The sequence below is a fragment of the Vibrio sp. 947 genome, assembly GCF_033339115.1.
GTDB classification, from domain to species: Bacteria; Pseudomonadota; Gammaproteobacteria; order Enterobacterales; family Vibrionaceae; genus Vibrio; species Vibrio alginolyticus.
The window spans coordinates 51319-108476 of sequence record NZ_JAWOTX010000007.1; the positions used below are offsets into that span (position 1 = coordinate 51319).

64 protein-coding genes (2 of these 64 only partly in view) are annotated in these 57158 nt (G+C 37.6%); 50 read left to right on the top strand and 14 right to left on the bottom strand.

Going from position 1 to position 57158, the window contains the following annotated elements:
* Positions 1-573, top strand: partial view of a hypothetical protein gene (locus tag R7Q39_RS10770; RefSeq protein WP_318076104.1) — the 3' portion only. The gene continues 381 nt to the left of window position 1, outside the view; only the last 573 of its 954 coding nucleotides appear in the window; the start codon falls outside the window, past its left edge; its stop codon occupies positions 571-573.
* 109 nt (positions 574-682) lie between these two features.
* Here the strand turns inward: R7Q39_RS10770 and R7Q39_RS10775 are convergent, their stop codons facing one another.
* Positions 683-1300: a hypothetical protein gene (locus R7Q39_RS10775; protein ID WP_053314127.1), complete on the bottom strand. Its 618-nt coding sequence runs from the start codon at positions 1298-1300 to the stop codon at positions 683-685.
* Positions 1301-1520: 220 nt separating this feature from the next.
* Between R7Q39_RS10775 and R7Q39_RS10780 the strand changes: the two genes are divergently transcribed.
* The 8 genes from R7Q39_RS10780 to R7Q39_RS10815 all read left to right on the top strand — a co-directional run bounded on the left by R7Q39_RS10780 (position 1521) and on the right by R7Q39_RS10815 (position 4401).
* The gene (locus R7Q39_RS10780; protein WP_318076105.1) at positions 1521-1883 is read left to right on the top strand and encodes a hypothetical protein; all 363 of its coding nucleotides are present in this window, start codon (positions 1521-1523) and stop codon (positions 1881-1883) included.
* Positions 1884-1968: 85 nt separating this feature from the next.
* Entirely contained in the window at positions 1969-2256 is a 288-nt protein-coding gene (locus R7Q39_RS10785; RefSeq protein WP_318076106.1) for a hypothetical protein, read from the top strand.
* Between the two features lie 4 nt (positions 2257-2260).
* Positions 2261-2635 (top strand): hypothetical protein, encoded by a 375-nt coding sequence (locus R7Q39_RS10790; protein ID WP_318076107.1) that lies wholly within the window; start codon positions 2261-2263, stop codon positions 2633-2635.
* A 120-nt stretch (positions 2636-2755) separates the two neighbouring features.
* Complete coding sequence (locus R7Q39_RS10795; protein ID WP_318076108.1) at positions 2756-2932, top strand: hypothetical protein; 177 nt, start codon at positions 2756-2758, stop codon at positions 2930-2932.
* A gap of 87 nt (positions 2933-3019) precedes the next feature.
* On the top strand, positions 3020-3184 hold the full coding sequence (locus R7Q39_RS10800) for a hypothetical protein (protein ID WP_155399615.1): 165 nt from the start codon (positions 3020-3022) through the stop codon (positions 3182-3184).
* A 25-nt stretch (positions 3185-3209) separates the two neighbouring features.
* On the top strand, positions 3210-3899 hold the full coding sequence (locus R7Q39_RS10805) for a hypothetical protein (RefSeq protein ID WP_318076110.1): 690 nt from the start codon (positions 3210-3212) through the stop codon (positions 3897-3899).
* Positions 3892-4155 carry a hypothetical protein gene (locus tag R7Q39_RS10810; RefSeq protein WP_318076111.1) on the top strand — a complete coding sequence of 88 codons (264 nt, stop codon included), beginning with the start codon at positions 3892-3894 and terminating at the stop codon, positions 4153-4155. Before R7Q39_RS10805 ends, R7Q39_RS10810 begins: the two co-directional genes overlap by 8 nt.
* Positions 4156-4242: 87 nt before the next feature.
* On the top strand, positions 4243-4401 hold the full coding sequence (locus R7Q39_RS10815; RefSeq protein WP_318076112.1) for a hypothetical protein: 159 nt from the start codon (positions 4243-4245) through the stop codon (positions 4399-4401).
* 234 nt (positions 4402-4635) lie between these two features.
* On the opposite strand, the gene R7Q39_RS10820 is transcribed toward R7Q39_RS10815, so the two are convergent.
* Positions 4636-5100, bottom strand: a complete 465-nt coding sequence (locus R7Q39_RS10820) for a hypothetical protein (protein ID WP_318076113.1) — start codon at positions 5098-5100, stop codon at positions 4636-4638.
* Between the two features lie 266 nt (positions 5101-5366).
* On the opposite strand from R7Q39_RS10820, the gene R7Q39_RS10825 reads away from it, so the two are divergent.
* Positions 5367-5615, top strand: coding sequence for a hypothetical protein (locus R7Q39_RS10825; protein WP_038129362.1), 249 nt, complete (start codon positions 5367-5369; stop codon positions 5613-5615).
* Positions 5616-5733: 118 nt separating this feature from the next.
* Here the strand turns inward: R7Q39_RS10825 and R7Q39_RS10830 are convergent, their stop codons facing one another.
* The 3 genes from R7Q39_RS10830 to R7Q39_RS10840 form a co-directional block, all read right to left on the bottom strand.
* Complete coding sequence (locus R7Q39_RS10830; protein ID WP_318076114.1) at positions 5734-6018, bottom strand: hypothetical protein; 285 nt, start codon at positions 6016-6018, stop codon at positions 5734-5736.
* A gap of 364 nt (positions 6019-6382) precedes the next feature.
* The gene (locus R7Q39_RS10835) at positions 6383-6535 is read right to left on the bottom strand and encodes a hypothetical protein (protein WP_318076115.1); all 153 of its coding nucleotides are present in this window, start codon (positions 6533-6535) and stop codon (positions 6383-6385) included.
* A 37-nt stretch (positions 6536-6572) separates the two neighbouring features.
* Positions 6573-6980: a hypothetical protein gene (locus R7Q39_RS10840; RefSeq protein ID WP_318076117.1), complete on the bottom strand. Its 408-nt coding sequence runs from the start codon at positions 6978-6980 to the stop codon at positions 6573-6575.
* A 167-nt stretch (positions 6981-7147) separates the two neighbouring features.
* Between R7Q39_RS10840 and R7Q39_RS10845 the strand changes: the two genes are divergently transcribed.
* Positions 7148-8044 (top strand): hypothetical protein, encoded by an 897-nt coding sequence (locus R7Q39_RS10845; protein WP_318076118.1) that lies wholly within the window; start codon positions 7148-7150, stop codon positions 8042-8044.
* Positions 8045-8095: 51 nt separating this feature from the next.
* Here R7Q39_RS10845 and R7Q39_RS10850 read toward each other — a convergent pair whose 3' ends face one another.
* Positions 8096-8530: a hypothetical protein gene (locus tag R7Q39_RS10850; protein ID WP_318076120.1), complete on the bottom strand. Its 435-nt coding sequence runs from the start codon at positions 8528-8530 to the stop codon at positions 8096-8098.
* Between the two features lie 138 nt (positions 8531-8668).
* On the opposite strand from R7Q39_RS10850, the gene R7Q39_RS10855 reads away from it, so the two are divergent.
* Positions 8669-9028, top strand: coding sequence for a hypothetical protein (locus R7Q39_RS10855; RefSeq protein WP_318076122.1), 360 nt, complete (start codon positions 8669-8671; stop codon positions 9026-9028).
* An 82-nt stretch (positions 9029-9110) separates the two neighbouring features.
* Here the strand turns inward: R7Q39_RS10855 and R7Q39_RS10860 are convergent, their stop codons facing one another.
* Positions 9111-10004: a hypothetical protein gene (locus R7Q39_RS10860; RefSeq protein WP_318076123.1), complete on the bottom strand. Its 894-nt coding sequence runs from the start codon at positions 10002-10004 to the stop codon at positions 9111-9113.
* A gap of 422 nt (positions 10005-10426) precedes the next feature.
* The gene (locus tag R7Q39_RS10865) at positions 10427-10648 is read right to left on the bottom strand and encodes a hypothetical protein (protein WP_256430233.1); all 222 of its coding nucleotides are present in this window, start codon (positions 10646-10648) and stop codon (positions 10427-10429) included.
* Positions 10649-10801: 153 nt separating this feature from the next.
* Here R7Q39_RS10865 and R7Q39_RS10870 point away from each other — a divergent pair, with 153 nt between their 5' ends.
* A complete protein-coding gene (locus tag R7Q39_RS10870; RefSeq protein WP_318076128.1) occupies positions 10802-11215 on the top strand; it encodes a hypothetical protein in 414 nt (137 codons plus the stop codon).
* Positions 11216-11315: 100 nt separating this feature from the next.
* Positions 11316-12104 carry a thioredoxin fold domain-containing protein gene (locus R7Q39_RS10875; RefSeq protein WP_318076129.1) on the top strand — a complete coding sequence of 263 codons (789 nt, stop codon included), beginning with the start codon at positions 11316-11318 and terminating at the stop codon, positions 12102-12104.
* A 30-nt stretch (positions 12105-12134) separates the two neighbouring features.
* Here R7Q39_RS10875 and R7Q39_RS10880 read toward each other — a convergent pair whose 3' ends face one another.
* On the bottom strand, positions 12135-13244 hold the full coding sequence (locus R7Q39_RS10880; RefSeq protein ID WP_318076132.1) for a S1 family peptidase: 1110 nt from the start codon (positions 13242-13244) through the stop codon (positions 12135-12137).
* 76 nt (positions 13245-13320) lie between these two features.
* Positions 13321-14307 (bottom strand): hypothetical protein, encoded by a 987-nt coding sequence (locus R7Q39_RS10885; protein WP_318076133.1) that lies wholly within the window; start codon positions 14305-14307, stop codon positions 13321-13323.
* Between the two features lie 74 nt (positions 14308-14381).
* On the opposite strand from R7Q39_RS10885, the gene R7Q39_RS10890 reads away from it, so the two are divergent.
* Entirely contained in the window at positions 14382-15044 is a 663-nt protein-coding gene (locus tag R7Q39_RS10890; RefSeq protein WP_318076135.1) for a DsbA family protein, read from the top strand.
* A 12-nt stretch (positions 15045-15056) separates the two neighbouring features.
* Here the strand turns inward: R7Q39_RS10890 and R7Q39_RS10895 are convergent, their stop codons facing one another.
* Entirely contained in the window at positions 15057-15614 is a 558-nt protein-coding gene (locus R7Q39_RS10895; protein WP_318076137.1) for a hypothetical protein, read from the bottom strand.
* On the bottom strand, positions 15614-16570 hold the full coding sequence (locus R7Q39_RS10900; RefSeq protein WP_318076139.1) for a hypothetical protein: 957 nt from the start codon (positions 16568-16570) through the stop codon (positions 15614-15616). Before R7Q39_RS10900 ends, R7Q39_RS10895 begins: the two co-directional genes overlap by 1 nt.
* A 551-nt stretch (positions 16571-17121) precedes the next feature.
* On the opposite strand from R7Q39_RS10900, the gene recA reads away from it, so the two are divergent.
* The 33 genes from recA (at position 17122) to R7Q39_RS11060 (ending at position 53517) form a co-directional block, all read left to right on the top strand.
* Positions 17122-18174, top strand: coding sequence for a recombinase RecA (gene recA, locus R7Q39_RS10905; protein ID WP_318076141.1), 1053 nt, complete (start codon positions 17122-17124; stop codon positions 18172-18174).
* 5 nt (positions 18175-18179) lie between these two features.
* Entirely contained in the window at positions 18180-18602 is a 423-nt protein-coding gene (locus R7Q39_RS10910) for a hypothetical protein (RefSeq protein ID WP_318076143.1), read from the top strand.
* A 669-nt stretch (positions 18603-19271) separates the two neighbouring features.
* Positions 19272-19568: a hypothetical protein gene (locus tag R7Q39_RS10915; protein WP_045592536.1), complete on the top strand. Its 297-nt coding sequence runs from the start codon at positions 19272-19274 to the stop codon at positions 19566-19568.
* 2 nt (positions 19569-19570) lie between these two features.
* The gene (locus tag R7Q39_RS10920) at positions 19571-20227 is read left to right on the top strand and encodes a DotI/IcmL/TraM family protein (RefSeq protein ID WP_318076148.1); all 657 of its coding nucleotides are present in this window, start codon (positions 19571-19573) and stop codon (positions 20225-20227) included.
* A 16-nt stretch (positions 20228-20243) separates the two neighbouring features.
* Positions 20244-21317: an IncI1 plasmid conjugative transfer protein TraN gene (locus tag R7Q39_RS10925; protein ID WP_020331567.1), complete on the top strand. Its 1074-nt coding sequence runs from the start codon at positions 20244-20246 to the stop codon at positions 21315-21317.
* Between the two features lie 14 nt (positions 21318-21331).
* Entirely contained in the window at positions 21332-22810 is a 1479-nt protein-coding gene (locus R7Q39_RS10930) for a DotG/IcmE/VirB10 family protein (protein ID WP_318076153.1), read from the top strand.
* A gap of 311 nt (positions 22811-23121) precedes the next feature.
* Positions 23122-24537 carry a hypothetical protein gene (locus R7Q39_RS10935; RefSeq protein WP_318076155.1) on the top strand — a complete coding sequence of 472 codons (1416 nt, stop codon included), beginning with the start codon at positions 23122-23124 and terminating at the stop codon, positions 24535-24537.
* 111 nt (positions 24538-24648) lie between these two features.
* Positions 24649-25380 (top strand): type IVB secretion system protein IcmJDotN, encoded by a 732-nt coding sequence (gene icmJ, locus R7Q39_RS10940; RefSeq protein WP_318076157.1) that lies wholly within the window; start codon positions 24649-24651, stop codon positions 25378-25380.
* The gene (locus tag R7Q39_RS10945) at positions 25377-26579 is read left to right on the top strand and encodes a hypothetical protein (RefSeq protein WP_318076159.1); all 1203 of its coding nucleotides are present in this window, start codon (positions 25377-25379) and stop codon (positions 26577-26579) included. Before icmJ ends, R7Q39_RS10945 begins: the two co-directional genes overlap by 4 nt.
* A 2-nt stretch (positions 26580-26581) precedes the next feature.
* Positions 26582-26827 carry a hypothetical protein gene (locus R7Q39_RS10950; protein ID WP_038129330.1) on the top strand — a complete coding sequence of 82 codons (246 nt, stop codon included), beginning with the start codon at positions 26582-26584 and terminating at the stop codon, positions 26825-26827.
* Between the two features lie 47 nt (positions 26828-26874).
* Positions 26875-29835: a hypothetical protein gene (locus R7Q39_RS10955; protein ID WP_318076161.1), complete on the top strand. Its 2961-nt coding sequence runs from the start codon at positions 26875-26877 to the stop codon at positions 29833-29835.
* Between the two features lie 113 nt (positions 29836-29948).
* Positions 29949-30464, top strand: coding sequence for a DotD/TraH family lipoprotein (locus R7Q39_RS10960; RefSeq protein ID WP_038129328.1), 516 nt, complete (start codon positions 29949-29951; stop codon positions 30462-30464).
* Between the two features lie 11 nt (positions 30465-30475).
* Positions 30476-31354 carry a type IV secretory system conjugative DNA transfer family protein gene (locus R7Q39_RS10965; RefSeq protein ID WP_318076164.1) on the top strand — a complete coding sequence of 293 codons (879 nt, stop codon included), beginning with the start codon at positions 30476-30478 and terminating at the stop codon, positions 31352-31354.
* 52 nt (positions 31355-31406) lie between these two features.
* The gene (locus tag R7Q39_RS10970; protein WP_045592560.1) at positions 31407-32558 is read left to right on the top strand and encodes a type IV pilus twitching motility protein PilT; all 1152 of its coding nucleotides are present in this window, start codon (positions 31407-31409) and stop codon (positions 32556-32558) included.
* A 15-nt stretch (positions 32559-32573) separates the two neighbouring features.
* Positions 32574-32816: an IcmT/TraK family protein gene (icmT, locus tag R7Q39_RS29290; RefSeq protein ID WP_411977337.1), complete on the top strand. Its 243-nt coding sequence runs from the start codon at positions 32574-32576 to the stop codon at positions 32814-32816.
* A 73-nt stretch (positions 32817-32889) separates the two neighbouring features.
* Entirely contained in the window at positions 32890-33702 is an 813-nt protein-coding gene (locus R7Q39_RS10975; RefSeq protein WP_318076166.1) for a toxin co-regulated pilus biosynthesis Q family protein, read from the top strand.
* A gap of 17 nt (positions 33703-33719) precedes the next feature.
* On the top strand, positions 33720-35402 hold the full coding sequence (locus R7Q39_RS10980) for a hypothetical protein (RefSeq protein ID WP_318076168.1): 1683 nt from the start codon (positions 33720-33722) through the stop codon (positions 35400-35402).
* Between the two features lie 14 nt (positions 35403-35416).
* A complete protein-coding gene (locus R7Q39_RS10985; RefSeq protein ID WP_318076170.1) occupies positions 35417-36787 on the top strand; it encodes a type 4b pilus protein PilO2 in 1371 nt (456 codons plus the stop codon).
* 99 nt (positions 36788-36886) lie between these two features.
* Positions 36887-37612, top strand: coding sequence for a hypothetical protein (locus R7Q39_RS10990; RefSeq protein ID WP_318076172.1), 726 nt, complete (start codon positions 36887-36889; stop codon positions 37610-37612).
* A 122-nt stretch (positions 37613-37734) separates the two neighbouring features.
* Positions 37735-39768 (top strand): GspE/PulE family protein, encoded by a 2034-nt coding sequence (locus R7Q39_RS10995; RefSeq protein WP_318076174.1) that lies wholly within the window; start codon positions 37735-37737, stop codon positions 39766-39768.
* 11 nt (positions 39769-39779) lie between these two features.
* Positions 39780-40853, top strand: coding sequence for a type II secretion system F family protein (locus tag R7Q39_RS11000; protein WP_045592569.1), 1074 nt, complete (start codon positions 39780-39782; stop codon positions 40851-40853).
* Between the two features lie 181 nt (positions 40854-41034).
* Positions 41035-41583, top strand: coding sequence for a type 4 pilus major pilin (locus R7Q39_RS11005; RefSeq protein ID WP_318076177.1), 549 nt, complete (start codon positions 41035-41037; stop codon positions 41581-41583).
* A gap of 143 nt (positions 41584-41726) precedes the next feature.
* The gene (locus tag R7Q39_RS11010; RefSeq protein ID WP_318076178.1) at positions 41727-42752 is read left to right on the top strand and encodes an ATPase, T2SS/T4P/T4SS family; all 1026 of its coding nucleotides are present in this window, start codon (positions 41727-41729) and stop codon (positions 42750-42752) included.
* Positions 42753-42821: 69 nt separating this feature from the next.
* Positions 42822-44510, top strand: a complete 1689-nt coding sequence (locus tag R7Q39_RS11015) for a type IV pilin protein (RefSeq protein ID WP_318076180.1) — start codon at positions 42822-42824, stop codon at positions 44508-44510.
* A 111-nt stretch (positions 44511-44621) separates the two neighbouring features.
* On the top strand, positions 44622-45824 hold the full coding sequence (locus R7Q39_RS11020; RefSeq protein ID WP_318076182.1) for a radical SAM protein: 1203 nt from the start codon (positions 44622-44624) through the stop codon (positions 45822-45824).
* Positions 45824-46921, top strand: a complete 1098-nt coding sequence (locus tag R7Q39_RS11025) for a radical SAM/SPASM domain-containing protein (RefSeq protein ID WP_318076184.1) — start codon at positions 45824-45826, stop codon at positions 46919-46921. The genes R7Q39_RS11020 and R7Q39_RS11025 overlap by 1 nt, the downstream gene beginning before the upstream one ends.
* Positions 46922-46926: 5 nt before the next feature.
* Positions 46927-48018 (top strand): radical SAM protein, encoded by a 1092-nt coding sequence (locus R7Q39_RS11030; RefSeq protein ID WP_273981042.1) that lies wholly within the window; start codon positions 46927-46929, stop codon positions 48016-48018.
* Between the two features lie 58 nt (positions 48019-48076).
* A complete protein-coding gene (locus R7Q39_RS11035) occupies positions 48077-48835 on the top strand; it encodes a hypothetical protein (protein ID WP_318076186.1) in 759 nt (252 codons plus the stop codon).
* Between the two features lie 87 nt (positions 48836-48922).
* Positions 48923-50044 (top strand): radical SAM protein, encoded by a 1122-nt coding sequence (locus tag R7Q39_RS11040; RefSeq protein WP_118895386.1) that lies wholly within the window; start codon positions 48923-48925, stop codon positions 50042-50044.
* Positions 50034-50891, top strand: a complete 858-nt coding sequence (locus R7Q39_RS11045) for a hypothetical protein (RefSeq protein WP_116921117.1) — start codon at positions 50034-50036, stop codon at positions 50889-50891. The genes R7Q39_RS11040 and R7Q39_RS11045 overlap by 11 nt, the downstream gene beginning before the upstream one ends.
* Positions 50892-51003: 112 nt before the next feature.
* Positions 51004-52005: an SPASM domain-containing protein gene (locus tag R7Q39_RS11050; protein WP_407005574.1), complete on the top strand. Its 1002-nt coding sequence runs from the start codon at positions 51004-51006 to the stop codon at positions 52003-52005.
* The gene (locus tag R7Q39_RS11055; RefSeq protein ID WP_038129322.1) at positions 51983-52237 is read left to right on the top strand and encodes a hypothetical protein; all 255 of its coding nucleotides are present in this window, start codon (positions 51983-51985) and stop codon (positions 52235-52237) included. The genes R7Q39_RS11050 and R7Q39_RS11055 overlap by 23 nt, the downstream gene beginning before the upstream one ends.
* A gap of 65 nt (positions 52238-52302) precedes the next feature.
* Complete coding sequence (locus tag R7Q39_RS11060; RefSeq protein ID WP_198434345.1) at positions 52303-53517, top strand: radical SAM protein; 1215 nt, start codon at positions 52303-52305, stop codon at positions 53515-53517.
* On the opposite strand, the gene R7Q39_RS11065 is transcribed toward R7Q39_RS11060, so the two are convergent.
* Complete coding sequence (locus R7Q39_RS11065; RefSeq protein ID WP_085762313.1) at positions 53514-53858, bottom strand: hypothetical protein; 345 nt, start codon at positions 53856-53858, stop codon at positions 53514-53516. The two genes, R7Q39_RS11060 and R7Q39_RS11065, sit on opposite strands and share 4 nt — an antisense overlap.
* A gap of 71 nt (positions 53859-53929) precedes the next feature.
* On the opposite strand from R7Q39_RS11065, the gene sbcB reads away from it, so the two are divergent.
* Positions 53930-55585: an exodeoxyribonuclease I gene (sbcB, locus tag R7Q39_RS11070; protein WP_318076199.1), complete on the top strand. Its 1656-nt coding sequence runs from the start codon at positions 53930-53932 to the stop codon at positions 55583-55585.
* Between the two features lie 86 nt (positions 55586-55671).
* Positions 55672-55890, top strand: a complete 219-nt coding sequence (locus R7Q39_RS11075) for a hypothetical protein (protein ID WP_267411088.1) — start codon at positions 55672-55674, stop codon at positions 55888-55890.
* Positions 55891-55921: 31 nt separating this feature from the next.
* Here R7Q39_RS11075 and R7Q39_RS11080 read toward each other — a convergent pair whose 3' ends face one another.
* Positions 55922-57158, bottom strand: partial view of a DotA/TraY family protein gene (locus R7Q39_RS11080; protein ID WP_318076206.1) — the end only. Its footprint extends 1385 nt past the window's final position; only the last 1237 of its 2622 coding nucleotides appear in the window; its start codon lies off the right edge, out of view — the gene reads right to left on this strand; its stop codon occupies positions 55922-55924.

The window sequence follows — 57158 nt, forward strand, 5'->3', positions numbered from 1 at the left end:
AAAGATGATTGCGATGAGCTGGTGGAGCTTGTTATCTACCTACCAATGAATAGCCATCAAGTTAAAATCACTACCAATCATGACCTAATCACTGTCAGGAAGTCTCTGGATAGTGGAGAAACAGAAGAGTACAGCTTCAGCAATGATCGCTCTGGTGAGCACATGGCAAAAGATCTATTCAAAAAACTCTTAGCGTCGTCAGTATCGAACTTTGATGAATACAGCAATGACGACATTGATGCTCTATGGAAAAGCGGCAGTGAGTCATTTTGCGCAGGTAAGATTGAGGTTGTCTACGAACTGGATTCTGATGATGACATTCTATGTAAAGGCGAATTAGCTGAGATTCAAATTGAATTTGATATTGAATCAGCATCTGTTAGTCAGATGGTGCATATTATTAATGACAACTACGATGAAGACTCAATTATTGACGGGTTAGAGGATGGTTCACTTAGTACAACGACTTGGCATGGAAATGGAATTCCTGAAATTACCATTACCGCTACAGGTGAGGTTGTAGGCATTATTCTGTCACAAGAGATTGAAGGCCATTACGACGAGTTTCGTTAATAAGAACTGAATACCAAAAACCAATTTAAAAAGCGTGGCTCTTGAGTCACGCTTTCTTGTTGCCAGTTCGATGTAATAAAAGGGCTTATCAACGATGAATAAGCGCCTATTACGACTTCCTAAGCCCACTCATAATCTTTTCAAGCGTTACACTTGCAGCTTTGTTCGCTTGCGTTGCAGCAACGTCATGAACATTAGAACCGATATTGCTTTGAGTCCAGATCACACCTGCGGTGAATAAACGAATCTTTTCTATTACCTCCGTGCGATTATCAAGACTAAACAGTCGTTGTGCGTCCATATTTAGGATGTGCGTCAGAAACGGCTCAGAAACAACCCCAAGGAACTCCATTGCCATTCTAAACTCACGGTTCGAGTCAATGGTGTAACCCTCTCTAACGTACTGCACACGTTCGCTTAGCTGCTCCATAGCTTTCTTGTATAGTGCCTTAACAAGCGGCTCTCGATAGAACATGCTAAATTCATTCGAAATAGATACGATTTCACGCAGACGAAACTCAAGCTGTGTGAGGTTGTTGATTTGCTGAATGCTATCTTTATTGCCCTCAATAACGCCAGGCAATTTAGCCTCTAAGAACTCACTTTCAAATGGCTGGTATTCTTCTTGTAGCACTTTAACGTACTCACGCGCCATCTCAATCGTCACTAAAGGGTGATCAACAAACGTCATGTACTCATTCGGACTGGTTTCATCTACTTTATTCACGCTTACTCTCTCATAAATTCGCATTCATTTTAACAAATAATATCAATGATTTTACTATTTACCTAGCACTTTACGCACATTGTAATTCACGAATTAACCAATAAATCATTTAGAAATTAATTTAATTTTAATTATTAAATTATTGACTTTTGAATCGTGCGCATGTATATTAACTACAAGTGGAAACGCAATCCAAAACGAATTAGTAAAGGGCATCACCATGAAAAACCAACAACCATCAAGCACTACTAGCCAACCTGAAATCACTCACATCTGGTTTCACAACTCTAAAAAGCGCGTATGGGATACACCACTTGATGAGCGTTGGGAAAAGCAATGGGAGAAGCTGGAAGTTGTTGGTGAGAACAACCGCAGTTACATCCTAAGCAACGGTGCGAAAGCCCCTAAGAAGCAAGAAAATATCAAGCTAGGCACTTTTGCTTACTCAGACGAGCAGCTAAAAGAAATCATCTGGCACCACAATAACAACCGCAAAATCGCTGAAGAAATCAAAGATCTTGCTGGTGGAAGCATCGAACTGACTCGCGAGCTAGAAGCTCTACTTGCTAAGTACAAAGGCTAGCAAAATCTTTCTTGGTAGGGCATGATTCACTATCATGCCTTACACCATTCAAAATCAGTAACATCAGAGGACAATAGGAGTCAACATGGCTGTCACTCAACACGAAAGAATTAAGTACACTCTGAGCTTCCAGGAAGCGCTTGAGCAGGTAATGGACGGTAAAGGCTGGGCGCAAGGCGAACAGTTTGCCGATGGCATTATCATGATGGAAAATGGCGGTATGTTCATTGATGGTCGTGATTACCTACACGCTCATGACTTTAAAGCTGAACGCGGCAACCAAAAGTCAGACATTCAGATCACTAAGAACTTGATGATGCAAAAGTTCCGCATCGTAAGCACTCAAGCGGACGCTGAACGCAAAATCAGCTAATCCCATGCCTATCTCAAACACCGCAAGCAATGTAGGTGACTGGACGTTTGCCGATTTAGACGACAATGCCAGAACTGAATTTGTTTGCGGTGGTTGCTATTATCTCGCTGTAACCCTCCACAAACTCACTGGTTATCCGATTTACGCGGAAATCGATGGTGATGACTTTATCCATTGCTGGGTAACTGACCCTGACGGTAACGCTATCGACATCAATGGGATTCATAACGGGAATTGGGCAAAGACCCCGTACTCTAGCGCAACCCCTAAAGGCTCTATCCTCAAGTACCACGCTCTCGACACCTTGGATAATACCGATCTACTTGAATGGGCTAGAGACTTGGTATTAAGCCACCCATTACACTTCAACCTAAGATAAAAATAGCTGGTTTTTAATAATTAAATTATTGACCTCTAATCTCAACAATGTATAATTGTAAACAATTAAGGGGGTAGGGCATAGCCACTATCTGAACCCAATTCAATAAAGAGGCTTATCATGGCTACACAAAAAGAAGTAATGTTCCTAAAAAATCGCGGCGCAGTAGAAATTTGTCAGGCGTTTGGTCGTGAACTAGATCAATACGGCGAGCTAAAAACTCGCGGTGAAGAAAGCATTGATGCATTCGTTACAGCTATCAACGCGCAGATTAAAGGCGATAAGAAAGCCTCTTAATCCATCCTTATCTTTAACTATTTTATTGACTTTTTATTCTTGTTTTGTATAATCAGGGAAAGCCCAATAAATAACAAAGGTTATCGCATGGAACGTCAATTAAAGAAAAGTCAGCCGCGTAAAGTGAAAGCGAAACAGGTAGTCCTGGCTAGCATCCTACTGGTTGGGCTGACCACTGGCAGCATTAGTGTTTACAAGGACTTTTGCGACTTTAAAGAGAAAGCTTGCGCTGGCTTATTGCAAGGCATGTAAACGGAAATATTGGTAACAAATAATCATGAGCAACACACGCATTAATCTTTCTGATTTGAAATCAGCAAGACTTCGTACCCTATTTACCTCGCACCTAAGAGGCGAAGCACTTGGCTCAACACTTTTCAATCGCGGCTATGTTTTGCACGAAAGAAAAGCTGAAACAAAAGCAGCCCTTGATTTTCTTGAGCCTGCTGCAAATAAAGAAAAGCTTAAATTAGCGTTTCTTTTCCTAAAGCCTCTGATTGAGATTGCGGCTTATCTAAGTCTATATCTGTACCTAAGCAACCAAGACGGCTCATGGTTGTTTCCAAAGTACGCAGGTCTGGTGACGCTTGCAGCCATTGTAGCCATGACCACTATGCAAATCACTGGCTCTTTGAGCGATAAGACTAACCAAAAGTATTACCTTCCATTTGGTTTAGGTTTCTTGTTTGGCAACCCCTTTTCAGATCTAAAGATCACGTACAGAATCGCAAACCTTGAAGATGAGGTAAGGGAATACAATGAAATGTGCTCCTACCTATCTCAGCACGAACGTACAATGGATTATGTTCGCAGCAACTACAAAGAATTCAACGGAGTCGAGAGAGCATTCGCTGATAACCTAATCAGAATTCGAATGAAAAACTCAGAACAGGAATTATTGATTAACAAGTTTCTTAGCGAAAGCAAAGTTATCGAAGGAACCACAGAGAGCGCACACCATGAGTAACATTATCGATGCAACTTTCGTTTCACAATGGGACGAAGGCAATGTAGAAACAACCTGTAAGGTTAATCTTGAGACTTTAGAAGTCACGGACATTGAGCAGAGTGACGATTCAGAAAACATGATCAACCTGCTTGAAGAAACGGTTGAAGTGACCATCAACGAAAAGTACGAAATCTACCATCCCGACCAAAAGGGCGATAAGTACTTCATCAAAGAAGCAGACAAGGCTCGACTACTCGCCCAAGTCAACGCATAACAGAACCACTCGATACTGGCAGCAATAAGCTGCCTTTATCAATCTAAGTAGGTAATAAGACCTATAACCACCATAAGAGAAAACATCATGCAGTACCAAGAATCCAATAAGACAAGTAACAAAATCACTAAGCAAGATTTAATTGAATTCTGCGCATGGGTAGGTATCTTCGCAGTATGCGTATTCTTTGAATTGCATGACAAGGTAGATGACAAAATCGCAACGCTATCTTTATCGTTTGTATAGAGAAGCAATAGATGATCGTGTATAGGAATAATACATAGGGAAAGACACAACACTTACAGAGAATGAGCTGACCACATCCCTATAGCAATCAGCTTAAATCACATCCTAAGCACGAAGATGAAAAAAAAGGGCAACCATGCCAACTAACTTACTTTGACCGCTTACAGTGCAAATGGGGCGCAAATAGAAAGGGTGTTACAAGTAATACCTATAACACCCCCAAACAAAACTACCTTATCGCTCTAAACCACTCACTGACTTTTCAGGTTCATCATGAATAACGTCATAAGTGATAATCTCCTGGATACCGTTAGCTTCCTCAATATCAATCAAGTCCCTATAGACGTAATCATTGCAAGTGACGTTCATGTTAACCACTTCAAGCACCTTAGCTAGAATATCGGCAGTCTTATCACCATTACACTTAACGTCTTTAATCTCTACAGGGATAATAGCGTTAAGCCTTACATGGTATCCATCCTCACTACCACCTTCATTGATTTCATCGATAATCTCAAAGGTCGATTCTGCCCTTACCACGTTAGACAGGGTAATGTGATCTTTCATAATAGGATGTCTTACCCTTACCATCGTATCAACAATCTCAGATGTCCTATCAAGGATCTCAGCAAACTTATCTTTGCCCAAACCCTTAACACATACTGGTAGAGCAATCTTATATTCACCTGAAAATTTCATCTTACTTCTCTTTTATTATTTATTTTTCTTATTATATCAGTCCAAACCCAACAAATAAAACTCTATTGCTGGTGGATGTTCATAGTACAAGCGATAACAATGAGGATATGGCAGATACAGTATAAGCATTGATTCTCAATGCAGAACCAATTGGCTCTTCTTTACTATGCCTCTATGGTCTCTCATTTAATTAAATTATTAAATTTACTTTTGAGCTTGTTTGTGTATAATAGGGACATTAACAATAAAGCCCAAAGGGGAACGCCATGTCTATTATCACTTTTGAACAACGTCGAGCTAGAATGACTACGCCTGAAGACGTAAACAAAGAAATCAACCTGGCTGCTGCCTATGCCAAGTCCCTACATACAAAGGCTAAGACTTGCCAAGGCACACTAGCTGAAAAGCTGGCTATCAAAGATAATGCGAAGAAAGCTGATGAAGTGACTCGAAAACTTAAGCTACAGTCTTTCGACATCGAAGATGAACTGAGAGCGGAAAGCCTGACTCACTAAGATATAAAGGCTCTAGGTGAACTGGAGCCTGTTTAAGTTACTCGCTGTAGTTTGGCTATAGCGAATACTTGTTTGACACCAATAGAAAAAGACACACCGTGACAGTGTGCCTTTCTCATTAGTGAAGCGTTTCCGCCTCAATGATGTTAATGAACCGTCTTCTTTGAGGTTTAATTGTCAGATCCAGCGTAAGCTCTCCCGAGTTCGCCCAGCGGTCAAAACACCCCTTAGGCTCGCTAAATTCAACCACATTACCATCTCCGATCACACGGAGGTAACGATCCCCAAAATCGACTCGCTCGTAATCCCTATCAACAACAAGCCCAAGCCAAGCGAAAAGCTCGCGTGTGCTCATTTTGGTGTTCTTACGGCAAAGCTCAAAAACACTCATTTCCTGTTTCATACCCTACGTTCCTTTTAATTCAAAATTAAAAGGTCGTTAGCTCAGTGCAGGTACGAGACTCATATTATATATAAAAAAGCCAACGGTCAAGCATTAAATCTAAAGAATTTCAATTTCTAAATAACCACTTACCATTCCTAGAAATGCCTTAAAGTTTCTTTTATGCAAGTTCCTAAGATGCTCAGTGCTGCAATCGTAAAACTTAGCCACCTCAGTCAGACTCCTTGCACCAAGATCCTTTGCAACCTCGCTTGGCAACATGGATTGGTATCCGCGATTTGAGTATTTGAAATCATTTAAAGCCACAGTAGCCACCTAACCATTAAAACAAAAGGAGAGCCGCTACAGCCCTCCTAGTGAACAATCAGAAACAGAACTTGTCGATTGCCTGCTCTGCGTAAGTGAGAGTCGTAAATGAACCGAAATCATTAAAACCTTCTACCGCGTAGTTGCCCTTATGCACACCACACATAACCAAGTAGATCTTGCGACCTCTGTAAAAGTGTTCTTTCTTCATTCTAACTCCTTACGTTAGCAATCTAATGAATTTGGGATTAAGCCGCTACTTTTGCTTCAAGTGCGCGTTTGAAATGAGCCAGTAAAGTATCTACTTCACCTTTCATTTCATCGGCTTCAACTTCCATCTTGAACGGGTCAAACTCAGTGTCATCACCGTTGTCGTAAGCGTTCATTGCATCTTCAGCAGCTTGAGTGTGAATAGCACAGCCTTCAACCTTGCTACGGCAAAGCTCTACAGCAGCATGAAGGCACATTTCAACCTCAATGTCGTTACCGTCTTCGAAAGTAACTTTAGTGCGAGGTGCTTCAACCGCAAGCTTAGCAGCTAGGCTCTTAGCCTTCTCATTGGTGTAATGGCTTAGGTTAGTAGGGCTAACAGCTTCCAGTTGCTCTACAACTTTTAAGACTTCTCCGTACATTTCAGTTTTTTGTGCTTTATTCATTTTTATTGTTCCTTTCTGACTGTTCGTCTTTAATATAATGCCAATATTATTGGTATTTTGAGCAAAAATCAAGTGTTTAGGTAAAATTTTTTATTCTTATTATATGCAGTGACAGATCCAAGTAAATATGGTAGTATTTTGCAAAATTAAACAGTAAAGGTTTATCCATGAATAATGACCAAGCAACACTAATTGAAGACGCCATAAACGCTTGCATCTTCAATACTGGACTCAACTTTGAAACAGTAGACACCATCATGTCTAAAGTTAAGGGCGGGGATCTGAGCTTCCATATGGATACCAGACAGGGGCGCTTCTTTGGACTGTATAGCGAGAAACCCATCTATGAATTTGAGTGGCTACATGAGTTCACTCGCACATCATTGATTGATTCCAATATTAGGGAGCTAACCAATACCAATGACCCTCGAAACTTCATTGATGGCGCTGTAGCAAAAGAGAACACGATTTTCTACATGCTAAGCCAACGATTCATCCTGGTTCAGGACACATCATCTACCGCTAACGACATTGTGGATGTGTTGAATCGCAAGAATGTAAGAGCCTCAAGCAAGTTCATTAAGGCTATTATCGACCAGGGCGAGGGAAAGTTCGTGCCATTTAACCTACTGGTGTTTACAGGTGAAAACCTCCCTCTATCTCATTTCAGTCAGTTAAACGGACTCTCTAAGTGGTACGAGAAGAACAACGGAAAGCTCTTCATTGTCAATGGCGGTCATGTGATCAGCGAATCAAATCCGCTGGTGGTCTTTAAGAAGCTTGTGAGCAATAAAAACTACCCAATTACAGATGACCACAAAACTCTCCTGAAAAGCGCTGAGAATGTCTGTATTGGCTTTGACTCCAATATGGAACCATTGACCATCGACATCATCACAGTAACGCCAGAGCTTATTACAGCCGCTAAATCGAAAGATGATAATGGTATCTATGTAGAGCTTTGCAATGTCGATAACGGATGGATTCGTTTTCTTGAGTTAGGCAAGTCCTATGATGCTTTACGCTTCACTGAGTTCGATAGAAAACTCATCAAAAACATCTAACAAAAAGGGCAGCTACTTAGCTGCCCTTTTTAGTCCGATACCGTCACTCACTCAGACTGGACTCGTAACACTAAAGTAAGCGTTACCCAAAACGCAGTCACGTTTGTTCACAAGTGAATTAACCGCTGATTCAATACTAATCGCAGACATCTTGCTTGCTGAAGAAATCAGACGTTGCGGCATTTCAAGGACGTAAGAGAGCTTCTGGTTGATGCACTCAATCTTAGCCATATACGAGATCGTAAACTCAAACACCTTTGCTAGAAGCTCAGTCTCTTGGAGACTTTCATAATCCGAATGGCAATACTCCGCAGCCATTTTCAATGAACTTGCCAGCGTGGTTGCGATTTGCTGACGATATTGCTGCACTTCAGCGTTAAGCGAACTCAATTCCTTCTCAAGAAGAGCTTCAATCTCAGTCATAACAAGCTTTGCTTGCTCACCGTCTAGCATAAACAGTTTTGGCACTAGTGATTCGTTTGGCATGGCGCATACTCCAGTTTCAATAATTGAATTAATTATATACACGTAGAGCTGAAGGTCAACATAAAATAATTAACTTAAAATTATTGACTCTTTTTCTTATTGATGTATTATTTATGTATTAGCTTTAAAGGTGACTACATGAACGAAAAGACACTAGCTATCATCCTTCAAGCTACAGTAAAAAATGCTGTTGGTGTTCTACAGGGTGTTGAGGCACACCAACTAAAAGAGTTTCTTATTCTTGAATCCAAAACAAAGATCAAGAAAAACTTGGCTACTGAGCAGGTTAAGCGAACCAGTCTCGATGGTGAGGTTCAAGTCAACCTAACCTTCATCCCTGGTGATGAAGATAAGCGCCTGGCAATGATTACTAAAGTTAAAGATGAGATCGTAAAGGTTCAGGCAGAGACTTTACAGGAATTGCAAAACGCATTGCTGCTCGTTAATGAAGGGATTAGCAATACGGTGGTATTCACAGAGGATGACAAAGAACATTAATTGCTAAATAATTCTTTACTTTTATGCCTTTTTAGGTATACTAGAAGAGTGGGTTAGGGGATAACCCACTCGTCAGATGGAACTACATTCCTAGAGATGATTCTCTTGAAGAGTCTTTCTCTTTTACCTTAGAGAGGTCGATAACATTTCTAATTTCGATTGCGTCAGTATTAAAGATGACACCGAAGTTTTCATCTGGATGCGCCCTAGCTACTGACAAGTCTCCAGGGTTTTGCTCATACTTGCAAACCTCTTCATGAAACACTTTTGAATAAAAGTCTACATTTCCATCGGTTCCAATTACCGCAATGGTTTCAGACATGTTTCGGATCATTTGCCACATATTATTGCTTCTTCTCATTGTCTCAAGAACAAAGTGTTCTCTTGATTTGCATGTGGCAAATTCTTCGTAGACAAGATTGCAAGGGTCGATAAAGTTATTAACGTGTTCTTCAGCGGTATCTTTCCAGCAGTCTGGATCGTCATATTCATCAGGAGATACATCATCCAAGAAATCTGGTAGAACAGCGTTTATCTCATCGAAAGCTTCACCTTCTGAGGGTGCCGCGCCATTTTCTTCCCATTCAGAAGCGAAATTGTAGATTGCTGAAAATATTCTTTCCTCATCATACCCATTAATCTCGTAAACCCTAGAAATAACGTTGTTAATTATTTCAAGCCAAGATTCCGTGTCGATGTAATCTGACTCTAGATCATCAATAAAGCCATTATGCTCTACCTTTAAAACGTACACGTAACCAGGATTTTCTTCATGAGATGCATGTAATGAGGCTTGCTCTGTGTTTACCCCATAGTATGCATAAATACCAGAGCCGTAAATGTCATTACTATTGTTTGAAAAAACAACGTCCTCATCAAGCGCAACTACCATTTTTTTATCACGTCTAATCCTTCCATTAAACAACTGGAATTCATCAATTTTGTTTGGAGAGCCGTGCGTAAATAGAGATATCATAAATCTTCCCACATCATTATTTATTATTTAATAAATATTTTACCGCATTGAGCAGTCAAATTGGAAGCATTCTTTTATTGATGACTCACCAAACCTATAGATTTAAAAAAATCAGAGATTTTATTTGACATATAAATTCTGAAGTAATAATATCTCCACATCGCCTAAGGATTCTCTTAAGTGATTCAAAAGTGTTTGAAAATGTGTGTTTGTGTTGGGAACAGGAAGGGGTGCCTTCCTGTTCTTTTTTGTGCGTAAAAAACAAAATCGACACAAGTGTCGATAATAACATTGTAGTTGTCGCAAGCGACAACAGTAGCATTGTAGCTGATGCGAGCATCAGCAGTAGCGTTAAGATCAAAAAAGCCCACAACTAAGGATTAACCTTTCGCGGGCTTTTTAATAGAGGATTGAGGATTTAATTATGCGTTTATAACCTCAACCTCTGCGTCTGGCTCTTTATGCTTGTTAACAGAAAATAAAGAAAGTACAGAAACTGAACCAGCAGCAATTACTGAAAAGTCCAATATGGTTTTTAGGCTTCCACTAACCAACCCAAATGATGAGATTGCGTAAAGCACAAAAGAAAGTGTGAGCGAAGTCAAAATTATCTTTGAAAAAGACATATCAATAAAATTAGGCATAAATATCAATCCTCTAAGCTTGAATACACTCTTTTTATATACCAATAAAAATAGAAAATCAAGCGTTCTTGTTAAATTTTACGTAATAAATAGCAAAAAACCACTAACGTGAGCTAACTCAAACGGTTGCATTATATACAGCCATGAACTAAGATGAACAAAAAAGTAATAAACGGAATAAAAAAGATGAATAATAAAATACCTGCTGCTGTAATTACCGCTTCCATAAGCGCAGTTGCATTGGTTGCCGCTCATCAAAAACTAAATATCGAAGAAGATAAAGTAAATAAAGAATCAGTTGATGATCTGGCAGATACAATCGCTCAATTACAGTCCGCAAACGGAAATAATTCAATATTAAATAAAGAACTAGCTAAGTCACTAGCTAATGAAAAAGGTGAGTTACTAGGGATTAACATTAATGAAGTTTTAGCCAAATCAGACTGGAGTAGTAAGTACAACCCATATGGTTATTTTGAGGAAACTCACTCAAATGCTCATGAAAACCCATCTGGCTGTTATACGAACTGTCACAGCAACTGCCACGGAAGTAGAAGCTGGAGATAAAGAAAATGGGCGAAAGCCCATTTTTTATACCTTGCAAATTAATATCCAACCTTTATAATCCCAAAAAATAAACAATTAAATCAATAAATGAGAACTAATAATGAAAAAGACCATTCTTGCTCTAGCGCTAACAGTCATTTCTCTACCATCCTTAGCAAATGATTTTGTAAACAAAGAAATTGCAGAAGCAACAATTAAAACCTTACCTGGATTGACAGTGTCAGACATTGTATTCGCCAAACATGATAAAGAATCTGACTTTAATGTTGTTAGACTAAAAACTGGTCAGGTTATTTATGGCGATCAGAATTTAAAGCATTTCATTGTTGGCGATTCTTACTCAAGAAACTCAATCTTAGCTTCTGATGAGATTACAGGTGAGCTTTATAATCACACATCCAGCTTGTATTCCGATTTTCATAAATCAATTTTTGATAACCTGACTGGTTATGGAGTACAAGCAAAATCTAAAGATGAGCTTATCAAAGTTAAAGTGTTTTTTGAGCCTCGATGTGGATATTGCAATAAGCTTCATGATAATGAACAAAAGTATCTTGATGCTGGTATTAGTATTGAATACATCCCGTATCCAATTTATGACGGTGAAGAAAAGCTATCATCCAAGGCTCTCGCCTACATGATCTCTGCTGAGACACAAGCTGAAAGAAAAGAAAGAATGGAGATTATGATCAAGAAGTTCCATGAGAACATACAGAAACCCGATATAGCCGAATACGTAAAAGATGTCGATTTATCGATCCTACAAACCCATATCAAAGACATTTCAAATCTGGCAATTGAAGGTACTCCTTACATTCTTGGTGAAAACGGTATAGCAATACCAGGTTACGCTGAACCAGAAGATATCATTCGAGCCATGATGAAGTAAAAAAAACCCGACATTGTGTCGGGGTTTTTATTATTTTCTTCTTCTCATCAAGGCAAATCCAAGCAACCCTAATAAAGATAACGTTGAACTACTACCACCACTCTTAGAAGAGTTAATCAGCCCAGAATATTCAGGTTCATCTTCAGCTTCATCAGAATTGATAAACGGGTCAACATTAAAGTCATAGCTTACATTTTGAATACTTGTTACATCGTACCCATTAAAACCTGACAATGAATCAACAGCCTGGTTTATCCAATCATAGTAATAACTGATTTTCGTAAACCCACCGTGCTCATTATCATTTTTCATTATGCATTTTTTATCAATCTTGGTAACACTAACGTAAGAAGTAACACCAACCAATCTAAGTCCAAAGTCTGCATCAGCTACATTATCTTTATCTTTCCAAACTAAAGGACCACCGCTATCACCACTACAAATAGCGTAATTAACTTCTACATCAGGAGATTTAGTGCAGATAATATCATCTGAATTTCCGCCTCCAGCTTTCATATCTTCGCAATATGTTCGACTGACACCTGTTAGCATAACTCTATTCAAAACATCAGATACATCGTTCTCATCAAGACCATATCCACTAGCTAAAAGGTTTCCAGTATTAGAACCATTATGCGCGTAAAGGGTATCGAATTCAGTCATCATACTCGTAACACTGGATTCATCTGCCACCTTAATTTTCTTAGCATTGAGAAGCTGATCTTCGGCATAGATAACAGCAATATCGTTTTTATTTTCAATATTACCATCCCACAAATCATGTATAGCAACATCTTTAGGGTAAACACTAAAAATCTTCTCTACTGGCGCTTCTGGATCTTCAAAATCTAGGTATGTAACATACGCCTGAGTAAAATTCATTACTCCAACATTCTCAAGACAATGCGCTGCTGTTAGAAGAACACTACTGTCAAGAATACTCGCTCCACACAAAGAATGTTGTACGAGATTACCATCGGTTCTTTCAATAATTAGCTTCGCCTGATATGGGACTTCAGCAAGCTGACTCTTTAATCCATTATGTATTTGGGGTTTGAAATCTGTAGTATCTGCATTTGCACTCAAAGCCAAGAATCCAAGTGACAGAGCTACGATATTTTTCTTAATCATTTTATTCATTCACGCTTTTATTAAATTTCATGCGCAATATAAAACAAGCCTATTAATTATTCAATTAAAAAAGGAGCTTTCGCTCCTATATACTAAACTCTTCCCTAAAATCACGTCTAAACAACACACCTATAGAGTTTTTGTGAACTCCAAAGTCCTGATTTATTCGCCCATGACTACGCAAAATATCATCTACCGACTTCACATCAGATACATCAACTAGTTTATTGTTCAATTCATTATCAAGAGACTTAAAAAGCACAAACTTGCCATTTGACTTCGCTTGATAATACACTGTGAACAAGTCATTGAAAGACATCCCGTCAACCAATACTACAAATCCATCACATGCTTGATTCCAAGAAGACATCTTCGTTCTCATTTTTATCGCCAATTCGGGTTTAAAAATTTGATGATGAAGCATCTCAGGCATAAGCGGAGCATGTTCTGTTTCCAACAGTAGTTTTCTCATAAACACGCGATCTTCAATCTTGAAATATTTTTCTTGAAATCCTGCTTTCTCTATAGCCTCAATATCTAAGAAACTATCAATTCTAAACCTTGTGTAATCACCAAAAGAACCAACTGGCAATGCGATATCCTTAAGCTTCTCAATGTTTGACACAATAAATTTTAAAGCATCATCGGGATTTAAAGTTAAAGAGTTTGCATAATCAATAAACTGCTGAACCTTTTTATCCTTTGATAAACACCTAAACTCGACAGGTATACCATTATCGATTGCATGAACAAACCCCTCCCTCATGCCTTCAGTAAAACCTCTATCTAGATAGTAGATCTTCCTGTTCGCTTTTTTATGAATGACAAAGCTCCTACCGAGACCAAGGCTTCTTTCACTAGTATCCTCATCATTAATAATTTTAGGATATATTAGATGAAGACACTGAGGGTTTTCATTGTGATTGATAAGTGAATCTCGTACACATGCCTTAGTAAACTCTGAGTTACACTCGATGTTTCCTGCATAAGGTGTCTCGATAATGACCTTATTATCAATATCGCTAAAGCTTAAATCGTTGTATGTGTTTTTAGTTAATTGTCGTATAAACATTTTAAATTTGATTTTTTTTATTCTTTATATAAAATTGTACCACATCAAAAATCAAACAATAGAAGAAAAAAAACATGAACGATAAGAAAACCAACAAACTCGCCATTGCTGCATTTGTAGCTGCTGCTGCATTCACAGGCGCTGGATACTACGTACAAAGCACAATAGACTCTCAAGACTCAACTTCAAGCGTAAGCGTTGAACAAGATGGCAAGTACCAATTAGGTAAGCACTACTTGAAGCTTGATAAAACCTACCCTGAGTACAAAGGCAAAGTAGTAGAATACATTAACTACCTATGCGTACACTGTAACTCAGTAGTTCCTAAAGTTGAAAGCTTCGATGAAGGTAAGGATGTTGTAGAGGTTCTTCATATTGGCTCACCAGGAAACAACTTTCTAGAAAAATTATTCTTTGCCATCGAAGACATGGGTAGGGGAGATGTTCATACTCTTATTCAAGAAAAAGCTGTAAACGGCAAGCTCGCAAACGAAGATCAATTCATTTCTTTTGTAGTGTCTCAAGGCATCAAAAAAGAAGAGCTTTTAAGTAAAATGGAATCAAAGTCAGTATCTGAAAAGATTAAGAAAGCAAATGCAATGGCATTTGAATCAGGCATCTCAGGCACACCATCGTTTATCATTGATGGGCAATACGTATTGAACATTGGTGAGATTAGCAGTTGGGACATAGCATTCGATGTCATGGAAGAAATCTACAATAAAGAAATGAAGTAATAAAAAACTCCCCTACAGAGGTAGGGGAGTTCCAAACTTGCCTTTTGCCAGAATAGTCTCACCTTTTAAAACATAACCCACCTCGTCAGGAACAATAGAAAGCCTTTCTTTTCTATCGAAAACATAAAATGAAAAGAGAACTTTCAACTCACCCCTGATTTTAACTATTAACTTACCTGTGAATGGAATGTTTTTAATTCTGATGAGACATTTATCAGCCGATATGATTTTAGTACTAACCAAATCAACATCGCCGCTGAAGTCGAAAAAATCATTCTTCCTATCAGAAATGAATTCATCAACGATTTCTTCAATAGAACGGCTAGCAACCATACTAGCTTCAACTAAAAATGACATATCGCATGGAACATCACTGGTCATAATCTTCAAACCATGACTGAAATCTACAAGATTGGATATGTCCTCATCAACGAGAAACCCACTGTCATGACAATCTTTGCAATATGCCCCAACAACGTTGATATCATCTTCATCAAACCCAAAATGTTTATTGAATGATACTAGCTGCTTAACAGCATTAGTGTAGTTAGTAAATTCATTTAAATTCATTAGTCAAATCCCATAAGAAGATCAATCACTGAATCATTATCAAGAGTTAATAACGCTTCTTTCATAATCTCAGAATACTTTTTATCAAAAACAAATTTTGAGACGAAGCAATTCTTAACACGATCAATATTATCTTTAGTTGCTTCATGTCCTGATCGGCTAACAGAAGTCTGGAAATATGATTCTGGAATTTTCAATATCAAATCACCCATAACTTTCTTATGACCAAAGATTTTGTTTGCATCACCACCCACTGCAAATGACTCAATAAGAGAATCAACACTCATGCTTGGTGAGAAGCTTGAATTAATATAGTGCGAGAAGTTATCGATAAAGATAGCTGATTTTTTTATGGACTCAACTGAAGTACCAGAATGACCGTTCTCAATCATTACTGAGATATACTTCTTGTATAGTTTATTCTTATCGATAACCACTTCAATATCAGATGCAGTATCAGCTTGAAAAGCTGAAGTACTTACATGATTGGAAGGATTTACTGCTTGACCAAAATGACCAGTACTAAAGCTTGGTTCACCTTGTGACTGAAAGAAAACATCATCATCCTCGTCCAACTCAGCCCTAATCAGTTCTAAACGTTTATCCTGTTCAGATACAGAATTATCCTGAGTCATTTCTAAAGTTGAATTCTGTGACAAATCTTCAATCGGAGGTGTAGATAGGGCAGTAGATTCAAAATATAAAGATTTTTGATTTTCATCAGAAAGCCTTGCCTGTTCTTCCAAAGCTAGTTCATGTTCATTCGCTAGTTCTGAACAGACGTACTCAATGAAACTCTCATCCTCACGACTAGGGGTTTCCAGTCGAATATCTGAAAGTCTAAAAAGGGCATAATTGATCTTTTCCAGACCGTGTTGGCAGGAAATAGTTTCTTTCGAATAGAGAAGTGCATCCTCGACAGCGTCAAGGAAATCATTAAATTTATTAATTTTCATTTTGTGTTTGTGTTTTTTGTGTTTTGTGTGTTGCAAGAGTTTACACAGATCAATCCATGAAGATCAATAAAAATTTTCTATGTTGTCCGAGTATTTCCTAAATAAAGGAATATTAATCTATTAATATCCAAAAACACTCAGTGTTGTCCGAGTATTCCCTGTGTATTAGTATTTTAAATTAATTATTAAACACCTTCGGTGATTTTACGATTTCTTTAAATCTTTCTAACTTGATAAATCTAGTGTTAAACAATGATCAAGTAACAAGAAAATTGATCTTCCAAGATACTTGTATCTTGGTTTAATTATAAATTTATTATTAATAATATTTATTATTATAGTAATTTTAATTAAATAGTTAATGTTTTTTATTATATAAATATTAAAACATAGTAATTATAAATATATTATTAATATTATATATAGATAATCATATAAATTGTTTTCAAACTATAGTCAACTGTTTTTTTTGAAAGATAAAAAAGCTTGATTTAGTGAAATTTCTAGTGTAGATTTCGAATCCAACATAAAAAACACATAGGTATTCAAACATGTCAAAACAAGCAAAAAACACTGATAAGTCAAAAGCTTTAGAATCTGCACTTTCTCAAATTGAAAAACAGTTTGGTAAAGGTTCGATTATGCGACTTGGCGATAACCGAACTATGGATATCGAAACCGTCCCAACTGGCTCTCTTGCGTTGGATATTGCATTGGGTGCAGGCGGTCTTCCTATGGGGCGTATCGTTGAGATTTATGGACCTGAAAGTTCAGGTAAAACAACTCTAACTCTTGAATTGGTTGCTCAAGCTCAAAAGCTTGGTAAAACCTGTGCGTTTATCGATGCTGAACACGCTCTAGATCCCGTATACGCAAGAAAGTTGGGTGTTGATATTAACTCACTTCTTGTTTCACAACCTGATACAGGAGAGCAAGCACTGGAGATCTGTGATGCTCTAGCTCGTTCAGGGGCGGTTGACTTAATGATTGTTGACTCTGTTGCCGCATTGACACCTAAAGCCGAAATTGAAGGTGAGATGGGTGATAGTCATATGGGTCTTCAGGCACGTATGCTTTCTCAAGCTATGCGCAAGCTCACTGGTAACTTGAAACAATCAAACTGCATGTGTGTTTTCATTAACCAAATCCGAATGAAAATTGGCGTTATGTTCGGTAATCCCGAGACAACGACAGGCGGTAATGCATTAAAATTCTACGCTTCAGTTCGTCTTGATATTCGTCGCACAGGCGCTATCAAATCAGGCGATGAAGTTGTTGGTAACGAAACTCGAATCAAAGTCGTTAAGAACAAAATCGCCGCTCCATTCAAAGAGGCAAATACTCAAATCATGTATGGCAAAGGGTTTAACCGCACAGGTGAGATTCTGGATCTATCAGTCAAAAACAGTCTAATTGACAAGTCTGGTGCATGGTTCTCAATGAACGGCAATCAAATTGGTCAAGGTCGTGAAAAGGCATGTGCTGAACTAGAGCGCTTAGGCATTCTTGAAGAGCTTTACACTAAGATTATGGATATTCATAAGTCTAGTGTTGCTGAAGACTCTGGTAACGCAGAAGAAGCGATTCTTGAAACAAAAGAGTAAAAACAATGCCAGCGTGTAAGAATATTAATGAAAAATACTTACGCGATTTATCTTGGGGGATCGTGGTTAGAATCCCCCAGATTGATATCGAGAAAAACTTCCATTACAGAAAATATGGCTCTATTAAAAATACAAGAAATGAAGCGATAAAGTTTAGAGATGAAATCTATAAAAAGCACTTTGGCAGATCAATCTCGAAAAGAACATTTCATACTAAAAAGCGCAAGTCCAAGAAAAACACAAAACTTCCAGAACTAGAGCCAGGTCTATCTTATGGCTACAGTCGAGGAAAGCTCCTTTATGTTGTACTTACCTATTCAGAAGATCCAGAAAAGCCTGCACAGAAGATTAGGTTTAACATTAAGAAACTTGGTTTGGAATCAGCAATAGATCAGGCAAAAACTGAATTATCAAAAAGAAGAGGCTAAGCCTCTTTTTTCTATTTCCGATCTCAAAAACTTATGCCTACTGAAGCAGAGAAGACATTACAACTAAGCCAAACATCTTTTTAACACTCAATCATATCCCACTTAATAAAAATTTATTGAATTACAATATTACCAGTACATAATAAAACCAACAAACTATGGAATAACAAAGAACACCCATTAAAAAGTACAATAAAAACTATTCTTTTCTGTATTTACTTTGATTAGAAAATATGTTATAACTATTATAACTGTTATAACTATTATAAAGTTATAATTCTAATATAAGGATAGAACTTTCAAAAACGAAGTTCTTATGAAAACCAAGTCAAAAACACCTCAAAATTCTTCTGCCACTACTGGCACTTTAACTGCCATCACTGGCATTTCCTCTGCCAACCTTGGCATATTCACTGCCAACCTTGGCAAAACAATGTGCCAGTAAGATTTCCCCTTTATTTTTCCATGCAAAAGTCGAGTGTCTTAAAAGTTGAGTTAGGCAAAGATACAAAGCCTTGGTAAAAAGCCAGATTTTGCAATCAAACTAAGCGCAATATAGAATTCCATCCATTAAAATGATTAAAAAACTCCCTCAAATTTGTTGAGAGAGTTTTTTATTGGTGATATTATTCACGAAATTAAGAATAAAAAATAAAGAAGCATATAAAAATGAACGATATGAGCGAAAAGATAAAAAAGTTTGAGTCAATGGTTGATGAGGAATCAGCTTTAATTGACTTAAATTCTGGAAAAGAGTTTGTTACTCACTTGCGTAAATATCGTCTGCTTGTTTTTGCATTCACTGTTTCTTGTTACTTGGTAATTGCGCTTCTTATGTATAGTGGCTTTAAGCTTTACGGTGCATTTGATGAGGATTACTACATATCAACTTATAGTGGTCACACACAAAAAATTTATCAATGTGAAAAGAGCAAGTGTAGTGCTAAAGGTTTAGTAGAGGAATAAAAATGAATAATAAAACACCTAAAAAAAGTAAACCTGTAAAACAAGTAGCTGTAGCTGAAAGGCGTGAGTTCTACAAAGATGCTCACGCTTCACTTGTTAAACTGGCTGTAACATCTGTAGTTTGTTTGGTTGTTTCTGTGGGTCTAGCGATTTATTCGCATTCAAGCACAACCAAGAACGTATACTTCGCGGCTACCAATGATGGACGAATGGTTAAAATGGTTGCTCTTAACACACCAAACCAAAAAGACGCTAACGTATCTGCATGGGTGCAAGAAGCAATCATAGAAACTTTCGATATGAACTTTCACAATATGAAAAGTCAGATCGCAAAATCATCTATGAAGTGGTTCACTCAGTCAGGTGGTGAAGCGCTAGTTCAAAGTTTAGATAGCGAAGGCTACTTTGACACAATCATCCGAAACAAACTGATTGTTGCATTTGCGCCAACACACACACCTGTAATAACCAAGAAGTTTTACAACTCTTCTACAGGAAAGTACACCTGGCATTTGCAAATGGAAGGTTTACTAACATACCGCACACAAACCAAGGTATATAGCGACACAGTAGTGTTTGCCATAGAAGTAGAACGAATTAGCTTAAGAGAAGACCCTAAAGGAATGGGAATCTCAAAAATCATATTAAGAAAAAAATAAGAAAGGCGAATAAATAATGAAGACTAAATTAGGTATTCTTGCACTCTCTGTAACAACAGCTTTTGGAGCGAATGCAAATACTCAAAATACTGAACAAAGTCAGCCACCAGCGCCTGTTCAATATCAAGAACAAACAATTACGTTCAAGAATGATCAGGGTTTTATGATGGCTTCAGATTTTACTCCTGAAGAGCTTCAGTTGCTAAGACAAAAAAAAGACGTTTTGATCAAGTATCTTTATGAGCAAGAGCAGTTAGAAAAACTTCGTTCAGTATTGAAAGAAGAAGAGCGAAGAAAAAACTGGGAATCGACCAAAGAATCATCTTACCCATTAACTCCGCAAGAAGTTATTGAGCTTAGAAAACTTTCAAAGAATATTGAAGAATCCCAAAACAAGCCTCTTCAAAATATTAAAAACCAAATTAGAACAGTGAATCTCGATGTAGGCGCATCAGAGCCAGTAACTATTAATGTTGTAAAAGGCTTAGCTTCTTCTGTTGTATTTTATGATGAGACTGGCGCTCCTTGGCCTATCGAAGGTGAAATCATTGGAGACGTTACAGCATTTAAAAGACATAAGATTGGTGACAGACAAAACATCGCTGGCTTTGAGGTTATGAGAAACTTTGCTGAGTCAAACGCTCTTATTCATCTTAAGGGGTTGGATGTAAGTATTGTTATCCGATTGGTAGGTAGCGATACAGTCAATGATTCACGTCTATCTGTACGAATTCCTAAACCAGGACCACACGCAAAATTGATTCCAGTAGCCACTCAGACGGTTGGTGTCAATGACCCTCTACTTGTAAGTGTTGCTAATGGTGAGTTTATTCAAAACTCAAAACGCTACGAAATCGAAGGTGTTGAAGCTACAGCATTCTTCAAAGATGGATACTTGTACATCCGAAGCAAACATCAATTAGTTATACCATTACCAAAAGAAGCTCAAACAACACCTTCTGGTTACTTGGTATATAAAGTGCCAGCAACAGAAGATTTCTTATTCCTCGTAGATGGTGAAATGATTGAAGCTTCAATTAAAGAATCTTTTGATGTGAAAATTAAACATAAAAGCAGCTTATTTAAATAATAAAGGCAATAAAGATGGCTAAGAAAAAAGGTTTGTTTAAAGATATACCGTTACCAGTAAAAGTATCTTTAGTCGCGTGTGCAGTAGCAATGGGGTTGGGTACAGCATTAATGTTCTCTCTCCCTTCTAATAACGCAATGCTGAATACAGATAACGGTGAAGTAAAGATTACTGCAACACCAAGCACCAGTCAGATAGAGACTGCTGCTGAGTCTGGTCAGCAATCTGAAATTATCAATAAAATTTATGAAGAAGAAAAGAAGGACAAGCTTAATGAAGCTGTAAATGGAAAAGCATCCTACTTAGAATCGCTAAAGCTCAAAAATGAAGAAAAAATGACTGATAAAATGGATCAGCGTGAAAAGGAAATTGAGCAAAAAGCAAATATAGATGCTGTTTTAGGTTTAGATACTCGTGTCCAAGAGGCAAGAAAGAAAGAAGAGGTTCGTCAAGACCGCAGAAATCTAAATAATCAAAATCAACAAGTGCAGCAGGTTCAACAGCCATTAGTGCCTGCCATCCCACTATTTGATAGAGATGCATTCCTTGCACAAGAGACAGGTAAGCTGACCGAGATTAAGCAACTAAGAATGGCAACTTCACAGAACATTGTTAGCAATGGTATTGCTGGAAATAGCTCTTCTACTGTAACTGCTAACTATACTCAAACTGGTTCATCATCTGGTAGTTCAAGAGGAAATCAAAATACTGGTGAGGCCGCGCCAATCGCAGATTTCTTAACGGATGGTTCTCGACTAAAAGATGTGAACGAAAGAGCGAAGCAATATCAGGTAACTCAACTCGATGAGTTGAGAAAAGCAAGTAATAGTGCTGCTGGTCGTCCTACTCAACAAGGTAAAGTAACTAGTAGTGCTGGCGTAACGACAAATTCAACTATCCAGGATTTAGCTAACCCTATGGGATTTGCCGATACAAGCTCTATGGCTTATGTAACACCTGGCACCATCTATTACGCGATTTTAGAAATTGGCGTAAATACAGATGAGCTTTCTTATGTTCGCTCTATTATTATTCAAGAGGGACCTTTGAAAGGAGGTGTTCTGTTGGGTATGCCTGAGAGAAGAGGCGAGAAAGCTGTAATCATGTTTAATAAGCTAGCTCTGAACGGTAAAGATTACAGTATTAACGCTGTAGCACTAGACCTAGAGACTATGCGTTCAGGTATTGCTGATAATGTAGATCGACATACGTTTGAGCGATACATGAAGCTAATGGGGGCTGCATTTATTAGTGGCTATGCTGACTCATTGGCTGGCTCAACAACTAAAACTTACAGCGATGGTACAACAGAAACCATTACTGAAAGACTGCCAGATGCCGATGACCAAATCGCTTATGCGATTGGTAGAGCGGGTGAAAAACTTGTTCCTATTTTTGAACGCGAGTTTGATAGAGATCCAACTGTTGAGGTTGACTCAAATAGAGAAATTGCAATCATGCTTTTAAACGGGATTCAGGTTGAAGAGCAATAAGAAAAAACGAGGCAGTCGCCTCGTTTTTTTATTACTCAAACAAATAGATACATCAGATAAGAATTTCCATTAACATGAATACCTATGAAAAATCTTGCCTAATGTTCTGATTTGATTTAATTTATGTTAAAACAAATTCGCAATAATGCGTTTTACCAATAATAACAACTATTAGTTAAAGCATTGAATAAAATACATAGATGTCATGTAGGTTAGTACCATCTGCATGATGTTTTTTATGTTGAATAATAAACAGATTAATGTTATCTTTGCGCAAAATTAAACTAAAATAAATTCAAGAGAATTAAAATATGGCTAAAGAATTAGACGATACTTTGGATGATCAGCTAGACATTAATGAGTTGGAAGATGATGAGCTGCAAGATGACGAACTTGGAAATGCGTATTCCACTGAAGAAGATCCATACGGCGACGATGAAGAAGATGAAGATGAAGAAGACTTAACTCCACCAAAAACTGGTTTGAGTCCAATCATGAAGGGCATCCTAGCTTTCACTGGTGTTGCTGTTGCTATCGGTACGGCTGGTATTGCATATCTTACAATCGCTGGCGGAAGCGCTCCAGCTCCTGTACAAAATACAGCAATGAGTGTTTCAGACACCGTAGCGCCAGATGCTAGAGATAACATGGCTCAAGCATTGAATGAGGCAAAAGCAACTCCAGTACTACCTGCTTCAGTTAATACTGGTAATGACCTCCAGATTGATGGTTTAAGCACTCCTGAACAAATCGTTCAGAATTCGGGCGCTTCAGTAAATCAAGGCTCTGTTGTTTCCGATTTTGATTTATCTTCAAATGTTAAACCTGAAGTTCAAGTTCAACCTAATGCATCCACTGGCATGACCAAAGAAGAAATGGATAAATTTAAGGATGATCTTGAGCGCGAACTTGAAGAAAAATATTTAGCAAAATTCAAGACTATGTCTAGCAGCATCAAATCTGATCTTGAAAGTGAGCTAACGAAGAAAATTGCAGACTCAAGCTCTCAGAATGCGGAAATCGTTAAGCTTAGAAAAGAGATTCAAGAGCTTAAAGATAGCAAGCTGAACCTTTCTGATAATGAAGAAATCAAGAAGATCTACGAAGAGCTTGAAACTAAGCTATCTGTTGTTCGCCTTAGTGAAGAAGAGAAAGATGAGCTTTTGGATGGCAGAAAACGTCTTCAGGGATTCATGGTTCTTACAGCTAGCCTAGATGGTGAGATGTCTATCGTAAGAACGCCAAGTGACCGAGTGAACGTTTTCTTTAAAGGTGAAATCTTTAATAATGCGGGTGACTACGTAAAAGTTACAAATGTGACTGATGGTGGATACTTAGTTCTTGTTGGCGACAATTACTTCATTGATGAAACCTATGTAGAGCGCTCTAAAGTCAAAACCACAAAGGTTAATCGCCCTGCAAAGAAACAGCAAACCTCTCAGAAACCAAAAGTAGAAGAGAAGAAAGCTGCTGAAAAGCAAGCAAAGGTTAAGCCAACTGAAATTGATAGTCGTGCATACCGCGCTCAAGAAATTAATGGTAAAAAAGTTGCTGTTGGTTGGGTTAAGAGCGGTGAGTACTCACAAGGTTACTTAGTATCAAGCCCTTCAGGTGATTGGACACCTGTTAAAATTGGTGATGAACTAAAAGGTCTTGGTCGTGTAACTGGTGAAGACTTTGATGGAAATCTAATTGTTGGTAACTTTGTAGTGTTAGCTACTGAATAACAAAACGAAATTTAAGAAAATTTAAAGCCACCGTTTCAGGTGGCTTTTTTATGTTTGATAAAAATAACGCACAGGTTTATAATCCGAAATAAAAAAGAATATTATTAAATTATGAAGATTAGAGAAATAATACTATCAGTCAAAAGAAGCACTTTTCGTGTTGATGATCCATTTTCTGATGAGAGCAATCCAGAGTTCAAGAAAAATAGAAAGATCGTGTTAGAGCGCGATGGCTTTTCTTGTCAATGCTGTGGTTTTAAAGCTGAAAAGTTTCAGGATGTTCACCATATTGATGACAACCACAACAACAACAAAGAAGACAACCTTATTACCGTATGCCCACTCTGCCACATGTGTCACCATTTAGGTCATGCTGGCGCGAAAGAGATGGGGGATTTAATTCATATTGATCCTAAGCACGGTTTATCTCAAGCATCACTTAATTCTTTAGTGAGATTTTTATGGTTAGCTGAGGGTTCATCAAATAAGGAGTTCGCTCAAAATGCAGTATCTTTGTATAACCGCCTACATCTACTCTCAGTAAATGCAAAGAGAGTAATTGGAACGAGCAAGCCTGAATTGCTTGCCAGACACCTCCTTAGCTTAAGCGAGCGTGATTATGGTAAAAGGAAAGAGAAGCTTGAAGGTATTTATTTCCTTCCGTCCAAGTCAGGGTTTACAAGGCAGTTGGAATATTGGCGTAAACTTTATGATAAAAACAACCCGCCAGATAAATGGATTGATAACGCTTCGGCAAGATTACTTAAATGGTTTGAGAATGAACATGGTGATGCTGATACCGATAATGCGGTAGCGAGCTACCTGAACAGTAAGAGGGTATGATTTTGAAAATTGGTGTTTGCTGGTTTGATGAAACCAAAGTAGGTAGTTCAGGATGGTGTTCGGTAGCTGGTAGCCAATCAAGACGAATTACAGGTATTAGTGAGCTTGAAAGCAGTGTTTTCTGGGTTACTAACTTAAATTATTTTGAATACAAAAACCTAAACTTAGTTAGAACTCCTAACATAGTAGATGAGCAATTCTTTAGAAGTAAGCTATCAGTTTTAGCTCAAGAAATTGGAACGAATGAAACTCCTGATGTTTTATGTCAAAAATTATCTTCAATACTTCACGGAGTCCATTTGTTGGGTATAACCAACCTTGGGATGAGTGACAACAGCTTAGCTAGCTACAGATACACTAACGCTATGCAAAGTGTTTTGCTAAAACAAGAGTGGAGAAGTCAGCCCAAAGGGAACCAGGCGAGCATGATCATTGAGGCGATAAAGCAATCCACTCAAGAAAATCAGGCGATGACTGGAAAGTTTGTTCCAAAAGGAAGTAAGGCTACTCAGTTTATATTTCCAAGAGGCTCATATGCTAAATGGATTTTGTCTCAGAAATATCCATTAAACAACAATTGGCGACCTTTAAACTTCAAGGAAAATAAAGAAACAATTATTGGATTTGAAGATGGCTCTAAAATACGCGGTACAGATGCTGTCATTGATAAGCTTAAAAATATGTCTGAAACAAACGCGGGGATATTAAAGGTATCGGTGTTGAGTACTGATGAGTCATATGTAAACCACTCGAAATTTGGAGCTGGAGCAAACAATATGATCAGATGTTGGGCAACCATTCCAGAAATAATTGAGATCTCGAAGTATTCAAAGGTATCAATTATGAACGGTTTCCATACTGAATCTGGTCATTTAGATCTGCCAGAAATATTAATTCCAGATGAAAGTGAATATTCTCTTTCTAAAGGTTTGCTTCTGGAAAATGCTTGGGTAGCTTTATCGTCACCTTTATATGTCAAAGGGTACAATAACGTAAGTGCTATAGGTGCTTATATGAGAGCCTATGATCGTATTATGTGTGGCAGAGCAGCGGGGTCATTTTCTAGACACGGATTTGTAATAGGATCCTATGGAACAGGAAGAATCGTCTCATATGTTAAAAGCGGTGAAGAGCATGTCGCTAAAGAACTTGCGTTTAAAAATAAGCTTCTTCCTTTAATGAGATTCATGGGTGAGTAATTATGAGTAAACTATTTGAAACGGATGGAATTCCTGAAGATTTTAACGAACTTCTCTCTTTAGATTTTTATTACCAAGTATGCAATCTCAATCAAAATGGAGTGATGGATAAAGAGGTCGTTATCGAACTTAATAACACTATCTTCGCTCCAGAGCATGAAAGAAGACAAAGATTGATACAAATAATAACTAAACAAGAAAACCAAGCTCAAAAAATTGAAAGCGAAGAAGAAATCCAGTATATTTAATCAATAAAAAATATATTAATAAATTAATTAAATAAAGAATAAATATTATGAGTTTACTATCAAATCTATTTAGCGCATTTAAAGCAGGCGTTTATGACTACTGTGAACTAGAAGCGCCGTATTTCGATAGCAAGCATAAAGGGATTTGGGCTACCAGAGATGGTGGCTTAATCTCTATGTACGAGCTTAAGGGTTCGTACAAGATGCTTGGAAAACATGGATTTAAAGACATACTTAGTGTTTTGACTGACGAGCTTTCAAAGAAACTTAAAGATCCAGGTCATGTTATTGAGTTTGTGTTTATTCGAGATCCTGAGCAATCGAAAGACATCGTAAGAAAGCAGCTAGAACCTATTCGTTCAACCATGAAGAGACTTCAATTAGATCTTGAAGGTTTAATTAATGAACGCGAAAAAGTTCTGTCTGAATCGTTAGTTTTTGAGAAATGTTTAATTACCATCAAGACGACACCAGCAGCACTTAGCCGCGCTCAAACAAAAGCAGCTTTAGATGCTCGTAGTGAAAAAGCGAAAGAAGTAGGCGTTAAGCCTGGTAAGTATGGTCAATCACCTTTCGTTGGCTTGGATGCTTTAAGGATTCCTCATATTGGTGTTTGTGACTCTGTAATTGGAACTTTAAAAACACAGTGTTTCATTGAGCAGTTTGACCACCACGAATTCATTACTGAGATAAAAAAGCAAGTTGAGCCTTACTCAACTAGTTCCGATTGGAAACCTTCTCTCTTGGGTGACAAGATTAGTGCTAAGTTAGTAAGGGAGGTAGATCAAGAAGCTGATCTTAGCCATCTTAGTAATGCAGATATCGCTTTTCAGATTTTTGGCAGAAAACCTCAACACGCTGATGAAGACTATTCTTCAGTTAAGCATGACAATGTGTACTATGCACCGCTGATGATTGAAAGCTGCCAAGATAAACCAACAATGTTTGGCGCTCTTTTTGACAACATTCCAAAAGAGATTCCTTGGCGTTTAAATTTAACAATAAAAACTGGTCATGACACAATTGTTAGTAAATTGGGTAGCAAAAGAGCATTTGCTGGGTTCTTGCAGTTTTCGAACTCCAATAACAAGCTGATAAAAGATGCTGCTGAAGAGCTGATAGATAGAGCTATCAACAACACTCTAGTTTCATGTCAGGTATCAATGTGTACTTGGTCTAGAGATTACAATGAGTTAATCGAAAGAAAAGAAATTATCAATCAGCAGCTACAGAAGTGGGGTAGTTTAGATGTTATTGATGAACTAGGCGATCCAATTGAATCATGGATTGGCACTTTGCCAGCTTTATCCACCAATAAGATTGCGGCTGCATTCCCGCTTCCTGTTTGGGATGTTCTATACATGCTGCCGCTTACAAGACCATACAGCCCTTGGGAACAAGGCTCAATGATCTTTGGTACTCATGATGGAAAAATTTACCCTCAAACGGCTGGTAGTGCAATTCAGAAGAATACTTCAGAGCTAACTTACGCACCACCTGGTAGCGGTAAAAGTTTTAAGCTATCAGCTCTTAATATGGCTCTAATACTAAAGCCTGGTAATACAAAGCTACCAAGACTGAAAATCATCGATATCGGTTTCTCTTCTAGAGCATTCGTTGAGATGATACAAGATGCATTGCCTGAACATCTTAAATATCAAGCTCAAGCAATTACGCTTGAGAATAGAGCGGATAGAGCCATAAACTTCTTCTTTACTCCGCTAGGTAATAGACATCCATTAACAGTAGATAAGCAAGCGCAGGCGAACATTCTTGAGTTGCTTTTGACACCAGCAGGTACTAAAGGAACCATTCCTCGCTTACCTGAGGTCTGTTCAGCCCTAATTGATGCCGCATATACATACAGACAGGATGAGAACACTCCTAACCTGTATGAGCCTGGTATGAGCGATATGGTTGATGAAAAACTTGACCAATATGGTATCGAGGCTACAGAGGACACAAGTTGGTGGAGTCTTGTTGATAGATTCTTTAAGCGTAATGAAATTGAAGCCGCTTCGAAATGCCAATCCTTCGCTATGCCTCTACTTTCTGATCTTACTTCACTAGTACAGGATTCAGAAATTAAGGGTATTTACGGGGATGCATTAATCGAGGGTGAAAAACTATTAAGTCTTGTTTCTCAGATGATTACATCATCACTAAAAGACTTTCCTGTTCTTACACAACCATCGGCTATTGATGTTTCTTCTGCACGAATCTTATCAATCGACTTGCAGAACGTAGCTAAGAAAGGTGGTGCTCAGGCTAACAAACAAGCCGCATTAATGTTCTTGTTAGCAAGAACGGTGGCGTGTAATGACTTTTATGTAGTAGAAGACACGTTAGTCGAAATTAACCCTGATTACTATGACTATCATAGAAAGAAAATTGAAGAAGAAGATGGTATTCCTAAAAAATTAGCAATGGACGAATTCCATCGAACCAGAGGTTTTGATCAGGTACGCTCTCAAGCAGAACAGGATATTCGTGAAGGACGAAAATACGGCGTAATCGTTAGCTTGCTGAGCCAAAGCTTGGAAGATTTCGACAAGAGCATGATCGAATTCGCGACAAGTATTTTTGTTATGGCAAAAGGTATCTCAAGTGAAGTTCAAAAATCTATCGTTGATAAATTGAGTCCGACTGCGGATTCAATGGTTGGATTCCGTAACTTTGTAAGAGGACCAGGCAAGGAAGGCTCAACTTTCTTGTATATTGCAGATGTTGACGAGACTGATGGTGTAGAGCAAATTCTGAGACTAAAGCTAGGTGCGGAAGAGGTTTGGGCGTATTCAACAACTCCTGATGATGTCGCTTTACGTAGAAGACTAGTTAGAAAGATCGGACTACATTCTTCACTAAGAATTCTAGCAAAAGAGTTCCCGTCAGGTAGTGCGAAGAAATATATTGAATCGTTAAAAAACCAAGCTCAGGATGTTGAAGAAGAGTCAGTAATAGCCCAAATAGCAGACAGGCTAACACAACAAAACGCAAACATCGTTTAATGTAAAGTCCCGCTATGCGGGCTTTACTATGTTGATTTTTTATTTAATTAAGTATATATTTAACCTCAAATAAAATTAACAATAAACACAATCAAACATAAGTGATTAATAAAATGAAGATAAATAAAAGTTTAATCTTTTTGGGAGTGTTGGCAACTACTGGTTGTTCATCTATAGCTGCGAATAACCCTAATGAAGATATTTCACTTGCCAATAGCAAAGCATTAGAAACATTAATGAATGTGTCTATTGAAGCTCGTGATGAGCTTAGACTAATTGCAAAAATGCAAGAAGCTAAATCCTTAGAGTCTTTGACAGATGAGCAACATAAGCAAAAAGAAGCTCAAGCTCTAGCTGTGCCACCTGGTTTTGAGTCTGTGGTTGAATTTGGTATTACGGATCGAGCATCAGTAGTAACAAGAGCCTTAGCTAAAATGGCTGGGTACACATACAAAGAATACGGAAAGCCTCTAGGAACATTCCAAGAACCTTGGGTGAAAATCCCTAAAGCGACCAAACCTCTTTCTGAATTCCTCAGAGAAGTTGGTATGCAAACAGGTAATAATGTTCGAATCGAAGTATATCCAGATGCTAAATTAATTAGATACGTGTATAAAAACGTAGAGTAATAGGAGGCTATATGAGCTTTAAGAAAATTACTCTAGTGGCAAGCATTGCAGCCGCTCTAATGTCGTTTGGTGCAAGTGCGTATAACTCGATTGATGAAATCGCCTCTCTGAAATATAACCCAAACGTTGCTAAATCAGATATTATCTCTGAAGAGGGTCAAAGACAAAAGGCTCAGCGTGATGCAGCTTTATCTTTGGGTGCTCAGTACGGTTATTATGCATATATGGACGCATTGAAAAAGAATATTCGAGAAAAATCTGATTATCTTGATAGTGTTTTCGACTTCAATACGTTAATGAAACTAACATCTGATGGTTATGATGAGCTGTACTTACTCCCACCAGTAATTGCAGAAATTGATAATTCAATAAAATTGTCCGATGACGCAAAAACGATAACTCTTGCGGATAAAGACTGGCTTGAGTTAAGAGAAGCCAGATTGGTAACATCAGCCCCAAACTGGAGACAATACCTTCTATTTGATAGAGAGGTTGAAATATCATCCCCACCAAATGTATTGCTTCCAAAATCAATTATGGAAGAGAAGCTTTGGAAAGAATGGGTTGCGCAAGGATGGGAGTCAGGAAAAGCCCAAGCTGACAGGGAAATGGCTAGAAGGTCAGAAAGTCTGGGTCGTGACTATAATGGCATGTGGCGTTTCTACAGATTAAGTTTAATCAATAAGTCTAAGAAACCAATTGTTGTTAGCTCATACCAAGAAGTTGTGGGAACTGAAACTCACATGCGTGAAGGCGAGCGTGTAATTAAGCTTCAGGTAGGCGCAGGATTTAACACAAACCCTGAAAAATGGGATGCATTAATCTTAGATAGTCGAGGCTCATACAGAGCACCAATTGAAAAGCCAGACTATGAAAATAAATTTAATTAATAAAAACAATAAATAATAATGGAGGCGCAGAGGTTTCCTCTGCGCAAAATCAATGTTTGACCGTAGTAAGTTCATTCTAGATATTCCCCCTCGTGTGGAAACTAAGGAACAGCTTGATCGAATCCTTGCTCATATGCACGATCACAACGCATCGGATATTTTTATATATTCAAACAATAAGATTTGGATGCGTGTTAATGGTCGTATGGTTCCTGTATCAAAAAGAAAGCTCAAAATTAACGAGGTAAGATCTTTAGTTCAAGTTTTAGACGGGACATCGGCTGTTGGTCGCTTAGGTGATGCTGAGCCAATAGATACCGCATACGAAATGAAAGAGCAGGTTAATGTTCCTGGTAAAGAAGATCTAGTTCTGAGGCGCAGACGCTTCAGGGTTAACGGCATCACAAACATTACACAAGGTTCAAATGGCATTTCAATAACTATTCGTAAGCTTTCTACTGAAATTGTAAGAGCTAAAGATCTTGGTGTTGAGCAGGAATTAATTGATGTTGTTACAAGCTCTAGACAAGGTCTTATTTTGGTCGCGGGTGGTACAGGTCATGGTAAAAGCACATTGCTTTCATCATTAATATCTGAAAGTTTATTGGATGAAGAAGGAAATCATGTCCTTGTGACTGTTGAATCACCAGTTGAATATGTCTACGAAGAATTGGATATGCCTTCATCCATTGTTTGCCAAATGGAGATTGGATCATGTGTCAAATCATTTAGTCGTGGTGTTGAGAACACATTACGAATGGCTCCTACAATGATTGTAGTTGGTGAGGTAAGAGATAAAGCCACTAGTGGAGTAAGCATTGAAGCTTCAAACACTGGACACCTTGTTTTTGCAACCTTACACTCAAATACTGTGTCTTCTACACCTGAGCGCTTTATTGGTCTATTTGATTCAGATGCTGAAAAACAAAAAGCAAGATTTGATTTAATAAATGAAGCGAAATGCTTCATAGCTCAGCGATTAATAAATACTTTAGACGGGAAGCGGGTGGCAATTAGAGAGTATTTGATATTTAATAGTGAGGTTAGGGAATATTTATATGACAATATGAATAATCTAACACGAGCAATTAAACACGCAATTAAGAAATGGGGAAGACCTATGTGTGTGGATATTCAGAGAAAATTAGATGCTGGCTTAATTTCTGAAAAAGATGCTCAAGACTTGTTTAAAGAATACGAATAAATAAAAGGAACAGTCATGTATCAACACGCAAATAAAAAAGTAAAGTTTCTTGTGTTTGATGGTTTGATCAGCATACCTTTCTTATTCTTAATGCTATCACCGAGCTGGGTTATGCTCGGTATAATATTAACTATAAGTTTTGCATTGTTGTACCTATCATCGAAAGGCATGGATTTGCACATGCTGTTTAGAAAATTGAGAACAATGATGATCGGTAATAGAAGGTATAATAGACCACCAAACAGAAAATTAATTTAATTAGCATATAAAAACAGATTGATTTTTTAAGAAAGCAAAAATATAATTGTATTTAAAATTCGAGGTCAGAATAATGATTAATAATAAAAAGACAAATAAAAAAAGTAAGATAATGCTGTCAGTAGCAACAATCGCTACACTATCAGGCGCATTTGCACCGTTCGTACAAGCAGAACTTTATATTTCTCCGTTGGTTAGAGAGTCAGTTGTAATTGATAACGAGCTGAATCAAAAACTTTCTAACAAGGATGAGGGTGCTGTAGTTGTTGGTGAATCCAAAGACTACGGTAAGTTCGTCATGCAAGAGAAAGCAAAAGTAGAAAAGAAAGCGTTTGGTTACGGTAAAAACGTACCGCTTTTCGTAGCTGCTGAGGCAAACATCCCTGTAGATGATGGTTGGTTGGTTCATATTGATGAAAGCATTCAAAAGAAACCTGTTAGCTGGGAATCAAACAGTGACTCTTGGGAAGACACTATTAAGATTATCGGTGAACAAAACAATCTAAATGTTGTAATCAACCCAGTTGAAAAGTCTATCGGCATTTCAGGAAAGGAAAAACCTAGCCTGGCTAAACACTTAGCAAACCGTGTGCCTGAGGTTTGGGTTTTAACTCCTGGTAAAACATTGAAGAAAAACCTAGAAGACTGGTCTAAAAAGGCGGGTTGGCAGCTTCACTGGGATGACTCTCTAAAAGTTGATTACATGATTGAGCACAAAGCTACCATGACAGGAAAATTCCTTGATTCTGGTGATGAAGATGGCGTGATTACTCAAGTTCTTGATTCATTGGCTGATGCGCACGTTCCACTTAGAGCTGAATTCTACAAGAAAAATAAAGTTTTATTGATAACTGAAGCTGGATTCAAGCAAGAGGTTAAATACTAATTATGAGAAATATAGAAATGAATAAAGTATCAAAAGTCGCTTTTGTAGGTTTAGCGGCATCTGTAATGGGTGGCTGTGCTACACATAAGATTGATGAATCTGCTGAAATCGTTGATGCTGGCTTAGACAATGCAAGCCTACTAAAAGACCAAGGTGATACTCTTAGCCGCAAAGCTACCACTTCAGTGATCAAGGATGAGTTCTTCTTAGCTACTACTCCATATAAAATGAGTAATCGCGATACGTTACCATCTTTCTTTGAAGAGAAAATCCTTTTCAGTCAGCCTGAACCTGTAAGTGTTCATGAGATCCTTAATAAGGTTACTGCTGAAACAGGTATTCACATCAACATCACGCAAGACGCTTACCAATGGATTAATGGCGACGAAATTGAAAAAGATGATGAGGAAGACACAGGTGATGCTGCACAAACTGCTAAGCCTCAAGGTGGATTCACTGCGCCTGCTCCAGGTTCATCCACTCCTTGGCCTCAAGGCGAGTCCAAAGACGGAACAGAAAAATCAATCAAGAAAGTTCATGATCGCGCAAACTATGCTGGTGTTAACCTACGCTTGCTTGAAGAAAAGTTCTCTTTCAAATTCCGTGGAACCATTGAAGAAGTTTTAGATCGAGTAACACAAAAACTTGATGTGAACTGGAAATGGGAAAATGGCAAGGTTGAGATATACAAGCTAGAAGTAAAACACTATATTTTTGATGGTGCGAATGCTTCTGTTGAATTCCAATCATCAATAACAACAAAATCTTCAAGTGAAGATTCTAGCAGTGGTCATAACACTACTTACACAACAAACTACAAGCCAATGTATGATGAAATTTCAACTACATTGTCTAAAATGATGACAACTAACGGTAAGTTCCATATCAACACCAATACAGGCATGATTACTGTAACGGACGTACCAAGTGTTCATCGTGAAGTGGAAAAGTACATTGAGCAAATCAATGTGATGGCAAGTAAGCGTGTCCTTATCAAAACTCAGGTTATTGACATTGTATCTGATGATAACGGTGACTACGGAATGGACTTGAATGCAATTTATTCTGGCTCTTCACGCTTCAATTTCAAGTTTAATCCTCTAGATCCTTCTGCGACTGGTGGTAACTTTGAAATCGGCTTGATTGATGGAACATCTGCTTGGAATGGTTCAAAAGCTCTAGTTAGCGCTCTAAATACAATATCCAAAAACATCTACGAAAACTCAAGCACTGTTACAACTCAGAATGGACAACCTGTTCCAGTTCAGATCATTGACAGAAAGAACTTCGTAGAAAAAGTTACATCTGAAACTGATGAAGATGGCAATAAGAGCTACGAAATCACCACTAACAAAGTTATGCCTGGCTTTAGCATGACCGCTCTACCTAAGCTAACAAGCAAGGGAACAGTGGCAATGCAATTGGCGATTGACCTTAAAAAGCTAAATGCTCTAAATGATTTTACTGCTGGTGATATCTCTGCAACTCTGCCAGATGAAACTCAAAAGTCATTTATGCAAAACGTAAACATTAAAAACGGTCAAACACTAATGCTTTCAGGTTTCGAAACAACGATTAACGAGTCAGAAGTTAAGTCTGTTGGCGGTGAAGAATCTTGGTTATTCGGCGGTAAGAAAGTTGGTGGCAAGAAAAAAGTTATGACTCTTATCCTTGTTACTCCGTACATAATGGCTAACTAACTTGGAGGTTAGTTGTGGTAAATAAAGCAAAAATTAACGGGGTAGATTTTGGTTTTGGCTTGGTCTGGGAGGATTTAAACTCCCAGAAAACTAAAGCTCAAATCCAAAGCATCTTAGATGTGAACTCCTGTAAGTTTGGAGTTCACAAAAAAGATAAAGATAACCCTGACGAACAGCAGTTGGGCTACACCAACTTAAAAGAGCTGAAAGGCACGTTGTCTGCCGCTTATGTATTAGCAAACATCAGTAAAGAAATCACTGTTATTGAAAAGATAAGTGAAGAAGATTTTTGGATCTGTGGTGTTAATGAAGGCAAAATTATTTCAACTACAGATGTAGTAGTTGCTCAGCATGATTTAGCAGACCACGTTGAAAACCTTAAAGGTACTTACTCTGACATTGAAATCCCATTCGAAATTACTTGTTCGGAAGAAGTTGCTGAAATAATCAGTGAGATGGGCGTAGAAGTTTCAATTGAAGAATATGAATCATTTGAGTCCAAGTTACAAGAGTTTGATTTAAGCAAGTCTTTCAGTAAGCAAGCCAGAATTACATCACTAAAAGGCGTTCCTGTTCTGGGTATTGTTCTTGGGTTTGTTCTTGTTGGCGCTGGCGCTGTAGCTTATAGCTTAACTTCACCTCAAACAATAATCGCAGAAGCTGAATGGACTGCACCAGTCATAAAAGAAGCTAAAATCTCGATTAAATCTCAAGAAGATATAGTCAGAGAGATAAAGGCAGCCGCATATGCTGAGGAAGTAAAGTGGTTGACTGAAGACTTTAGACAGCAAGATCCTGTTGAAGTAATTAACTCATTCATTGATATTCAACGAAGAGTGCCAATGTTTATTGGTGGTTGGGAAGTTCAAAGCATCTCCTACGAGCGACAAAAAGGTAATTTAATTACTGTTGAGCTTCAAAGAGGATCGCTAGGAACGCCAGTAACACTTAGAGAGTCTCTGTTGAATTACCATTCTGTGCATATTGTAGATGGTGGTAACAAGGCAACAATTTCTTTTGATATGCACGATATTAAACGCTCAGAGAGAATAACTGATATTGTATCGTACATTAGAGACCACAAGTATAAAGATGTTGAAATCATTCATGATTCACACTTTATGGGGTACAAGTGGGGTGTTGTTAAGTATGACTTCTCACTAAGACGCGAACCAATTGCAGGCATTGCGAATCCAGAAGAGGCAAAAGTTGCGCTGCTTAAAAATGAAGGTAAGTTAATCAATATTGTTGGGAACAGACCTTATAAGCTTGCTGAGCTAAATAATGTATTAGAACGTTCAAGAACAACTCTAATTGAAACATTAACTATGTCGAGAAAAGATGATAGTGAATGGCAAGTTCAACTTTTAACATACACTAAATAATAAAAAGCTGCCAAAAGCGGCAGCTTTTTTAACTAAATAAATTCCAAAACGTGTGGCTCTCTGATATATTCAAGAATAAAAAAATAACAGGTTAATAAAATGAAAAATACACAATTTAAAAAAGTCTTTTTAAGCTTGGCAATAGCAGGGCTTGTTTCAGCAAGTGGTGCTGCATATGCAAATTCTGTTGAAGTAAAAGGTGCAGAATCAAATGATGTTGTAAACAAGCTTCTAAACGTTGAAAACATTCAAGAAATTGAACAAAATGTTGATAAAGAAGCTAAGAACAGAAGCTCTGAGCTAATTTACGACTCTAAGAAAAGTATCGATAACTCAAACAAACTGTCAAGTTTGCAAGAGGAAGCTGAACTTCTTGAAGCTCAAATAAAAGTTACTGAAAAACAAAATATTTTGAATGAGAAGAAAGAAGCGTCTAAATTGAAAGCTGAAATTGAGAAAAACAAAAAGCTTACAGAAGAAATTTCGCAACTTAACGCATTAATTTCTGAGCTTGAAGACCAAAATGACAGTTTGAAATCTTCACTTTCAGCTTCTGAGCAAAGGGTTTATGCTCTTGAGCAGGCAGCTAAGAAAAAAGAGGCAGGAGAAGACTTCTTTGCTAAGGTATCAGTAAACCGACTTTACGGAATCAATAACAATCTAAAAGCTGATCTTGTATACGATAATCACATTATCACGAGAAAAGAAGGGCAGGAGATTGCTAATGGTCTAATACTGACAAAAATCAATGAGGATAATATCGTTGTTAAAAAAGGAACAATAAGCAAAACAATCTTCATCTCAGTTTACGACAAAGACAATTAATAAAGTCAAAAGTAAAAATAACAAGAGTTGAGCTTGCAAGAGCGAAGCTCTTGTTGTTTTTTTGTCTACTATGATATACCATTATCGTCAATGAATAATAAAAAAAAATTGAGAAATAATAAATGAGCTTAGTTAATAAGATTCAGAGCTTATTGAATTCTGAGATAAGTTTTAAGGGTAATTCTAAAAAGCAACCTGTAAAACAATCGAGTTCTAAAAGTAATGAAAAAATAAAGAAAAAAAGAGAAGTTAAGACTATTCGTACACTAGAGAATGTTCCTTCCTTTAGAAGAATTATTTCTCTTGGCGATGATAATGTCATTCCTGAAGATCAAAAAGAATCTATCATTCAGTTTACTCAAAAACTGAAGCAGGACTATATTGTATTAGATATTAGTAAACTAGGGGCTGGTGAAAAGAGAGCGGCTATCTTATCTTCAATTGAGATCTCAAACTCAATTGGTGTAGATAACAACTATCTTGGCATAAGAAAAAAATGTCTTGATAAAGGATACAGAAGTGTTGCAAAAGAATATGCTTCTCGTGAAATTATCCAGCTTCTTTATACAAAGAACACTAAAAAGAAAAGTGATGACAGCGTAAGTGATGATGATGGTGCTTTGGTTAAGAAGTTCGATGATATGCTTATCGAAGCTGTTGAAAATGAAGTATCAGATTTACACATTGAAGTTGAAGGTGACGATTCACTAGTAAGACACCGTATAAATGGTCAGCTTAAAAATGTAGATACTTGGGATTCAGTTCATGCTTTAAAGATGGCTCAGGTTATATACACCGTAGTAGCGGAAGAGAAAGATGTAACATTTAACCCTTCCGAACAGCAGGCTGCAATCATTAACAGAGAGCTTTTAGTTCCTGGCGAAGGTAATATCCGAGTTCGTGTTCGCCTAAATACAATCCCAGCATATCCAAGCGGGTTTAACGTAGTGATGCGTATTCTTAAGATGGGTAAAGCGGGAACGAAGCTTACTTTTGACATGCTCGGATACTCATTCGATCAGATCGAAGGTATTAAAGAGTCAATCGCTAAGCCTGTTGGTTGCACAATTATCAGTGGAACAACAGGTTCAGGTAAATCGACCTCGCTTTCAGTGATGTTGACTAGGCTCGTCAATGAGAACTTGGATGTTGCGAGAACATCATGTTCCATCAAAATAATTACCGTTGAAGACCCTCCAGAATATGAGGTTCCGCATGTTACACAGTCTCCTGTGGTTCGCTCAAAATCGAAAGATGAGAACCCATTCAGTGCAGCAATCAAGGCGGCAATGCGTTGCGACCCAGACGTGCTCATGGTTGGGGAAGTGAGGGATGAACACTCAGCAGAGCTACTTGTACACGCTGTGCAATCAGGACACCAAGCATTTACAACAGTTCACGCTCCAAGTGCTCTAGGAATCGTACCAAGACTTAGAAGTTTGGGTGTATCCAATGATGTTCTTGGTAATGATGAGTTTATCGCTGGATTAGTATACCAGGCGCTACTCCCTGTTCTTTGTAATGAATGTAAGGTTTCAATGGAAACATACGTGAACAAAGTAAAAGGTGGTGAGTATTTTGTTGAAGACAAATTCGGCTTTGAACAGCTAATTGAGCGTTTAGACAAAATCACAATGCCTGAAGAGAAAAAGAATATTTTCTTTAAAAATCCATGTGGATGTTCTGAATGTGATAAAACGGGCATTTCTGGTCGTACCGTAGCTGCCGAAGTTATCGTGCCTGATCTGTTCATGATTGATTGTTTCTTTGAAGGAAATGATACAAAGGCAAAAGAACACTATAAGAAAAAAGGTGGAGAGTTTGCACTTGATCATGGAATCACTAAGATGCTCGATGGAAAAGCGGATCCTAGAGATATTGAGAAGAAACTTGGTCGTGTAACAGGTGCTGTTCGTTTATCTAAGATTGAAAGCTTAAAAAATGGCTCGGCTGAACTCGAAAATCCAGTATTAAATACAGAATCTGATCTGTTTAACATTGAAGATTCAAGTTCTGCTGAAAATGTCAGTAAAGGAACTACAGTTATTTCATTAACAAATAAAAAAGACTGCTTAAGCAGTAAGCTTAAAAATCCTAAATTAAATCAAAATAATGAAGTAGACGAAAGCGTACAAAATAATAATGAAAGTGAATAAAGGCATTAAAAATGGCAGATAATAAATTAAACTCTTTTGAGAGAAAGTTTGCAAAAATGCAATTCGGACTGAAAGTCCGAATTGACCTCTATAAAAAAATATCATCATTCATAAAAAATGGTGTTCCAGTGAATGACATTGTTCAAGAGCTGGAAACTCAGTACCTTAGATATAATAAGAGCGATATCAGAGCTACAATTCTAGGTGATATACGCGCTAACATGTCTAAAGGTGAATCGTTTGGTGAGGCATTAGCTCACTGGGTTCCACCTAGTGAAGCAATGATCATTCAGGGTGGTGAAAAGTCAGGTAATATTAGTCAGTCTTTTCATAATGCAATTAAAATTACCGAATCAGCATCTCGCATGAAATCTACAATCATTGGTGAGATTTCATACCCTGCGGTTCTATTGATGATGCTTAGTGGTTTGATCTACATGTTCTCTACCCAAGCCATACCAGAACTAACATCAGTATTGCCTCCAGAAAACTGGCCTCCAGTCTCCCAGAAGCTATATCACATGTCTAAGTTTGTGGAAGAAAAGTGGTGGTTAGTAGTAGCTGTATTCTTTACGTTTGTAATCGTATCTTTTAAATCTTTAGATTCAATGACGGGAACGTTGAGAAACATACTAAACAAAGTACCACCTTGGTCAATATACAAGACATTCCAAAGTTCTGTTTTCCTTATTTCCACATCAGCGATGATGAGTACAGGTACGCCGATATTTGAGGCGATGAGCAGATTAAGAAAGATGTCACCCAAATATGTTGCAAATGAAATTGATAAAATTCTAAAAGAAGTCGATAGCGGTACGCAAATTGGTGATGCAATGAATAGTGGGTTCTTAGATCGTGATACGGGTATCGATGTATCTATCTATGGTAAAGTCGCGAACTTGCAAGAAGCACTTGATAGCATTGGTAGTGACGCTATTGAAAACGGCATTGAAAAAATTAAAGGTGTCGCTGGATTACTTAAGAACCTTGTCCTATTTGGTGTTGCTTCTTACATCGGTTGGGTATATTACGCTTTCTATACACTAACTCAAGCAATCGGTGATAGCGTTTCAGCCGCAATGTAAAAAGTGTAGAAATGAATTAGTTTAACGAATAAAAAATGGTTGTATTTTGAATTTTGTGTGGTAATCTTTCACTAAATAAAAATAATAAATAGCTTACTTCGAAACAAATTAAATAATAATAAGGTAAGCTAAACCATTAACTCATAAAAAATAATCAAAAAAATAAACAAGGAATAATAATATGAAGATACGTTCTTTGAGCAAAAATCGTCAGATTAAGTCTAGACGAGGCGCTACGCTCCTCGAACTGACAATGGTGGTTGGTATCATCGCTATCATCTCTATCGCGGCTATTGCTTACTACAACAGCGTAAACAACGGTAACAAGATCAAAGATGAAATTAACAACCTAAACAGTTTGTCTGCTGCGATTCGCAACATGTTCAATACTCAAGGTAGTTACGAAGGCTTAAGCAACGCAGTAGTACTGAAAAGCTCAACCTTCCCTGATCGTATGCGTGTTCCAAATAACAAGACTCAGATCAAGCATAGCTGGCTATCAAACGGTGTAACTGTTGCATCTGCTACAGTATCAGGCACTGCTCACGATGGTTTCACTATCACTTACAAAGATGTACCTAATGATGCATGTACCGACATCGTATCTAACACTTACCGTCACTTTGTGAAGGTAGAAGCTGGTAACGGTGCTATCTCAAACCTTGGTGATGTGGCTGGTTCTTGTAACTCTGGTAGCGACAAAAACGCAATCATCTTCACAACTCGTTAATTCGAAATTGTGTTTAAAAAAGAGAGGCTTGCCCTCTCTTTTTTTTATTTCCAATATTAATTTACGAATCAAAGAAAACTTTACTGTTTTAATTTTAAATGTTATAAAGCGGTAAGAAAATAATAATATCAAAGGTAAATAAAGTGGATAATGATTATTACGGAGTTGGTGAGGATTACTCGAACTTCAAGGATATGATTGTTATTGTTGATAATTTGGAATTGAGTCACTTTTCACCATCAACAAGAATAGCATATAACTCCTGTGACAAGGTAAACAGCTTAATTTCTCACACCATTGAAAAATATAAGATAAACAAAGAAATAAACAGAAAAGACTTTCGAGTTGAATTTGATAATTATGTTTATCGTGGAACCATCATGTCTTCTATTCGTGGAGATCACGTTCTTCTTAGGAGAATGCCAAAAGAGGTTTGGCCTCTGAAACAGTGCTTCTCTTCTCTAAGTACAAACATGTCCAAGGCGTTATATAAACATCTAACAGAAGCTCGTCTTAATATGGGTGGTATTATCATTGTTTGTGGTAATCCTGGTAATGGTAAGTCAACAACTTCCGCCTCCATTGTTAAAGAGCGCTTGGAAATACATGGTGGTCACTGTAATACCATTGAAGATCCATGTGAAATGCCGCTTCATGGTAAAATTGGCGAGTCTGGTTATTGCATCCAGAGAGAAGTTAGTGGAAGTGAATCCTTCGAAGATGCTCTCCGCGACACTTTAAGGGGATATCCTACAGCGAGTAACAACATTCTTCTTTTGGGTGAGGTGAGAGATCCAACAGTAGCGGAACTAGCGGTAAGATCTGCAATTGATGGTCGTTTAGTAATAACAACATTCCACTCGGCGGGAATCATTGAGGCTATAAAGCGTTTGCTTAATCTATCAGCAGATAAGTTAGGAATGTCAGAAGCATCAGACTTGCTAGCTTCTAGTTTGAGAGTTGCTATTCACCAGAAAGTGATTGGTAACACGATAAAGGTTACATCTCTATTTGATACTGATGCTGTTGTTGGCGCTATTCGTGATCAAACATCGAATGTGTCGTTAGAACACTTACAAACTGAAATCCATAACCAAGCTAAAAAAATTAACGATGGCATACCAATTCTTACAAGAAGTAAGAATGGAAAATCTAAATTAGGCAGATAGTAAACTCAAATGGTGCTTCTTGTCGGGGCATCATTTATAATTAAATAAAAAAATAAGTGATGAATACCCATGAAAATTAAGAAATTAAAGAATCAGCGAGGGTATACACTGATGGAGTTGATGCTAGTGATAGCAATCATGACGCTTATATCCATTGGTGTGATGCAAGACAGAATGGCAGAAGCTTCTCAGCTAAGAGCAAAAACTCTTGGTAAAGAAATTGCTACTGTTGCAACAGCCCTACAATCATACACTGGCTACTACTCTGGTTCAGATGGCGCTCCAGGCGCTCCTGTGACAGGTACAGTTCGTACTGGTATAAACTTCTTGAAGTCAAACACCTGTTCCTCAGCAGAGACAACGAGCAAGGGTGCTATACCTGTTGGATTCCTTGGTGACTGCGGATACCTTTCGCATACTACGACCCCAACAAGAGACCAAAGAACAACTTTTGGAAACTTGACGTTTAAAACAACTTTTAAACGCACTGCGGCAGGCGCTGGCAACCCAGGAACAGTTTTAGAGGCTATAACGGTTCTTGACCCTCTAAAAGGTCATAATGGCGTAATGATGTCTGAATCTGGTTTGGCTGCTTTAGTTGCTGGTGGTATGTCTTCTACTTCTGTTGGCGCTGGTGGTGAAGCTGGCTATCGCGTAGTCTACTGTGTACCTGGTGGTAGAGGCGATGCTTCATACAACAGAATGTGTACTGGTAATGCTGATAAGATCGTGATTATGACCACTACTGATGCAACAGCTAACATTTGGTTGAGAACTGATGGTCGAAATACTATGAATAACTTAATCACTTTCGGTGAGACAGTTAACTCTGCACTGCGCGGCTTAGTAAACATCAACAAGTTAGTTCTTCCAAGAGGCGGTCAGAAATTAACTATCGAACAAGATAGCAAAGTATTTGTTGATATCGATAAGAGTAAGTTTGACGTTATTGATGCAAACCTTACTGTAAAAGGTACTGGTTACATCAAATCAGAAACTTCAGTGGTTGCTAAAAACTCTGTTCAGTCAAAAGTGTACTTACCATTCCTTGGTGATGGCAACGAAAAATCCACAACAAGTAACTACCGTGTTCAAATTGATGGCAAGTCAGAAATGAAGAGCGTAGGTTTGAATGGTATTTATCTTGGTAAAACCGCAGGATCTAGAGCAGAAAATAATGGTATTACTTCTATTACTGCTGAAAATAACACATCTATGAAGATACGATCTAACTCTGTTGGATTTGAGCAAATCTCTGGCGCTGATGTTGCTCTAAAGGGAATGGTGAACGTTTCTCAATTGGGTGTGGAGCTTGATAACGGTACGCATAAGTCCTTATCTCAATTACTTCCACGATACACATTACTGGGTGTGCAAAAAATCGTTGGTAACGGTTCGGACTATGTAAGTAAATCAACATATGAACTGCTTGGGTGTCGTAGACAAGACATGAAGCCAATCCTTGTCGTGAGTGGTATGAACGTTCAGGGATTCCTGGCAACAGACTCAATATGGAAAGGTTTTGATGCACCTCATTACGGTGGTAGTGAAAGGGCGTATGCGATCAAGGATCCTACACGCTTCATTACATACGGTGAAAACATCGCATATGTAAGAGACCACGGCTCTTCATGGACAGCAATCATCGATGGTTATTCTCGCGGTGCTAATCACAGTAGAAAAGGTTGGGGGCAAAGACGTTACGGTGCTGGCTTGTTACATGTTTACTGTTTAAATAACATCAAGAAAACCCTTTAATAAATAAGGTAATAAAGAATCAAGTTACTGAGAAGTAACTTGATTTTTTTTGTCTTATTGGGTACTGTTATAAATAATTAAGAAAATAAAAAAGTAATTAGGAAGCAATAAATGATTAACACGATAATCGCAAAGCCTACAAAAGACTGTAATGCTGATTGCGCTTACTGCTCAAGTCCTCCTGATATGGATGGACATTGGACGTTTGAAAGATTTAAGACAATTTTCGATCTAATCTCGCCAAAGCTTGCAGAATCTGCCGTATGGATTTGGCATGGTGGAGAACCGATGCTTTTAGGCGACAAGTTTTACATTCAGTGCTGGGATTACGTAAAAGAATATAATGCTAAGGAAAACAAAAACATTAAGTTTTCTATGCAGTCGAACATCCTACTTTATTCAAAAAAATGGAAGCCTGTATTCAGGGATGTTATGAAAGGTTCTGTTTCAACTTCGTTTGATCCTGACATGACGTACAGAACACTAAAAGGCTCAACAGAAAAGTACGCTGAACAATTTTATAAAAAGCTTGATGCCGTATTAAATGATGGTTTCAACCCGATGGTAGTATCTACCTATAGTGAAGAATCAGCTCACTTAGGCATGGAGCTGTATGAGAAAAGTTTAAATAGCGAAAATCAATTTCACTTACGTTTTAACTATCGTTACCCAGCAGGTCGTGCTGACAATGATGGTAACGGATTAATCCATCCACAAACTTACGGTAAGATGCTAATTGAGCTTTATGACCGTTGGTTAAAAGATACTCCTTCATTCTCAATTACACCATTAGATCAAATGTTGGATTTAACTGTTGGTGGAGACAATCAGCGTTGTCCTTGGATTCGCGGGTGTAACGGAAAGTTTTTAGGTATTGAGCCAAATGGCGATCTTTACAACTGCGCTGACTTTGCAGATTTGAAAGACGAGAAATTTAAATTTGGTAACGTATTTTCAACAACAGTCAAAAACAATGTAAATTTTGACATTAAAGTTAGAAAATCAGATTTTGCAGACAAAATATTTAGATCACCTGCGTCACGTTCTCATGCAAGAAGAGTAAGCAAGCTACCTATGGACTGTAAAACCTGTCGTCACTTCCATGAATGCCAGGGTGGTTGTATGAGAGATGCTGAATTGTATAACAGAGGATTGGGCGGAAAGTTCTTCTACTGTGAATCTTGGATGATGGTTTTTGACCGAATTAAAGAATCTGTGCTTAGCGGGGAAGCTGATGGAATCCTAGTTCGATTAGGCTATGACCCAGAGCACTCTAAAAATGTTGTGTCTAACAAAGTAGGGCAGATTTTATAATGAAAGTTCTTTCTGTTTATGTAAAGCCAACAAACTTCTGTAACATAGATTGTGATCATTGCTACTTGCCCGAAGAAGTTCGGGCTAATAAGAAAACAATTTCTTTTGATGAGCTTCGTAAGGCATACGGCTTTGTGAAAGACGTTGCTATACGTGAAAACTTTGATGATGTTCACTTCATCTGGCATGGTGGTGAACCAATGATGCTTGAACCAGAATGGTACGAAGAAGCACATAAAATTGCAGATGAGGTTTTTGGTGAAAGGCAATACGGTACAAGCATTCAAACATCACTGATCAGATATTCAAGCAAGTGGAATAATTTGATTAATGATAGATGGGATTCGTTTGTTGGATCTTCAATCGATTTTTCTTCAAGAACCATTCGCAGCTCAACAGATTCTTACATCGACTTATGGATGAAGCGAGTAAGTAAGGCAAGAGAGGCTGGCATTACAGTTATTCCAGGCTTTGTTCCATCAAAAAACGAAATTGGTAAAGAGAAAGAAATTGTATCTTGGTTTATAGAAAATGGATTTGAAGCATTTAACTTTGAGCGATATACAAATTTCTTGAATAAGCCTGATTTCAACTACCCATCAAATAAAGAACACTCATTGTTTATGATTAGTTTGTTTGATGAGCTAATGCGAATGATGGAAGAGGACGGATCTGCTCCTGACGTGAAGCCGATATATGCCGCAATCCGAGGCGTGAAAGATAAGGTATCTGGAGATAGATGGGGAACTAACTGTCAAAGTAGCTTTATTATAATTGAGCCAAATGGTGATATTAACACCTGTCCAGACAGATCAAGTGTAGAAAAGCCATTTTCAAATTTCAAAGATGGCGCTGATGCCTTTTTAAACTCTAAAAGCAGAAGAAAATGGATTAGAATGTCCGTAGTAAAGCACAAAGGTGAACATTGCTTAAATTGCGAGTACAATAATTGGTGTAAATCAGGATGTCCTATTAATCCGAATAAACCATTTGACCCTAAAGTTGCGGACTGTTCTGGGCATAAATTATTTTTGAATCACGTAAAGCAATTTTTAAATTCTGAAAAGGGTGAAATTGCTGTCAAATACATAAGTTAAAATCAATGAGCAATCAAACTAATAAAGATAATAAAGATTACTTCGACCACCTCATATACATGCGTGTATATGAGGGGTGCAATCTTCATTGTAAGCACTGTTTTATCCCTGCAAATCCCAAAAAAATGTCTATAGACAAAGTGAAAGAGGTTAGAGATTCACTTAAAGGGTTTGCGAAACCTGGCGATGTTTTACTATTTCAATGGCACGGTGGTGAGCCTACTGCCAGAGGTGTGAGATTTTTTAAAGAAGCTTTAGAGCTTATTAATGAACTAAGTGATACATACGTTATAAAGCACGGGATTCAAACTAACTTAATCAATTACAATGAAAAGTGGAGAGATATCTATCTCGAATACTTTGGTGGAAGGATCGGAGTAAGTTGGGATGCGAAAATACGATTAATGAAGAAAGAAGATCCTGACTCGAATGCTGAGTATGAAAGAATTTTCTTCCAAAATCTGGAACAGTTAATTTCAGATGGTGTAGAGCCATGCATTGTAGTAACTGGCACTAAGACGCTTTTTGAAACATTGAGTAAGCCAAAGGATTTTTTCCAATTCTTCATAGAGAAAGGTGTGAAAGAAATACACATCGAAAAGCTAACCAAGACTGGCAATGCAATTGATAACTGGAATGAGTTAGGGCTTACCCACTTAGAATATGCGCAATACATGAGCAAGCTCTTGAAATATTATGTAAGAATTAAAAATTCAGATCTTGATTTTTACGCCTCACCATTTGACGGATATATTGATTCTGTTGCCAGTATGGATACTCCTAAACCTAAAGGTTATGGCTGCAACTCAGGGAAATGTGATACTGCATTTCATACTGTTGATTCAAATGGTTATACAGCGGGATGTACGGCTCTTACAACAAATGAGCAATCTTCAAGTTCTAATAATGTTTCTTTCAATAAAAAAATTATAGTTAGAAGAAAAGAAAAGACTCTAAATTGTTTTGATTGTGAATTTAAGTCGATCTGCAATAGTGGTTGTGCGACTGAAAAAACCTTCGATGGTTCTGGAGGATGCTCGGGTGGATATTTAATTTATAAAGCAGCCAAAGATGTTATTGCAAAAGGATTGGTTTGACTTTTTAGTTAGATAACGATTTAATAGAAAAAAAGTTGTAAATTAAAGGCTAATAAAAATGAAATTATCAGAATTGCATGAATATATTGCAGAACAAAAAGAAGAAGGGAACCCAGTTACCCATATCTACGGCATAGAAGTAGATGATTATGTTCATGAAATCCCAGAAGGTGTTGTTGAAATCGGCTTGCTAGCTAAAATGAATGAAGATGGCGACGATTTAGATGATGACCTTGCTGACGTTATCACCAGATATTACAAAGACGCAAAATTAAAAGTAATTCTTGAAGTGCCATTTGGCTTAGAGCATGATGTGAATGAGTTGGTAACAAACATGCAGCTTCTAAACTACGACATTTCAATCTTGCTTCCAGATTCAGACAAAATGAATGATCCAGAAGCTTGGGATGAGTTTTATGAGCTGAATAAAGAATATCTTGAGTGCTTATTCCTTAACCCAAAAGTAAAAAATCAGATCTATCCAGTAAGCAGCTACTTCCAATACCTACTTATGGAATGCAATAACCATATCCCAGAAACAATGGCTACAGATGATTACATCAATGCTCGATTCGTTGAGGGTGTAAATATCGAATTAATGGATAAGATGAAAGATAAGCTTCGTGAAGATATCAACGAACAATTTGAGCCTTTTGGTGGTCTTGAAACATACGCAAGAACTCTAAACGTAGCACTAGCCAAATTGATTGCTAATAAAGCTGAAGAGCATATGCAGCTTCAGAATGAATCGGTGGCTTGTGAAAGCTCAGATAATGAAGACAATATCGAATCTGAGTCTGAATCTAAATCTGATTGATGCAATTGATAAAAATGAGAAAAAATCATTTAATATCACGAATAAAAAGTAATAAAAGGCAGCTTACGAGCTGCCTTTGGAGTTTATATGAATAACCAGTCATTTGTTTTGCATTTTCGAATCACAAAGAATTGCAATGCTAATTGCTCATATTGCTCGTCTGCAATGCAAACAAAGCTTAATAGCATGACACCTAATGAGGCTAAGATCTCTGCTGAAAACACACTGAAATATTGGGACGATCTAGGGATAAAACCTAAATACTTGACCATTGAATATGTTGGTGGCGAAGTAACAATGCTACCAATTGAAGATTTAAAAGCCCTTGTGTTGAATGTGAGGGAGGTATTTGTAAGCAAAGGAATAAATGTAACTGATGGTGTTCAGAGTAATCTTCTAGCATCTAAGAGAAAACTTGATGAAGTTTACAAGCTATTTGATGGAAGAATTGGCACATCAATAGATAACTTTACAAAGCAGCGAAAACTAGGAACTTCATCCACTAGATACAGAAAAATGTTAACGTCTAGTCTACAACATGTAAAATCGTTTGATAATAAAACACTCCCAGCCGTTCTAACAATCGACGGTGTAAATAAAGGATTCATTCTAGATGAGTATCATTTAGCTGAAAAAGAATCCAGAAACATTGTTGTAAGACCTGTTTTTCAGGGTGGTTCTGACATTGTGTTGGTTTCCGAATCTGAGCTAGAAAAGATTTACTTAGACTTGTTTGAGGCATGGTTTATGAAAGGCAATATCTTATTAGAGCCTTTCAATACTCTGTTAAAAAAACGCCTAGAGCATTTTGGTCTTAAAGGAACGGTTGGAAATTTTTGCTCCTGGCAATCTGATTGTGTAGATAACAGTCTGAGCATAGAACCTAATGGTGATATCTATGTATGCCAAGAGCTTGCGGATCATGATTTTGGTAAGCTAGGTAACATCATAGATTATTCTATTGACAGACAAGAGCAGAGAAAGCTTTTAAGACGTAAACTAAAAATAGCAAAAGAATGCGGTGGCTGTCCTTACTTTAAAGAATGTCAGGGGGGCTGTATGATGCACGCTATAGAGAAAAGATTAAGCGTGTATGATAAGACTCCATACTGCACCACTTGGAAGTCTTTGTTTGCACTTATGGATAAATTAATAAGTCAGTACAAACTGCAAGAAATTGAAAGCTGGATTTTAAACAATGAACAATAAAGTATTCTTCCCAAACTATGAGATAGCTAATATTTATGCTGGAATAAAAATTTGCGACTTTAATCTATCCAGAAACAATAATAGGAAAAGGGGTACTACAGGATTAAGTGGACTGTACTCGAAAATCTCCTTATACGCTGACGTTTATTCTGCGTTGTTGTTTGATAGATACGCCACTATAGATTTCGATTACATTATTGTGGGGCAAGACCACCTAGTTAACGCTATAGTCGCTTCAGAACTCGCCTCTAAAGGTATGCGAGTTATGATTCACGCAACACCTGAGGAAAACCTACCAAAAGAAATTAGAAAAATTGACAGATATAGATTCCAGATCGATAACGAAAAGTTTAGTAGAGTCTTATCCAAAAAGATTTTTGATGAACAACTAACTTCAATTGATAAAATAATTGAACGATGCTTTTCGATTAAGTCATTTTCACATGGCGCTCAGGATAACTTACCTGTGATAAACACCAACTATGACCAATACTTCACATTCTGTGAAGAGGAAAACAAGTTTCACCTCTTTACTAGTGGGAACAGGCCAGATAAGGAGAATGACAAGAACCTTTGGGCTTTGAAAAAGAATCTTCCGTCACTTAAATTATTAAAAGGCAGGGAGAAAAAGGGGTTTTTAGCTAGAAAGCTATATTTTGATTCTATCATTCGCTGTGATAAGATTATCGAAACATCAAGATCACAAGCTAAGTTGACTTACGTTGATGGAAATCAAAATATTGTAAAAGTGGCATCTTCAAAAAAGAAAACTGACGAATATAAAAGATACACTATTGCAGACCGTATGCTTGAGATTTTGGATACATTGGAAATAATAAATAAATAGGATAGTTATGTTTAACTCAACCTTCTTATGTCAGATAAATGTAACTAGGGACTGCAACCTAAGGTGTGAGCACTGTTACATAAGTACAGACAAAAAAGTTTCGTCAAAATACATGACGAAAGATCAGTTTTACCAAGTAATAGACCAGCTTTGCGATTTTCTTGTTTCAAACCCAAGCTACCTAAATGCTGAAGTGCATGTAATTGGGGGCGAACCAAGTATGCTTGGTGAAAAGTTTTTCAAAGAAGTATTGCCATACGCCAACGAAAAGTTTTCTCAAATACCAACCAACGTTAAGCTTTCTATTGTAACAAATCTGCTTACATCAAGAGCTGTAAAAGTAGCTAAGCTTTTTGATCATATATCTACTTCGTATGAAGTAAATACACGCTTCATAAAGGTGAATCATGAACACGCTCCTGAACTTGAAAATCAGTGGATTGATAACTGCAAGAAAATGATCGCTGATGGTCATAAGTTGAATGTTACAATGGCTATCACAAAACAAGCTGTAGATCTTGGTGCTAAAAATGTGCTTGAGTATCTTTACCAAATCGGATTTAGAGGAATCCACACAGGTTTCTTTATCCCATCTGGTGACGGAATGAAGCATATTACAAGTGTGTTTCCTGCATTTGAGGAAACAAGCCAGTTTTTGATTGATGCTACAGAGTGGTATCTCGAAAAACGTAAGGTTTGTGACGAAATTGCAGTCAATCCTGTTGAGTCCCTAATTAACTCAATTAAATTCAATCGCGCAAATGACGACATAATATGCCCAATCATACCTGGAAGTATCGATATTGACTGGAATGGTGAAACAGTAACATGCATTGAAGCTGGTGGTGAGTTAGGTTTCGATTCTATGGGTAATATATTCGATTCAAACATTTCAACAATCATGAAGTCTAAGAAATATCGTCAAGAGAGACGTAAGGCTATGAAGGTTAAAACATCATGCGTGGGCTGTGATGAGATGGAGCAGTGTCAGATGGCTTGCGGTATTTTACATGACTTTTGGAATGGTGAGGGGGAATGCCCTGGATTTAAACGTTTTATTAAAAACACCAGAAGATTAGTAGAAGTAGAAAATGTCCAACCAAGATACGAGTAAGATCAAGAGGCGGTCTCAAGAAGAGATAGACCAAGCTCTGAAGAAAACTATGGGTGGCTCATCATTTTTTTCGATATTTAGAATTCTATACAAAATGTTAGCCCCATCAATTGCAAGATTGTTAAACCCAAAGGTCATTCTTTCTGGAGTCAACCAAGCTCAAAACAACACGGTTAAAGAAAAAACCGAAACGGCGATCTCTAGACCATACGACTATGATGGACAAAAGTAAGTCAATTGGATTTTGCGGCATATTAATGTAATATGCCGCTTAATAATTAATAAAAGGAATAAAAAGTGAGTAATGTAAATTTCACGACTAAAAAAGTAGTCATTCCGTCACCAAAGAGAGATTACGATTGCTATAAGATGCCTGATGGATTTGACGTGAACACTCAGAACAACATAGAAAGCGGGTACTTCGTCTTTACTATGATGCCATCACTAAGATGCGAACTAAATTGTCCACATTGTTACTTATCTACAGACGAACGAAGAAATAGCCCTGTAATGAGCCTTGAACAACTCCAAGAAGTAATGGATAAAGTTTATGATTACTACGCGGATAAAACTGATGTGCCAGTTAAGTTTCTCTCATTCTACTGGTATGGTGGTGAACCAACTCAGATGGGCATAGATTACATGATTGCTGCCTTTAAGATGATTGAAGAGCGATTTACCGAAAAAGATGGCTACCACATCAGACATACTCTTTTAACGTCTCTAATAGCCGTACAGGAATATTGGTTTGAGTTTTTTGAAAAGTGGTGCGGTGGATACTTCCAGACATCATTTGATGGCTTGATGCGCGGTAAACGATACATGAGAGACTGGGAGCGAAAGGTTAAACTTGCAAGATCTCGTGGAATTAGCGTTGGAACGATTACAGTAGTAAACAACAAGATTTTAGAAGATACCCCGAAGGGTGTCCTAGACTACCTTGTTGAACTTGGAATTAGTGAGGCTTCATTCCTACCTATGATGCGAAATGAACAAAACGAAGCACATCACTATGGGAAGTATGCACCTTCAATGGATCAGTATTCAGCGTTTATGATTGAGTTTATGGAGTATTGGTACGAACTCAAAGAGAAGGGTGTTAGTGTTCCTGCTATTGGGCAATCACAATACATAATGAGTAGAGCAAACACCGACAAAAACGGAAACATAGCTGGTCAGACGATGTTTCTTATGCCAAATGGTGACTTTACACTTCCAGATTACAGAGATGGCTATACCGAGTATATGCAGCCTTTTGGAAATATCTTTGAGTCCGACTTCGAAACAGTTCTAGCCTCTAAAGATAGAAGAAAGTATCTACGCAGACAGTACTTTGCAAACAAAAATACTGAGTGCATCGAGTGCGATAAACGACACCAATGCATCATGGAGTTTTGGAAAGAAAATAAAGAAAATGATGATTGCTTTGGCGCTAAAAAGTACGTGGACTGGTTAGTAGATAGAGAGAGCAGAATACCTGTTGTCTCTCTATCCAATGGAGTGATGTGCTAAACAATACTCAACTCTAAAAGACACAGGTTAATATCATCTCGTATGTGACGAATGTAATTAACCTGTTTTTTATCACCTTCAGATTTTTGCCTTTCAGCAATTCTTGCTTTGTTCAGCTTAGCGCGTCCTTCAACAAACTCTGGATTTATTTCAGAGATGGGTAAACCCATCTCAATTCTACAAAGTTCTTTTGCTATTGAGTAAATGGCTTCACTGGAAAGATCAGATGCAAGACGCTTTTTGGCTTCTAGAAGTGTTTCGCCTGATGATAGCGATTTTAAGATGTTATCTATGTCTGAATCAGAAAGTTGATATTTCTGAGTTAATCGTTTTATTGTCATTATACATACCTTTGTTTTTATGTTATTATTAATTCAATTCAATAACCAATTTTATTTAAAAGAGAAATAAAATGCCAATAAAACTTGATCCTGTTTTTTATGAAAGTTTCTTTGTTTACGATTATGAGACCGCTGGACTAGATAAAAATCATAGCCAAGCTGTTCAAGGAGCTTGGATTTACACTGATTCTCAGTTGAATATCATCCAGGGTTCAGATCAAAACGTATATTGTAAAATGAGATTGGATGTAGTTCCCTCAATTGATGCATTCATGATTACTAAAATCGATCCTAAGACGCTAGAAGAAAAAGGCGTTTCGGAATACGAGTTTGCAAAAATTGTTCAACATGCGATGCAGCAGAAACCAAACACATGCATTTCTGGTTACAACACAATGGCATTTGATGATGAAGTTACACGAAATCTAATGTTTAGAAATAATCGCAGAATGTATGACCACGAGTGGAAGAATAACAACGGAAGAGTTGACTTCTATAATCTATTAAAAATGACATATGCTTATTTTCCAAACCTTATTAACTTCCCTCACAATGAGGAAGGAAAGATTAGTTTAAAGCTAGAAGATCTATGTAGAGCTAATGATTTATTACACGAATCAGCCCATGACGCATTAAGCGATGTAATTGCAACGGTGCAGCTAGCTAAGCTTATTAGAGATAAAAAACCTAGATTGTTTGATTATTTCTTGAAGCTGTCTAGCAAGAATAATGTAAAGAATTTATTAACCGAAAGACAACCTATGTTTTATACAGAAAGGGTGATTGATGAAGCTAACTACTTTACAACATTAATTTATCCTTTAGTCATGGATCCAAAAAATAACAACGCGTTTATATGTGTTGACCTAACTCAAGACCCTACGACTTTAATTAATTCAAGCGCAGAAGAAATCCAAAAGCTGGTTTTCACTAAACGCGCAGAATTGCCTGAGGATGCCCCTAGACTTGGATTGCATTCTATTAAAACAAACAAGCAACCGATTCTAAAAGAAGTTGATGATCAGTCTTCTAGCTTACTATATAAGAGATTTAACATTGATCGTGAACAATGTGATAGAAACCTTGCTTTGATTAATGAAGCCATAAAAAATGACCCGTACTTCCTAACAAAGTTACAAGCAGCATTTGAAAGCAATTTGCCTGATAAAAGTGATGTATATGGTACTTTGTATTCAGGAGGCTTCCTTTCTAACAACGATATGGCAATAAGAGACTCAATGCATCACATTGTTGACTTTAGTAGTAATGCTACAAGGCTCGAAAAAACAGATGTCTATGACCAAGCATTGAAAGCAAATGATAAAAAGCGTATTGCTGATTTGTTACTTCGCTCTAAATGGAATACTCACATGGATAACCTTCTATCGAGCGGGGAATACTCAAAGGTAGAGTTTAGAAACTATCTTTCCTATGTATCGAAAATGGTTAGCTTTAAGCTTCCTGATGCTGATAATGAAACAATATCCTCATTCAAAACCAGACTGAAAGAACTACCATTTGAAAGGGCGCTTACAAATGAGGAAAAATACATCTTAAAAGGTTTGGAGCAGCATGTAGCTAAAATGGAGGCTAGTCTTTCAGATCTGAGAGAGATCGACAAGCAAAACGAGTCAGAATATAAAGTTGAAATTTCAGGTGATTCTAGCTTCAAAAAATTTACGATTCAAACTAGAGAGTTGGAAAAGAATCAGAATTTGAGCATGTAGCTTTGTAAACCGCTAATTAATAAAAGAGAGATTATTGACAATCTCTCTTTTTTATGTAATATAAAAAATAGAATATTGGAGGAAGTATGCTTATTTTGATAATTGCTGTAATTATGGCTATAGCGGCGATTTGGGCTGGTGTCGGCGCATTCTACGGGATGATTGCTAACTATCTCCACAGCCTCTCTCCTGAGTCTGTAGGGGTTATTAAATACATACCTTACTTAGAGTATGGGACGATGACTTTAATTATTGGCATCCTAATTTTTCAAACATACCAGATTGCAAAAATTAAAGACGAATAAAAACCCTCGCAGTGCGAGGGTTTTATGTTTATCAGCCTTTTTTATCATCCCCATTATCTGGGGCATCATTATCTTTATTAGACTGCCTTCTGGCATTCATTTTCAGTGTTCTCATAATACCGTCAGCTTTATGTTTGATATCGCTAACGCTACCTTTTAATGATTCACCTACTTTATCTTCACCAAAGCCTCTATTCCCAGCACCACCTGCAAACCACTCTAAAATGTGGTTAGGTAATGTGTACATAATTGAAACTATGGTTTGTGTTATTGTTAAGGCTGTTGCAGTGTATAGCGCAATTAGAGCAAACAAGTCAAGTGGACTACCGTATAAGTACATTTTTGCTGCTGACCAGAAGAATGTATTAAAGATAGTGAATCCAAGTGAAGCAATTGTAATTGCACCGATGAGACCAATAATCATGAGAGATGGCTTTAGAATTACAACAATTAACAATTGCATTGCTCTCTCAAGCCTTTGACCCAATATACCTTGACCTTCAGGCAGTAACATTTGGACAACTGCCAATGGTGCTGCTGTTGACGCTTCAATTACTGTAACCAAATAGCCTATCATCATATTTGTCCAAGCTATTACTGGAAGGAATGGTATCATGTACGCCAAAACAAAACCACAAGCTAAATATGAAAGAACAATTACAAACACAAGATTAGCCACAGAACCAACAATTGAAGCTCCAAATCTTAATCCTGCTTTAATCACACCAGTACCATCTAAACTAGCAGCCCAACCCTCACCAATTCCTGGCATTGCAGCACTAGTTGCTTTAGCTAACACACCAATGCCATATCCAGCCATTGCGTATGAATTCATTGTATGACCAATAGAGGACAACGTAAGAAATGGGTTAGAGAAACCAGCAGGATTAAACATATTTCCCTCTACGGTTTCACCAGGTTCTTGCTCATCGAACAAAATTGGACCACTAGCGAAATTATTTAAAATCCACTGCGCTGTTGATGTTGCGTAATTTGAAGCTACGTCTTCATCAATTTCACAATCGTCATAATTTGGGCATTTACCTAAGAATGAATCAACATTTACAGAATTACTTTTAGCTGCTTTAGGGTCAATTCCTTCTACATATCCATTTGAAGCCTTATATAAATGAGTTAGCAGACCAATTGCAGCATCATAGTTGGCAGACGATTGCTTACATACTGTAGAAGCTTTTATGTTACTTGTAACGTTCTGACATAAATTTGCCACTGATGGAGGCGATATCTTATTATCGATGTCCAGGGAA

Excerpts from the sequence above, each read along its gene's own strand:
- icmT (WP_411977337.1), top strand. The coding sequence starts at position 32,574 with ATGTATCAACACGCAAATAAAAAAGTAAAGTTTCTTGTGTTTGATGGT.
- R7Q39_RS10900 (WP_318076139.1), bottom strand. The coding sequence starts at position 16,570 with ATGAAAATTAATAAATTTAATGATTTCCTTGACGCTGTCGAGGATGCA.
- R7Q39_RS10870 (WP_318076128.1), top strand. The coding sequence starts at position 10,802 with ATGAACAAAAAAGTAATAAACGGAATAAAAAAGATGAATAATAAAATA.
- R7Q39_RS10805 (WP_318076110.1), top strand. The coding sequence starts at position 3,210 with ATGAGCAACACACGCATTAATCTTTCTGATTTGAAATCAGCAAGACTT.
- R7Q39_RS10850 (WP_318076120.1), bottom strand. The coding sequence starts at position 8,530 with ATGCCAAACGAATCACTAGTGCCAAAACTGTTTATGCTAGACGGTGAG.
- R7Q39_RS10995 (WP_318076174.1), top strand. The coding sequence starts at position 37,735 with ATGAGCTTAGTTAATAAGATTCAGAGCTTATTGAATTCTGAGATAAGT.
- sbcB (WP_318076199.1), top strand. The coding sequence starts at position 53,930 with ATGCCAATAAAACTTGATCCTGTTTTTTATGAAAGTTTCTTTGTTTAC.
- R7Q39_RS11025 (WP_318076184.1), top strand. The coding sequence starts at position 45,824 with ATGAAAGTTCTTTCTGTTTATGTAAAGCCAACAAACTTCTGTAACATA.
- R7Q39_RS11005 (WP_318076177.1), top strand. The coding sequence starts at position 41,035 with ATGAAGATACGTTCTTTGAGCAAAAATCGTCAGATTAAGTCTAGACGA.
- R7Q39_RS10830 (WP_318076114.1), bottom strand. The coding sequence starts at position 6,018 with ATGAAACAGGAAATGAGTGTTTTTGAGCTTTGCCGTAAGAACACCAAA.
- R7Q39_RS11050 (WP_407005574.1), top strand. The coding sequence starts at position 51,004 with ATGACGAAAGATCAGTTTTACCAAGTAATAGACCAGCTTTGCGATTTT.
- R7Q39_RS10860 (WP_318076123.1), bottom strand. The coding sequence starts at position 10,004 with ATGATATCTCTATTTACGCACGGCTCTCCAAACAAAATTGATGAATTC.
- R7Q39_RS10945 (WP_318076159.1), top strand. The coding sequence starts at position 25,377 with ATGATTTTGAAAATTGGTGTTTGCTGGTTTGATGAAACCAAAGTAGGT.
- R7Q39_RS10840 (WP_318076117.1), bottom strand. The coding sequence starts at position 6,980 with ATGAATAAAGCACAAAAAACTGAAATGTACGGAGAAGTCTTAAAAGTT.
- R7Q39_RS11075 (WP_267411088.1), top strand. The coding sequence starts at position 55,672 with ATGCTTATTTTGATAATTGCTGTAATTATGGCTATAGCGGCGATTTGG.
- R7Q39_RS10810 (WP_318076111.1), top strand. The coding sequence starts at position 3,892 with ATGAGTAACATTATCGATGCAACTTTCGTTTCACAATGGGACGAAGGC.
- icmJ (WP_318076157.1), top strand. The coding sequence starts at position 24,649 with ATGAAGATTAGAGAAATAATACTATCAGTCAAAAGAAGCACTTTTCGT.
- R7Q39_RS10845 (WP_318076118.1), top strand. The coding sequence starts at position 7,148 with ATGAATAATGACCAAGCAACACTAATTGAAGACGCCATAAACGCTTGC.
- R7Q39_RS10800 (WP_155399615.1), top strand. The coding sequence starts at position 3,020 with ATGGAACGTCAATTAAAGAAAAGTCAGCCGCGTAAAGTGAAAGCGAAA.
- R7Q39_RS11055 (WP_038129322.1), top strand. The coding sequence starts at position 51,983 with ATGTCCAACCAAGATACGAGTAAGATCAAGAGGCGGTCTCAAGAAGAG.
- R7Q39_RS11020 (WP_318076182.1), top strand. The coding sequence starts at position 44,622 with ATGATTAACACGATAATCGCAAAGCCTACAAAAGACTGTAATGCTGAT.
- R7Q39_RS10925 (WP_020331567.1), top strand. The coding sequence starts at position 20,244 with ATGAAGACTAAATTAGGTATTCTTGCACTCTCTGTAACAACAGCTTTT.
- R7Q39_RS10790 (WP_318076107.1), top strand. The coding sequence starts at position 2,261 with ATGCCTATCTCAAACACCGCAAGCAATGTAGGTGACTGGACGTTTGCC.
- R7Q39_RS10835 (WP_318076115.1), bottom strand. The coding sequence starts at position 6,535 with ATGAAGAAAGAACACTTTTACAGAGGTCGCAAGATCTACTTGGTTATG.
- R7Q39_RS10785 (WP_318076106.1), top strand. The coding sequence starts at position 1,969 with ATGGCTGTCACTCAACACGAAAGAATTAAGTACACTCTGAGCTTCCAG.
- R7Q39_RS10965 (WP_318076164.1), top strand. The coding sequence starts at position 30,476 with ATGAGCTTTAAGAAAATTACTCTAGTGGCAAGCATTGCAGCCGCTCTA.
- R7Q39_RS10865 (WP_256430233.1), bottom strand. The coding sequence starts at position 10,648 with ATGCCTAATTTTATTGATATGTCTTTTTCAAAGATAATTTTGACTTCG.
- R7Q39_RS10955 (WP_318076161.1), top strand. The coding sequence starts at position 26,875 with ATGAGTTTACTATCAAATCTATTTAGCGCATTTAAAGCAGGCGTTTAT.
- R7Q39_RS10935 (WP_318076155.1), top strand. The coding sequence starts at position 23,122 with ATGGCTAAAGAATTAGACGATACTTTGGATGATCAGCTAGACATTAAT.
- R7Q39_RS10855 (WP_318076122.1), top strand. The coding sequence starts at position 8,669 with ATGAACGAAAAGACACTAGCTATCATCCTTCAAGCTACAGTAAAAAAT.
- R7Q39_RS10970 (WP_045592560.1), top strand. The coding sequence starts at position 31,407 with ATGTTTGACCGTAGTAAGTTCATTCTAGATATTCCCCCTCGTGTGGAA.
- R7Q39_RS10880 (WP_318076132.1), bottom strand. The coding sequence starts at position 13,244 with ATGAATAAAATGATTAAGAAAAATATCGTAGCTCTGTCACTTGGATTC.
- R7Q39_RS10885 (WP_318076133.1), bottom strand. The coding sequence starts at position 14,307 with ATGTTTATACGACAATTAACTAAAAACACATACAACGATTTAAGCTTT.
- R7Q39_RS10890 (WP_318076135.1), top strand. The coding sequence starts at position 14,382 with ATGAACGATAAGAAAACCAACAAACTCGCCATTGCTGCATTTGTAGCT.
- R7Q39_RS11035 (WP_318076186.1), top strand. The coding sequence starts at position 48,077 with ATGAAATTATCAGAATTGCATGAATATATTGCAGAACAAAAAGAAGAA.
- R7Q39_RS11030 (WP_273981042.1), top strand. The coding sequence starts at position 46,927 with ATGAGCAATCAAACTAATAAAGATAATAAAGATTACTTCGACCACCTC.
- R7Q39_RS10795 (WP_318076108.1), top strand. The coding sequence starts at position 2,756 with ATGGCTACACAAAAAGAAGTAATGTTCCTAAAAAATCGCGGCGCAGTA.
- R7Q39_RS10920 (WP_318076148.1), top strand. The coding sequence starts at position 19,571 with ATGAATAATAAAACACCTAAAAAAAGTAAACCTGTAAAACAAGTAGCT.
- R7Q39_RS11065 (WP_085762313.1), bottom strand. The coding sequence starts at position 53,858 with ATGACAATAAAACGATTAACTCAGAAATATCAACTTTCTGATTCAGAC.
- R7Q39_RS11000 (WP_045592569.1), top strand. The coding sequence starts at position 39,780 with ATGGCAGATAATAAATTAAACTCTTTTGAGAGAAAGTTTGCAAAAATG.
- R7Q39_RS10930 (WP_318076153.1), top strand. The coding sequence starts at position 21,332 with ATGGCTAAGAAAAAAGGTTTGTTTAAAGATATACCGTTACCAGTAAAA.
- R7Q39_RS11045 (WP_116921117.1), top strand. The coding sequence starts at position 50,034 with ATGAACAATAAAGTATTCTTCCCAAACTATGAGATAGCTAATATTTAT.
- recA (WP_318076141.1), top strand. The coding sequence starts at position 17,122 with ATGTCAAAACAAGCAAAAAACACTGATAAGTCAAAAGCTTTAGAATCT.
- R7Q39_RS10820 (WP_318076113.1), bottom strand. The coding sequence starts at position 5,100 with ATGAAATTTTCAGGTGAATATAAGATTGCTCTACCAGTATGTGTTAAG.
- R7Q39_RS10910 (WP_318076143.1), top strand. The coding sequence starts at position 18,180 with ATGCCAGCGTGTAAGAATATTAATGAAAAATACTTACGCGATTTATCT.
- R7Q39_RS11015 (WP_318076180.1), top strand. The coding sequence starts at position 42,822 with ATGAAAATTAAGAAATTAAAGAATCAGCGAGGGTATACACTGATGGAG.
- R7Q39_RS10895 (WP_318076137.1), bottom strand. The coding sequence starts at position 15,614 with ATGAATTTAAATGAATTTACTAACTACACTAATGCTGTTAAGCAGCTA.
- R7Q39_RS10915 (WP_045592536.1), top strand. The coding sequence starts at position 19,272 with ATGAACGATATGAGCGAAAAGATAAAAAAGTTTGAGTCAATGGTTGAT.
- R7Q39_RS10980 (WP_318076168.1), top strand. The coding sequence starts at position 33,720 with ATGAATAAAGTATCAAAAGTCGCTTTTGTAGGTTTAGCGGCATCTGTA.
- R7Q39_RS10815 (WP_318076112.1), top strand. The coding sequence starts at position 4,243 with ATGCAGTACCAAGAATCCAATAAGACAAGTAACAAAATCACTAAGCAA.
- R7Q39_RS10990 (WP_318076172.1), top strand. The coding sequence starts at position 36,887 with ATGAAAAATACACAATTTAAAAAAGTCTTTTTAAGCTTGGCAATAGCA.
- R7Q39_RS10975 (WP_318076166.1), top strand. The coding sequence starts at position 32,890 with ATGATTAATAATAAAAAGACAAATAAAAAAAGTAAGATAATGCTGTCA.
- R7Q39_RS10780 (WP_318076105.1), top strand. The coding sequence starts at position 1,521 with ATGAAAAACCAACAACCATCAAGCACTACTAGCCAACCTGAAATCACT.
- R7Q39_RS10875 (WP_318076129.1), top strand. The coding sequence starts at position 11,316 with ATGAAAAAGACCATTCTTGCTCTAGCGCTAACAGTCATTTCTCTACCA.
- R7Q39_RS11040 (WP_118895386.1), top strand. The coding sequence starts at position 48,923 with ATGAATAACCAGTCATTTGTTTTGCATTTTCGAATCACAAAGAATTGC.
- R7Q39_RS10950 (WP_038129330.1), top strand. The coding sequence starts at position 26,582 with ATGAGTAAACTATTTGAAACGGATGGAATTCCTGAAGATTTTAACGAA.
- R7Q39_RS10960 (WP_038129328.1), top strand. The coding sequence starts at position 29,949 with ATGAAGATAAATAAAAGTTTAATCTTTTTGGGAGTGTTGGCAACTACT.
- R7Q39_RS10825 (WP_038129362.1), top strand. The coding sequence starts at position 5,367 with ATGTCTATTATCACTTTTGAACAACGTCGAGCTAGAATGACTACGCCT.